This window comes from Microcella alkalica (genome assembly GCF_014137945.1).
GTDB classification, from domain to species: Bacteria; Actinomycetota; Actinomycetes; order Actinomycetales; family Microbacteriaceae; genus Microcella; species Microcella alkalica.
Genome location: NZ_JACGWX010000008.1, coordinates 1 through 57,230, shown reverse-complemented (window position 1 = coordinate 57,230; position 57,230 = coordinate 1). Strand labels below are relative to the sequence as shown.

General features: G+C 70.7%; 51 protein-coding genes and 3 tRNA genes (1 of these 54 running past the window's edge). 40 read left to right on the top strand and 14 right to left on the bottom strand.

Features of this window, described 5'->3' with window-relative positions; genetic code table 11:
• The 13 genes from FHX53_RS12350 to FHX53_RS12290 form a co-directional block, all read left to right on the top strand.
• Window positions 1-783, top strand: the 3' portion of a protein-coding gene (locus FHX53_RS12350) for an IclR family transcriptional regulator (protein WP_182491655.1). 21 nt of this gene lie to the left of the window's left edge; 783 of the gene's 804 nt are visible here — the last part of the coding sequence; its start codon lies off the left edge, out of view; its stop codon occupies window positions 781-783.
• 100 nt (window positions 784-883) lie between these two features.
• The gene (locus FHX53_RS12345; protein WP_182491654.1) at window positions 884-2,203 is read left to right on the top strand and encodes a cytochrome P450; all 1,320 of its coding nucleotides are present in this window, start codon (window positions 884-886) and stop codon (window positions 2,201-2,203) included.
• 1 nt (window position 2,204) lies between these two features.
• Entirely contained in the window at window positions 2,205-3,278 is a 1,074-nt protein-coding gene (locus FHX53_RS12340) for a PEP/pyruvate-binding domain-containing protein (protein ID WP_182491653.1), read from the top strand.
• A 101-nt stretch (window positions 3,279-3,379) separates the two neighbouring features.
• Entirely contained in the window at window positions 3,380-5,233 is a 1,854-nt protein-coding gene (locus FHX53_RS12335) for a PEP-utilizing enzyme (RefSeq protein WP_182491652.1), read from the top strand.
• Between the two features lie 43 nt (window positions 5,234-5,276).
• Window positions 5,277-6,020 (top strand): SDR family NAD(P)-dependent oxidoreductase, encoded by a 744-nt coding sequence (locus tag FHX53_RS12330; RefSeq protein WP_246335710.1) that lies wholly within the window; start codon window positions 5,277-5,279, stop codon window positions 6,018-6,020.
• Between the two features lie 36 nt (window positions 6,021-6,056).
• A complete protein-coding gene (locus FHX53_RS12325; RefSeq protein ID WP_182491650.1) occupies window positions 6,057-6,377 on the top strand; it encodes a 2Fe-2S iron-sulfur cluster-binding protein in 321 nt (106 codons plus the stop codon).
• 1 nt (window position 6,378) lies between these two features.
• Window positions 6,379-7,650: an NAD(P)/FAD-dependent oxidoreductase gene (locus FHX53_RS12320; protein WP_182491649.1), complete on the top strand. Its 1,272-nt coding sequence runs from the start codon at window positions 6,379-6,381 to the stop codon at window positions 7,648-7,650.
• Between the two features lie 14 nt (window positions 7,651-7,664).
• Window positions 7,665-8,309: an HD domain-containing protein gene (locus FHX53_RS12315; protein ID WP_182491648.1), complete on the top strand. Its 645-nt coding sequence runs from the start codon at window positions 7,665-7,667 to the stop codon at window positions 8,307-8,309.
• Window positions 8,306-9,817, top strand: coding sequence for an aldehyde dehydrogenase family protein (locus FHX53_RS12310; protein ID WP_343051007.1), 1,512 nt, complete (start codon window positions 8,306-8,308; stop codon window positions 9,815-9,817). Before FHX53_RS12315 ends, FHX53_RS12310 begins: the two co-directional genes overlap by 4 nt.
• Window positions 9,818-9,971: 154 nt before the next feature.
• Window positions 9,972-10,748 carry a 3-oxoacid CoA-transferase subunit A gene (locus FHX53_RS12305; protein ID WP_182491647.1) on the top strand — a complete coding sequence of 259 codons (777 nt, stop codon included), beginning with the start codon at window positions 9,972-9,974 and terminating at the stop codon, window positions 10,746-10,748.
• Entirely contained in the window at window positions 10,745-11,407 is a 663-nt protein-coding gene (locus FHX53_RS12300; RefSeq protein WP_182491646.1) for a 3-oxoacid CoA-transferase subunit B, read from the top strand. Before FHX53_RS12305 ends, FHX53_RS12300 begins: the two co-directional genes overlap by 4 nt.
• Window positions 11,404-12,573, top strand: coding sequence for a thiolase family protein (locus FHX53_RS12295; RefSeq protein WP_182491645.1), 1,170 nt, complete (start codon window positions 11,404-11,406; stop codon window positions 12,571-12,573). The genes FHX53_RS12300 and FHX53_RS12295 overlap by 4 nt, the downstream gene beginning before the upstream one ends.
• Window positions 12,574-12,577: 4 nt before the next feature.
• On the top strand, window positions 12,578-13,399 hold the full coding sequence (locus FHX53_RS12290; protein WP_182491644.1) for an IclR family transcriptional regulator domain-containing protein: 822 nt from the start codon (window positions 12,578-12,580) through the stop codon (window positions 13,397-13,399).
• Between the two features lie 9 nt (window positions 13,400-13,408).
• Here FHX53_RS12290 and FHX53_RS12285 read toward each other — a convergent pair whose 3' ends face one another.
• Complete coding sequence (locus tag FHX53_RS12285) at window positions 13,409-14,071, bottom strand: alpha/beta hydrolase (protein ID WP_343051006.1); 663 nt, start codon at window positions 14,069-14,071, stop codon at window positions 13,409-13,411.
• Window positions 14,068-15,036: a ring-cleaving dioxygenase gene (locus tag FHX53_RS12280; RefSeq protein ID WP_182491643.1), complete on the bottom strand. Its 969-nt coding sequence runs from the start codon at window positions 15,034-15,036 to the stop codon at window positions 14,068-14,070. The genes FHX53_RS12285 and FHX53_RS12280 overlap by 4 nt, the downstream gene beginning before the upstream one ends.
• Window positions 15,037-15,147: 111 nt before the next feature.
• Between FHX53_RS12280 and FHX53_RS12275 the strand changes: the two genes are divergently transcribed.
• Window positions 15,148-15,516 (top strand): hypothetical protein, encoded by a 369-nt coding sequence (locus FHX53_RS12275; protein ID WP_343051005.1) that lies wholly within the window; start codon window positions 15,148-15,150, stop codon window positions 15,514-15,516.
• Window positions 15,517-15,528: 12 nt separating this feature from the next.
• Here FHX53_RS12275 and aspS read toward each other — a convergent pair whose 3' ends face one another.
• Window positions 15,529-16,857, bottom strand: a complete 1,329-nt coding sequence (gene aspS / locus FHX53_RS12270) for an aspartate--tRNA(Asn) ligase (RefSeq protein ID WP_182491676.1) — start codon at window positions 16,855-16,857, stop codon at window positions 15,529-15,531.
• Window positions 16,858-16,928: 71 nt separating this feature from the next.
• Here aspS and FHX53_RS12265 point away from each other — a divergent pair, with 71 nt between their 5' ends.
• The 6 genes from FHX53_RS12265 to pulA all read left to right on the top strand — a co-directional run bounded on the left by FHX53_RS12265 (window position 16,929) and on the right by pulA (window position 28,234).
• Window positions 16,929-17,561 carry a histidine phosphatase family protein gene (locus FHX53_RS12265; RefSeq protein ID WP_182491642.1) on the top strand — a complete coding sequence of 211 codons (633 nt, stop codon included), beginning with the start codon at window positions 16,929-16,931 and terminating at the stop codon, window positions 17,559-17,561.
• Window positions 17,558-18,193, top strand: coding sequence for a redoxin domain-containing protein (locus tag FHX53_RS12260; RefSeq protein WP_182491641.1), 636 nt, complete (start codon window positions 17,558-17,560; stop codon window positions 18,191-18,193). Before FHX53_RS12265 ends, FHX53_RS12260 begins: the two co-directional genes overlap by 4 nt.
• 6 nt (window positions 18,194-18,199) lie before the next feature.
• Complete coding sequence (locus FHX53_RS12255; RefSeq protein WP_343051004.1) at window positions 18,200-18,946, top strand: cytochrome c biogenesis CcdA family protein; 747 nt, start codon at window positions 18,200-18,202, stop codon at window positions 18,944-18,946.
• Window positions 18,924-20,573 (top strand): cytochrome c biogenesis protein ResB, encoded by a 1,650-nt coding sequence (gene resB / locus FHX53_RS12250; protein ID WP_343051003.1) that lies wholly within the window; start codon window positions 18,924-18,926, stop codon window positions 20,571-20,573. The genes FHX53_RS12255 and resB overlap by 23 nt, the downstream gene beginning before the upstream one ends.
• Window positions 20,573-21,628 carry a c-type cytochrome biogenesis protein CcsB gene (ccsB, locus tag FHX53_RS12245; protein WP_182491640.1) on the top strand — a complete coding sequence of 352 codons (1,056 nt, stop codon included), beginning with the start codon at window positions 20,573-20,575 and terminating at the stop codon, window positions 21,626-21,628. Before resB ends, ccsB begins: the two co-directional genes overlap by 1 nt.
• A gap of 390 nt (window positions 21,629-22,018) precedes the next feature.
• Complete coding sequence (gene pulA, locus FHX53_RS12240; RefSeq protein WP_182491639.1) at window positions 22,019-28,234, top strand: pullulanase-type alpha-1,6-glucosidase; 6,216 nt, start codon at window positions 22,019-22,021, stop codon at window positions 28,232-28,234.
• A gap of 91 nt (window positions 28,235-28,325) precedes the next feature.
• Here pulA and FHX53_RS12235 read toward each other — a convergent pair whose 3' ends face one another.
• A complete protein-coding gene (locus FHX53_RS12235; RefSeq protein WP_182491638.1) occupies window positions 28,326-29,339 on the bottom strand; it encodes an o-succinylbenzoate synthase in 1,014 nt (337 codons plus the stop codon).
• A 73-nt stretch (window positions 29,340-29,412) separates the two neighbouring features.
• Here FHX53_RS12235 and FHX53_RS12230 point away from each other — a divergent pair, with 73 nt between their 5' ends.
• The 3 genes from FHX53_RS12230 to FHX53_RS12220 are packed head-to-tail and all read left to right on the top strand — an operon-like array spanning window position 29,413 to window position 32,489.
• Window positions 29,413-30,336 (top strand): 1,4-dihydroxy-2-naphthoyl-CoA synthase, encoded by a 924-nt coding sequence (locus FHX53_RS12230; protein WP_182491637.1) that lies wholly within the window; start codon window positions 29,413-29,415, stop codon window positions 30,334-30,336.
• Window positions 30,337-30,361: 25 nt separating this feature from the next.
• Complete coding sequence (locus FHX53_RS12225) at window positions 30,362-31,492, top strand: AMP-binding protein (RefSeq protein WP_182491636.1); 1,131 nt, start codon at window positions 30,362-30,364, stop codon at window positions 31,490-31,492.
• 10 nt (window positions 31,493-31,502) lie between these two features.
• A complete protein-coding gene (locus FHX53_RS12220; protein WP_343051002.1) occupies window positions 31,503-32,489 on the top strand; it encodes a 1,4-dihydroxy-2-naphthoate polyprenyltransferase in 987 nt (328 codons plus the stop codon).
• Here the strand turns inward: FHX53_RS12220 and FHX53_RS12215 are convergent.
• Window positions 32,486-32,788: a DUF4229 domain-containing protein gene (locus FHX53_RS12215; RefSeq protein ID WP_182491634.1), complete on the bottom strand. Its 303-nt coding sequence runs from the start codon at window positions 32,786-32,788 to the stop codon at window positions 32,486-32,488. The two genes, FHX53_RS12220 and FHX53_RS12215, sit on opposite strands and share 4 nt — an antisense overlap.
• A gap of 90 nt (window positions 32,789-32,878) precedes the next feature.
• Between FHX53_RS12215 and FHX53_RS12210 the strand changes: the two genes are divergently transcribed.
• The 3 genes from FHX53_RS12210 to FHX53_RS12200 all read left to right on the top strand — a co-directional run bounded on the left by FHX53_RS12210 (window position 32,879) and on the right by FHX53_RS12200 (window position 36,022).
• Complete coding sequence (locus FHX53_RS12210) at window positions 32,879-33,232, top strand: PLD nuclease N-terminal domain-containing protein (RefSeq protein ID WP_182491633.1); 354 nt, start codon at window positions 32,879-32,881, stop codon at window positions 33,230-33,232.
• Window positions 33,204-34,958: a 2-succinyl-5-enolpyruvyl-6-hydroxy-3-cyclohexene-1-carboxylic-acid synthase gene (menD, locus tag FHX53_RS12205; RefSeq protein ID WP_182491632.1), complete on the top strand. Its 1,755-nt coding sequence runs from the start codon at window positions 33,204-33,206 to the stop codon at window positions 34,956-34,958. Before FHX53_RS12210 ends, menD begins: the two co-directional genes overlap by 29 nt.
• Window positions 34,959-35,197: 239 nt before the next feature.
• Window positions 35,198-36,022: a PPK2 family polyphosphate kinase gene (locus FHX53_RS12200; protein WP_182491631.1), complete on the top strand. Its 825-nt coding sequence runs from the start codon at window positions 35,198-35,200 to the stop codon at window positions 36,020-36,022.
• On the opposite strand, the gene FHX53_RS12195 is transcribed toward FHX53_RS12200, so the two are convergent.
• The gene (locus FHX53_RS12195; RefSeq protein ID WP_343051001.1) at window positions 36,019-37,272 is read right to left on the bottom strand and encodes an isochorismate synthase; all 1,254 of its coding nucleotides are present in this window, start codon (window positions 37,270-37,272) and stop codon (window positions 36,019-36,021) included. The two genes, FHX53_RS12200 and FHX53_RS12195, sit on opposite strands and share 4 nt — an antisense overlap.
• 80 nt (window positions 37,273-37,352) lie before the next feature.
• On the opposite strand from FHX53_RS12195, the gene FHX53_RS12190 reads away from it, so the two are divergent.
• Genes FHX53_RS12190 through FHX53_RS12180 form a run of 3 tightly spaced genes read left to right on the top strand, consistent with a single transcriptional unit; the run spans window position 37,353 to window position 40,642 of the window.
• Window positions 37,353-38,123: a ubiquinone/menaquinone biosynthesis methyltransferase gene (locus FHX53_RS12190; protein WP_182491630.1), complete on the top strand. Its 771-nt coding sequence runs from the start codon at window positions 37,353-37,355 to the stop codon at window positions 38,121-38,123.
• Between the two features lie 22 nt (window positions 38,124-38,145).
• Window positions 38,146-39,243: a polyprenyl synthetase family protein gene (locus FHX53_RS12185; RefSeq protein WP_343051000.1), complete on the top strand. Its 1,098-nt coding sequence runs from the start codon at window positions 38,146-38,148 to the stop codon at window positions 39,241-39,243.
• Window positions 39,244-39,292: 49 nt separating this feature from the next.
• A complete protein-coding gene (locus FHX53_RS12180) occupies window positions 39,293-40,642 on the top strand; it encodes an FAD-dependent oxidoreductase (protein ID WP_182491628.1) in 1,350 nt (449 codons plus the stop codon).
• Window positions 40,643-40,654: 12 nt separating this feature from the next.
• Here FHX53_RS12180 and FHX53_RS12175 read toward each other — a convergent pair whose 3' ends face one another.
• From FHX53_RS12175 to FHX53_RS12155, 5 genes are all read right to left on the bottom strand, one after another.
• Window positions 40,655-41,065 carry a DUF1801 domain-containing protein gene (locus tag FHX53_RS12175; protein ID WP_182491627.1) on the bottom strand — a complete coding sequence of 137 codons (411 nt, stop codon included), beginning with the start codon at window positions 41,063-41,065 and terminating at the stop codon, window positions 40,655-40,657.
• Between the two features lie 65 nt (window positions 41,066-41,130).
• Window positions 41,131-41,598 (bottom strand): GNAT family N-acetyltransferase, encoded by a 468-nt coding sequence (locus FHX53_RS12170; RefSeq protein WP_343050999.1) that lies wholly within the window; start codon window positions 41,596-41,598, stop codon window positions 41,131-41,133.
• Between the two features lie 3 nt (window positions 41,599-41,601).
• Window positions 41,602-43,089, bottom strand: coding sequence for a cardiolipin synthase (gene cls / locus FHX53_RS12165; RefSeq protein WP_182491626.1), 1,488 nt, complete (start codon window positions 43,087-43,089; stop codon window positions 41,602-41,604).
• Between the two features lie 74 nt (window positions 43,090-43,163).
• Entirely contained in the window at window positions 43,164-43,652 is a 489-nt protein-coding gene (locus FHX53_RS12160) for a YajQ family cyclic di-GMP-binding protein (RefSeq protein ID WP_182491625.1), read from the bottom strand.
• 51 nt (window positions 43,653-43,703) lie between these two features.
• A complete protein-coding gene (locus FHX53_RS12155; protein WP_182491624.1) occupies window positions 43,704-44,735 on the bottom strand; it encodes a LacI family DNA-binding transcriptional regulator in 1,032 nt (343 codons plus the stop codon).
• A 145-nt stretch (window positions 44,736-44,880) separates the two neighbouring features.
• Here FHX53_RS12155 and FHX53_RS12150 point away from each other — a divergent pair.
• The 3 genes from FHX53_RS12150 to FHX53_RS14095 all read left to right on the top strand — a co-directional run bounded on the left by FHX53_RS12150 (window position 44,881) and on the right by FHX53_RS14095 (window position 47,236).
• Window positions 44,881-44,962, top strand: a tRNA-Tyr gene (locus FHX53_RS12150).
• Window positions 44,963-45,015: 53 nt separating this feature from the next.
• Window positions 45,016-45,849 carry an inositol monophosphatase family protein gene (locus tag FHX53_RS12145; protein WP_182491623.1) on the top strand — a complete coding sequence of 278 codons (834 nt, stop codon included), beginning with the start codon at window positions 45,016-45,018 and terminating at the stop codon, window positions 45,847-45,849.
• Between the two features lie 223 nt (window positions 45,850-46,072).
• Complete coding sequence (locus FHX53_RS14095; protein ID WP_182491622.1) at window positions 46,073-47,236, top strand: peptidoglycan DD-metalloendopeptidase family protein; 1,164 nt, start codon at window positions 46,073-46,075, stop codon at window positions 47,234-47,236.
• A gap of 69 nt (window positions 47,237-47,305) precedes the next feature.
• On the opposite strand, the gene FHX53_RS12135 is transcribed toward FHX53_RS14095, so the two are convergent.
• Complete coding sequence (locus tag FHX53_RS12135; protein WP_182491621.1) at window positions 47,306-49,003, bottom strand: glycoside hydrolase family 13 protein; 1,698 nt, start codon at window positions 49,001-49,003, stop codon at window positions 47,306-47,308.
• A 251-nt stretch (window positions 49,004-49,254) separates the two neighbouring features.
• On the opposite strand from FHX53_RS12135, the gene FHX53_RS12130 reads away from it, so the two are divergent.
• The 7 genes from FHX53_RS12130 to FHX53_RS12100 all read left to right on the top strand — a co-directional run bounded on the left by FHX53_RS12130 (window position 49,255) and on the right by FHX53_RS12100 (window position 56,070).
• The gene (locus tag FHX53_RS12130) at window positions 49,255-50,517 is read left to right on the top strand and encodes a sugar ABC transporter substrate-binding protein (protein ID WP_182491620.1); all 1,263 of its coding nucleotides are present in this window, start codon (window positions 49,255-49,257) and stop codon (window positions 50,515-50,517) included.
• A 109-nt stretch (window positions 50,518-50,626) separates the two neighbouring features.
• Entirely contained in the window at window positions 50,627-52,249 is a 1,623-nt protein-coding gene (locus FHX53_RS12125) for an ABC transporter permease subunit (protein WP_182491619.1), read from the top strand.
• A gap of 1 nt (window position 52,250) precedes the next feature.
• Window positions 52,251-53,252, top strand: coding sequence for a sugar ABC transporter permease (locus FHX53_RS12120; RefSeq protein ID WP_182491618.1), 1,002 nt, complete (start codon window positions 52,251-52,253; stop codon window positions 53,250-53,252).
• A gap of 11 nt (window positions 53,253-53,263) precedes the next feature.
• Window positions 53,264-55,126, top strand: coding sequence for a glycoside hydrolase family 13 protein (locus FHX53_RS12115; RefSeq protein ID WP_182491617.1), 1,863 nt, complete (start codon window positions 53,264-53,266; stop codon window positions 55,124-55,126).
• A gap of 93 nt (window positions 55,127-55,219) precedes the next feature.
• A tRNA-Thr gene (locus FHX53_RS12110) sits at window positions 55,220-55,291 on the top strand.
• Window positions 55,292-55,324: 33 nt separating this feature from the next.
• A tRNA-Met gene (locus FHX53_RS12105) sits at window positions 55,325-55,398 on the top strand.
• 249 nt (window positions 55,399-55,647) lie between these two features.
• A complete protein-coding gene (locus FHX53_RS12100; protein ID WP_182491616.1) occupies window positions 55,648-56,070 on the top strand; it encodes a hypothetical protein in 423 nt (140 codons plus the stop codon).
• On the opposite strand, the gene FHX53_RS12095 is transcribed toward FHX53_RS12100, so the two are convergent.
• Complete coding sequence (locus FHX53_RS12095; RefSeq protein WP_182491615.1) at window positions 56,067-56,312, bottom strand: DUF3263 domain-containing protein; 246 nt, start codon at window positions 56,310-56,312, stop codon at window positions 56,067-56,069. The two genes, FHX53_RS12100 and FHX53_RS12095, sit on opposite strands and share 4 nt — an antisense overlap.
• A gap of 28 nt (window positions 56,313-56,340) precedes the next feature.
• On the opposite strand from FHX53_RS12095, the gene FHX53_RS12090 reads away from it, so the two are divergent.
• The gene (locus tag FHX53_RS12090; RefSeq protein ID WP_182491614.1) at window positions 56,341-56,679 is read left to right on the top strand and encodes a hypothetical protein; all 339 of its coding nucleotides are present in this window, start codon (window positions 56,341-56,343) and stop codon (window positions 56,677-56,679) included.
• Window positions 56,680-56,885: 206 nt separating this feature from the next.
• Here the strand turns inward: FHX53_RS12090 and FHX53_RS12085 are convergent.
• Window positions 56,886-57,230, bottom strand: a 345-nt coding sequence (locus FHX53_RS12085) for a hypothetical protein (RefSeq protein WP_182491613.1), incomplete at its 5' end; no start/stop codon positions are given.

Genomic DNA, 57,230 nt, shown 5'->3' with positions numbered 1-57,230 from the left:
ACGACCCCGCCCGCGAGCGTGACCGGTCGTGTGCTGTCGATCCTGTCGGTGTTCGAGCAGAGCCTCGCGCCGCGCAGCCTCACCGAGATCAGCGCGGAGACGGGCCTCGCGCTCAGCACGACCCACCGCCTCGTGGGCGAGCTCGAAGAGTGGGGCGCCCTGCAGCGCGACCCCAACGGCCGGTATCAGATCGGTCTGCGCCTGTGGGAGCTCGGCCAGCACGCGGGCCGGCAGGTGCGCGAGATAGCCCGCCCGCTGCTGCAGGACCTGTACAGCCTCACCCAGCGCACCGTGCACATTGCCATTCGCGAGAACAGCGAGGCGCTCTACATCGACCGCGTCTACGGCACGCGCCGCGTGCCCCAAGCCTCGCGTGTCGGCGGCCGCCTGCCGCTGCACGCGACCGCGGTCGGCAAGGTGCTGCTCGCGTTCGACGAGCCCTGGGTGTGCGACGCGATCCTCGCCCAGCCGCTCGAGAGCCGCACGCCGCACACCCACGTCGACCCGGTGGCGCTGAGGAAGGAGCTCGCGCTCGTCGTCGAGCGCGGCTACGCCATCGCGGTCGAAGAGGTGCGCGAGGGCTCGGCGTCGATCGCGGTACCGATCTTCCAGCGCACGGGCGGCATCGGCGCGGCGCTCGGCCTCGTCGCCGAGCGCGGAGAGGCCGACTCGCTCGAGTGGCACCTGCCGGCCATGCGCGGCATCGCGCGACGCATCGAGGCGAGCGTCGGCGCCTTCCCGCTGCGCAGCCTCGGCATTCGTCCGACGAACGCCCGCCCGTAACTCGTTTCCACTGAGCGGAAGTTTCGGTAGGAGGGCGACCGGCCCGGGGCTCTAATGATGCCAGCGCACCGACGCGCTGCCGGACCACGAAGGAGTCGTCATGGCCACCGACATCACCACCGCCCCCGCCTCGACGGGCGGCTGCCCCGTCGACCACGGGCAGTTCGGCGCCGCGAGCCACGACGCCAGCGGCTACACCGCCGAGAACCACTACGGATACGAGCCGTTCGACATGACGGACCCGTTCCCCTCCTACGAGCGCCTGCGCCAGAACGCCCCCGTCCACTTCGACGAGCGCATCGACTACTGGATCGTCACGCGCTACGACGACGTCAAGGCCGTCTTCGACGACTGGGAGACCTTCTCGAGCGAGAACGCCCAGGCGCCGATCCGCCCCCGCAGCGAGGGCGCGAAGAAGATCATGGAGGAGGGCGGCTTCACGGCGTACTCGGGCCTGTCGGCCCGCGTTCCCCCTGAGCACACCCGCATCCGCGCCATCGCGCAGCGCGCGTTCACGCCGCGCCGCTTCAAGGTGCTCGAGCCGACGATCCGTGAGAACACGATCGCGGCGCTCGACGCCCTGCTCGCCTCGCCCGACGGCACCGGCGACTTCCTCACCGACGTCGCCTACGACATCCCCACCATCACGATCCTGACCCTGCTCGGCGTCGACCCGGCGATGGTGCCCACCTACAAGCGCTGGAGCGACTCGCGCGCCGCGATGACGTGGGGCGACCTGACCGACGACGAGCAGCTGCCGCATGCTCGCAACCTCGTCGAGTACTGGCAGGAGTGCATCCAGCTCGTCGTGAACGCGCACCGCGACGGCGGCGACAGCCTCGTGAGCGACCTCGTGCGCGCCCAGGAGGGCGGCGCCGAGATCAGCGACCACGAGATCGCCTCGCTCTGCTACAGCCTGCTCTTCGCCGGCCACGAGACGACGACGACCCTCATCGCGAACTCGGCGCGCGTGCTGCTGAGCCACCGCGCCCAGTGGGAGCGCCTGCTGGAGGACCAGAAGCTCATCCCCGGCGCGATCGACGAGGTGCTGCGCTACAGCGGCTCGATCCTCGCCTGGCGTCGGCGCGCGCTCACGGATGCCGAGATCGGCGGGGTCGCCGTGCCCAAGGGAGCCGACATCCTGCTCGTCATGGGCTCGGCGAACCGCGATGAGGCCGTGTTCGACAAGCCGGACGAGTTCGACATCACGCGCCCCGACGCCCGCAGCCACCTGTCGTTCGGCTACGGCATCCACTACTGCCTCGGCAATCAGCTCGCGAAGCTGCAGGCGAAGATCGTGCTCGAGGAGACGATCGCCCGCGCCCCGCAGCTGCGCCTCGTCGAGGGCGCCGAGATCACCTTCGGCGAGAACCTCTCCTTCCGCGCCCCCACCTCCGTTCCCGTCACCTGGAAGGCCTGACATGACTGCGCCCGCGTACATCCAGTTCTTCGACGGCGGCGAGCCCGCCGCCCACGACCTCCTCGGCGGCAAGTGCGCCTCGCTCGTCGCCCTCACCGAGGCGGGCCTCCCCGTCCCTCCCGGCTTCGCCGTCACGACGGTCGCCTTCGACGCGTTCATCCACGACGCCGGCATCGCCGATGACATCCACCGGATGCTCGCCACGATCGATGCGGACGACACCGAGAGCATCGACGCGGTGTCGGAGCAGATCCGCTCAGAGATCATCGGCCGACCGGTGCCGAGCGAGATCCACGACGCGTTCACCGTCGCGTACGAGTCGCTGCAGTCGCGCTTCGAGTCGCCCGCGCCCGTTGCCGTCCGCTCCTCGGCCACGGCGGAGGACCTTCCCGACGCGAGCTTCGCGGGCCAGCAGGACACCTACCTGTGGCTCATCGGCCGCGACGAGGTCGCCGCGCACGTGCGCCGCTGCTGGGCATCCCTGTACACCTCGCGCGCGATCGTCTACCGCCTCAAGAACGGGATCCCGAACGAGGGCCTGTCGATGGCGGTCGCCGTGCAGAAGATGGTCGACGCCCGCACCGCCGGCGTCGCGATGACGATCGACCCCGTGAACGGCGACAAGTCCACGATCGTCATCGACGCCTCGTGGGGCCTCGGAGAGCTCGTGGTCTCAGGAACGGTGACGCCCGACAACCTCCGCGTCGACAAGGTCATGAAGACCGTGTCGGAGGAGATCATCGGCTCCAAGCACATGGAGCTCGTGCCCGACGTCGCCTGGCGCGGCGTCATCGAGCGCGAGGTCGAGCCCGAGCGCCGCACCGTGCGCTGCCTGAGCGACGCCGACGTCGCCGCGATCGCCGCGATCGCCAAGCGCGCCGAGAAGCACTTCGGCTGCCCGCAGGACATCGAGTGGGCGATCGACCGCGGTCTGCCCGAGGGCGAGAACCTCCTGCTGCTGCAGTCGCGCCCCGAGACCGTCTGGTCGACCAAGACCACCGAGCCCTCGACGGCGACGTCGGGGTTCGGCATCGCGAGCATCACCCGTTCCCTTCTCACCCAGATCGGTCGCTGACCGGTCGAACCCGGGTCGTCCGCTGATCGCGGCCGACGGCCTTGCCCAACCCCGCACCACCTCTCCCCGCACCACTTCTCTGCCCCGCTGAAAGGACCCGCATGTCAACGACGACTGCCGCCCGCTCCCTCGAGGGGGAGTCGACCGCCTCCCGGTCGTTCCCGAGCCCCTACGACCAGGCCCCGCCGGCCGGGGCCGAGGGCTGGAAGGACCTCTACGCCTACAACCTCGTCTTCCAGGACAACCGCCGCGCGGTCGAGGAGGCGAAGTTCTGGTTCTGCGACAGCCAGCACTGGCCTACCGTCACGAAGCCGTTCGAGACGATCGGCTTCGAGTTCGCCGTCGGCTGCCTCGGCCAGTACAACTCGCGGCAGCTGCTCATCCCGACCGCGAACGGCATCGAGTACCGGATGCACAACGGCTACCTGTACATGTCGCCCGTCGCGGTCGCGCCGGAGCAGATCGAGGCGCGCGTTCCGCAGTTCATGGAGCGCGCCGGTCACTACTTCCAGAACTGGGAGAGCCTGCTGCAGAACTGGCACGTGAAGCTCCGCGCCACGATCGACGAGATGGAGTCGATCGATTTCTCGGCCCTCCCCGAGAAGATCGCCCTCGACGACGTGCTCAGCGGCAAGGGCACGGGCCCCGGCACCGAGCTGCTCGGCGACTACGACCGCATGATCGCGCTCGCCTACCGCGCCTGGCAGTACCACTTCGAGTTCCTCAACCTGGGCTACGTCGCGTACCTCGACCTGTTCATGTTCTGCAAGTCGGTGTTCCCGCGGATCTCCGACCAGGCGATCGCGACGATGGTGCAGGGCGTCGACATGGAGCTCTTCCGCCCCGACGACGAGCTGAAGAAGCTCGCGAAGCTCGCGGTCAAGAACGGCCTCACCGACGTGTTCGCCGACACCTCCGACGCCGAGGCGCTGCTCGCGACGATCGGCGGCCGCAGCGGCGGTGCCGAGTGGCTCGCGCAGTGGAAGGAGTCGCAGGACCCGTGGTTCAACTTCACCACGGGCAACGGCTTCTACGCCCACGACGAGTACTGGCGCGATGTGCCCTCGACGCCGCTCGCGTTCATCAAGGGCTACATCGACCGCATCCACGCCGGTCACGACATCGATCGCGACATCCAGCACCTCATCGTCGAACGCGACCGCATCACCGAGGAGTACGCCGAGCTGCTCGACGGCGAGGCCCTCGAGACCTTCCGGGGCAAGATCGGCCTCGCGCGCACGGTGTACCCGTACGTCGAGAACCACAACTTCTACATCGAGCACTGGACGATGGGCGTGTTCTGGCGCAAGATGCGCCAGCTCTCGGGGGTGCTGCAGGCCGAGGGCTTCTGGCCGCAGGCGAACGACATGTTCTACCTGCGCCGCGACGAGGTCCGCGAGGTCCTGTTCGACTACGTCAACGGGTGGATGGTCGGCGCACCGGCGATCGGGCCCGACTACTGGCCCGCCGAGGTCGAGCGTCGCCGAGGCATCGTCGCCGCGCTCGAGACCGCTCGGCCGCAGCCCGCGCTCAACACCCCGCCGGAGGTCATCACCGAGCCCTTCACGCTCATGCTCTGGGGCATCACGACCGAGCAGATCCAGAACTGGCTCGGCGAGGGCGACCAGGTCGAGGGCACTCTCAAGGGCATGGCGGCGTCGCCCGGCATCGCCGAGGGCCCGGCGCGCGTCATCTCGAGCGCGAGCCAGCTGAGCGAGGTGCAGGACGGCGACATCCTCGTCGCCCCCGTCACGGCGCCGAGCTGGGTGCCCGTGTTCGGCAAGATCCGGGCGACGGTGACCGACATCGGCGGAATGATGAGCCACGCGGCCATCGTCTGCCGCGAGTACGGCATGCCCGCCGTCACCGGGACGGGAACCGGCTCGACCGAGATCCGCACGGGTCAGATGATCCGCGTCGACGGCAACACCGGCACCGTCACGATCCTCGACTGAGCGATCGCACCGGACCGGACAGCAGAGATCCAAGGAGACGATGATGACGACCACGCGGAATCCGCGCACGGTGATCGTGACGGGGGCAGGAGGCGGCCTCGGCCGCGCCTTCGCCGAGGCCTTCGCCGCCCTCGGTGACCGCGTGGTCGTCGCGGACATCGACGAGCCCGCCGCGACGCGCGTCGCGGCGGGACTCGCCGGAGCCATCGCCGTCGGCGTCGACGTCACGCGCGCCGACTCGACCGACGCCCTCGCGGCGGCAGCGGCCGAGCTCGGGGAGGGCCGCATCGACGTCATCGTCAACAACGCCGCGATCTACGCGACGCTCACGCGCTCGCCGCTCGAGCAGATCGCCGAGGCGGAATGGGATCGCGTCATGGCGGTCAACGCCAAGGGGCCCTGGCAGGTCGTGCGGGCGTGCTCGCCGCACCTCGGCGACGGCTCGCGCATCATCAACATCTCGTCGGCGACCGTCATGAGCGGCTCGGCGCACTGGGCCCACTACGTCGCGAGCAAGGCCGCCGTCATCGGGCTCACGCGCGTCATGGCGACCGAGCTCGGCCCGCGCGGCATCACCGCCAACACCGTCGCGCCGGGCTTCACCCTCACCGAGGCGAGCCACGGTCTCATCGAGGGCGCCGAGACCTACGGCGTCGAGCGCAGCGCGCTTCGCCGGCCCATCCAGCCCGACGACATCGTTGGCACCGTGCTGTACCTCGCCGACGAGGCGAGCCGCTCGGTCACCGGGCAGACCGTCGTCGTCGACGGCGGTCGACAGTACCTCTGACGCTCCGCCGCCCCATCCAGACCACCAGGAGGAATCGTGACCACCGTCATCTACACCGCGTTCGACGGCACCGAGACCATCGTCGAGGGCGCCCCCGGCGTCTCCATCATGGAGACCGCTCTGCGCAACGGCGTGCCCGGCATCGTGGGCGAGTGCGGCGGCAGCATGTCGTGCGCCACGTGCCACGTCTTCGTCTCGGACGAGACCGCCGCGTTCGCCGGCGAGATGAGCGAGCTCGAGGACGAGATGCTCGATGGCACCGCCGTCGAGCGCGAGGAGTGCTCGCGCCTCTCGTGCCAGATCAAGCTCATCGCCGGCGAGACCTATCGGGTCACCACGCCCAGCGAGCAGGTGTGACATGGCGGCTCCCCACAGCGACGCGACGCTGATCGTCGGTGCCTCGCAAGCGGGTGTGCAGCTCGCCGCGACGCTCCGCGAGCTCGGCGACACGCGCCCCATCGTGCTCGTCGGCGACGAGCCGCACGCGCCCTACCAGCGCCCGCCCCTGTCGAAGGCGTACCTGCAGGGCGAGATCACGAGCGACGACCTCGTATTCCGCACCGCCGACTGGTTCGCGCAGCACGACGTCGAGGTCGTCACGGGCGAGACGATCGCCGCGATCGAGAGGCACGTCGACGGCGGAGGCGAGGCGCTCACGGCCACCGGCCGCCGCATCCCCTTCGCGCGCCTCGCGCTCACCACGGGAGCCGAGCCCCGACGGCTCGACCTGCCCGGCATCGACCTGCCGGGCGTGCACTACCTCCGCACCGCGGATGACGCCGCCGCGATCGCCGAGCGCCTCGCCACCGCCCACTCCCTCGTCGTCATCGGCGGGGGCTTCATCGGCCTCGAGGTCGCCGCCTCCGCCCGCAAGCGCGGCGTCGCGGTGACCGTGCTCGAGGCCGCACCGCGCCTCGTCGGCCGAGTCGTCTCGGAGCGGACGAGCGCCTTCTACCTCGACGCGCACCGCCGCCGCGGCATCGATGTGGTGCTGGATGCCCGCATCGCCGGCATCGAGGGCACCGACGCCGTGAGCGGCGTCCGTCTCGACGACGGCACCGTGATCCACGCCGATGTCGTGCTCGTCGGCATCGGCGTCGTGCCCCGCACCGAGCTCGCCGAGCAGCTGGGCCTCGAGGTCGACGGCGGCATCGTCGTCGACGCCGCGTGCCGCACCTCCGACCCGACGATCGTCGCCGCGGGCGACTGCGCTCTCATGCCGAACCCGTACGCGCGCGGCAGCATGCCGATGGTGCGGCTCGAGAGCGTGCACAACGCGCTCGAGCAGGCCAAGGTCGCCGCGGCCACTCTCATGGGCGACCCGCGCGACTATCGGACGACCCCGTGGTTCTGGTCGGATCAGGCCGACATCAAGCTGCAGATCGCGGGGCTCTCGACGGGGTACGACGCGACGGTGCTGCGCGGCGACCCCGAGACCGAGAGGTTCTCGGTGCTCTACTACCGCGCGGGCGAGCTCATCGCCGCCGACTGCGTGAACCAGCCGCTCGACTTCATGGCCGTGCGCTCGGCTCTCGCCCGCGGCGCGACGATCCCGGCCGAGGCCGCGGCCGACATCACCGTCCCTCTCAAGAAGTCCGTGGTCGAGTCGGCCGCGCCCTCTCTCGTCTGATCCAGGAGCCCGACATGCCTCTTCCCACCGCCGTCGCCGTCGACACCTCTCCCATCCAGGGCAACCCCGAGCTCGCCGATCTCGACCCGGTGTGGCGCGCGATCGTCACCGAGTCGCGCACGCGCGCCAACGACATCCACCTGCCGATCTCGGTCGCCTACGCCGAGCGCCTCTGCGATGCGTACCCCGATGCGGATGCCCTGCTCGTGCGCGTGACGACCCTGCTGCACGACACGGGCTGGGCGCGCGTCGACGAGACGAAGATCATCTCCGAGGGCTTCGGCGGCGACTGGCGCAAGGCCGACATCCGGTTCCAGCACGAGCGCTACGGCTGCGACATCGCCCGCGAGGTGCTGCCCGGTCTCGGCTACGACGACGCGTTCATCGAGCGCGTGACCGCCATCATCGACGGGCACGACACGCGCCAGGTCTCGCACTCGCTCGAAGACAGCCTCGTGCGCGACGCCGACCGGCTGTGGCGCTTCACCGCGACAGGCATCGCGCTCGCGTCGGGCTGGTTCGGGCTCAGCCCGGCCGAGTACGCGCGCCGCCTGCGCTCCGAGATCATCCCCGAGCTGCTGACCGACGCGGCCGTGCAGATGGCTGTAGCCGAGCTCGCGCGCGCCGAGGCGCTGCTGAAGACGGATCTGCTCTCGTGACCGCCGCCACCGTGACGATCGACGTCGAGGCGCTGCGCCGCGCGCACGCCGAGGCCGCCGCGAGCCTGCCCTACCGGCACGTGACCGACCAGTTCATCGACGGAGCCTGGCGCCCCTCGCACAGCACCGCGACCTCGCCCGTCATCGACCCGGCGACGGGCGAGCAGTGGGGCTCGGTGCCGGTCGCGGACGAGCGCGATGTGGATGCCGCCGTCGCCGCCGCGCGCTCCGCGCTCGCCGGCTGGCGGGCGACCGCTCTCGCGCTCCGTGCCGAGCTGCTGCGCCGCATGGCCGACGAGGTGGAGGCGCGCGCCGTTCCCCTCGGTCTCACCAACACGCTCGAGAACGGCTCGCCCGTCGCCGAGACGGCGAAGGCGGCCGCGAACGCCGCGTCGATCCTGCGCCACTTCGCGGGGCTCGCCTCGCATCTCGAGCACGACGACATCCGGCCCTTCCCCGACGGCATCAACGAGACCGTGGTCAATCGTGACCCGATCGGGGTCTGCGCGCTCATCGCGCCGTGGAACTTCCCCATCAACCTCGTCGTCATCAAGCTCGCGCCCGCCCTGCTCGCCGGGTGCACGGTCGTCATGAAGCCCGCTTCGCCGACCCCGCTCTCGACGCGATTCCTCGTCGACGCGGCCGCTGCGGCCGGAATCCCGGCAGGCGTCGTCAACTTCGTCACGGGCGACGGTGCCGCGGGCGACCTCCTCGTGCGGCACCCGGGAGTCGACAAGGTCGCCTTCACGGGCTCGACGCCGGTCGGCCGGAAGATCGCCGCCGCGTGCGGCGAGCTGCTGCGGCCCGTCACCCTCGAGCTCGGCGGCAAGTCGTCGGCGATCGTGCTGCCCGACGCCGACCTTGACCACCTGCGGTCGGTGCTCGTGCGCAGCTGTCTGCGCAACACGGGCCAGACCTGCTACATCTCGACGCGCATCCTCGTCACGCCCGAGAACGAGGCCGCCGTCGTCGATCTCGTCGCCGAGACGATCGCGCACTCGCCCCTCGGCGACCCGCTCGACTCGTCCACAGTGTTCGGGCCGACCGCGACCGCCGCGCAGGAGGCGACCGTGCGCGGGTACATCCGCTCAGGGCTCCAGGAGGGCGCGCGCGTCGTCGCCGGCGGCGACCTGCCGAACCCCGCCGGCGTCGGAACCTTCGTCGTGCCGACCGTCTTCGCCGACGTGACGCCTGAGATGACGATCGCCCGCGAGGAGATCTTCGGGCCCGTCATCACGATCATCCCGGTGCGCGATGTCGAGCACGCGATCGAGGTCGCCAACGACACACCCTTCGGTCTCGGCGGCATCGTGTTCGGCGCCGACGAGGAGCGCGCCTTCGAGGTCGCGCGCCGCGTCGACACGGGCTCGGTCGGCATCAACTTCTTCGCCTCGAACCACTCGGCGCCCTTCGGCGGGCGCCACGATTCAGGGATGGGCGTCGAGTACGGCATCGAGGGCCTCGAGGCGTACCTCACGCCGCAGTCGGTGCATCGGCGCCGCAGCTAGCGCCGGCGCCGCAGCCAGCGCTGGGCATCCGCTCACCGCCGCCAGCGTCGCGCCCGTCGAGCTCTTCCGCTCGGCGGGCACTCGCGCTACCATGTCTGTATAGCGAACAGAAGTTCGTACAGCGAACAGCAGTAACCCAGCACAAGGCGGGATCATGATCGACAAGACCGTGGCCGACCTCCGCGAGGCGGTCGCCGGCATCGCCGACGGGGCGACCGTGATGGTCGGCGGCTTCGGGCGTGCGGGCCAGCCCGTCGAGCTCATCGATGCCCTCATCGACGCGGGGGCGAGCGAGCTCACGATCGTGAGCAACAACGCCGGGGGCGGCGACCTCGGCCTCGCGCGGCTCATCGCCGAGGGTCGCGTGCGCAAGGTGGTCTGCTCGTTCCCGCGACAGACCGACTCGTGGCACTTCGACCGCGCCTACCGCGAGGGTCGACTCGAGCTCGAGCTCGTGCCTCAGGGCAACCTCGCCGAGCGCATTCGCGCTGCCGGAGCCGGCATCGGCGCCTTCTACTCGCCCACCGCCGTCGGCACCCCGCTCGCGGAGGGCAGGGAGCACCGCGAGATCGACGGCCGCACCTACCTGCTCGAGCACCCCATCCGAGCAGACGTCACGCTCATCAGCGGGTTGCGGGCCGATCGCTGGGGCAACGTCGTCTACCGGCGCACCGCCCGCAATTTCGCTCCCATCATGGCGACTGCCGCGCGCACGACGGTCGTGCAGGTCGACGAGATCGTGCCGCTCGGAGCCCTCGACCCCGAGGCGATCGTCACGCCCGGCATCTTCGTCGACCGCGTCGTCGCCGTCGGCGGCCGACGCTGGCTGCGCGACGGCGCGTTCGTCGGCGGCGTCGACCTGCAGGGCGAACCGCTCGCCGCGCCGACCGCCGAACTGGCCACCGCTCAGACCGCGGGAGGAGACCGATGACCGATCGTCTCGATCGCGACGCCCTCGCGCGCCGCGTCGCCGCGGACATCCCCGACGGCGCCTACGTCAACCTCGGCATCGGGGCCCCGACACTCGTCGCCGACCACCTGCCGCCCGGCTCGGAGGTCATCCTCCACACCGAGAACGGAATGCTCGGCATGGGCCCTGCGCCGGCTCCGGGCGACGTCGACCCCGACCTCGTCAACGCCGGGAAGCTCGCCGTCACCGAGCTGCCGGGGGCGGCGTACTTTCACCACGCCGACTCGTTCGGGATGATGCGCGGCGGGCACCTCGACCTGTGCATCCTCGGTGCCTTCCAGGTGTCGCAGACCGGCGACCTCGCCAACTGGTCGACGGGTGCGCCTGACGCGATCCCCGCCGTCGGCGGCGCGATGGATCTCGCGATCGGCGCGAAAGACGTCTACGTCATGACCGACCTGCTCACGAAGGGCGGCGAGTCGAAGCTCGTCGAGACCTGCAGCTACCCGCTCACGGGCCTCGGCTGCGTCACGCGCGTGTACACCGACCGGGCCGTGTTCGACGTGACGCCCGAGGGCTTCGCGGTTCGCGAGCTGTTCGGCACCACGACGCTCGACGAGCTGCGCGAGCTCACCGGGCTCAGCCTGACCCTGCTGCCGCTGACCGAGGAGTCCCGATGAGCGCGAGCTTCGTGTACGACGCCGTCCGCACGCCGTTCGGCCGCGCCGGGGGCGCACTCGCCGACGTCCGCCCCGACGACCTCGCCGCCGTCGTCATGCGGGCGACGGTCGAGCGCACCGGTCTCGACCCGGCCCGCATCGACGACGTCGTCTTCGGCGACGCGAACCAGGCCGGCGAGGACAACCGCAACGTCGCGCGCTTCGGTGCGCTGCTCGCGGGCTTCCCGACCACCGTCACCGGCACGACGATCAACCGCCTGTGCGGCTCGTCGCTCGACGCGGTCATCCAGGGCTCGCGCGCGATCGAGTCGGGCGACGCCGAGGTCATCCTCGCCGGCGGTGTCGAGTCGATGAGCAGGGCGCCGTACGTGCTCGAGAAGTCGCCGAAGCCCTACCCGGCGATCGGCAACCCGACGCTGTGGAACACCGCGATCGGCTGGCGCATGATCAACCGCGCCCTGCCGAAGGAGTGGACGATCTCGAACGGCGAGTCCGCCGAGAAGCTCGCCACCATCTACGGCATCTCACGCGACGACCAGGACGCCTTCGCCCTGCGCAGTCACGCCCTCGCCGCCGCCGCGTGGGAGGCCGGGGCCTACGACGGCGAGATCGTGCAGGTGCCGCGTCACGAGCTGACGCGCGATGAGGGCATCCGCGCCGACACGACGCTCGAGCGCCTCGCCGGCCTCACGGCGCTGTTCGCGGTCGACGGCACGGTCACGGCGGGCAACGCCTCGTCGATCAACGACGGCGCGTCGGCGGTGCTCCTGGGCGGCGAGGGCGCGCTCGATGCCGAGCCCCTTGCGCGCATCGCCGGCCGCGCCGCGTTCGGCAACGACCCCGACGTGTTCGGCGTCGCCCCCGTCGAGGCCGCCAACCGGGCGCTCGCCCGGGCCGGTCGCACGTGGGCCGATGTCGACCTCGTCGAGCTCAACGAGGCCTTCTCGTCCCAGTCGCTCGCGTGCATCCGTCTCTGGCCCGATCTCGACCCCGAGCGCGTGAACGTCCACGGCGGCGCGATCGCGATCGGGCACCCGCTCGGCGCCTCCGGCGGCCGCATCATCGGCCATGCCGCCCACGAGCTCACGCGCCGCGGCGGCGGCGTGGCGGTCGTGGCGCTGTGCATCGGAGTCGGCCAGGGCCTCGCGGTCGTTCTGGAAAGATGACGGTATGACCGCCGAGCCCGCCGCCCGTCCGTCGGCTGGCGACGGCGACGGCGGGGGCGAGCCCGGCGAGGCGAGCGCCGACTTCGTCCAGTCGTTCGCTCGCGGTCTCGCGGTCATCCGGGCATTCGACGCCGACCACGCGGGGCTCACCCTGAGCGAGGTCGCGGTGCGCGCCGAGGTGCCGCGCGCCGCCGCCCGCAGGTTCCTCATGACGCTCGTCGCGCTCGGATACGTGCGCACGAACGACCGCACCTTCACACTCACCCCGCGCGTGCTCGAGCTCGGCTACAGCTACCTGTCGGCGCTGTCGCTGCCCGAGCTCGCGCAGCCGCACCTCGAGCGGCTCTCGCACGCGGTCGACGAGTCGAGCTCGCTCGCGGTGCTCGACGGAACCGACGTCGTCTACGTCGCCCGCGTGGCCACGCGCCGCATCATGAGCGTCAGCATCACGATCGGAACGCGCTTTCCCGCGTGGGCGACGTCACTGGGGCGCGTCCTGCTCGCGGCGCTTCCCGACGATGAGGCGGATGCCGTGCTCGCGCGCTCGGAGCTCCGCCCGTTCACGCGCGGCACGATCGTCACCCGGCCCGAGCTGCTCGCCGAGCTCGACCGCGTGCGCCGCGCTGGCTGGGCGGTGGTCGACGGCGAGCTGGAGGAGGGCCTGCGCTCGATCGCCGCTCCCGTGCGCGATGCGTCGTGCTTCGTCGTCGCGGCCGTCAACGTCTCGACGGCCCGCCGCGGCGACCCCGAGTCGGAGCTGGCCCGCATCCTCCCCTCCCTGCAGAGCGCGACGGCCGCGATCGAGGCCGATCTCCGCATGCGCTAGCCGTTCGGCCTACCTCGCCGAGCCCGCCCCGATGAACGTCACCGCGGCCGCGAGGTCGCTCGCGTCGATTCCGTGCCCGCCGGCGCGGATGTGCCGCTCGACCTCCGCGCCGTGCTCGGCCGCGACCTCCGCGAGGTGCGCGACGCTCGCCGCCGGCGCCATCGGGTCGGCCGCGCCGTTCGCGAGCAGCAGCCGCACGCCCGAGGCGTCGCCGACCGGGTCGCGATCGCCGAACGGGTACATGCCGCTGAACGCGATGACCCGGTCGATCGCCTCGGGGTGCAGTAGCGCGGTCGCGAGAGCGATGTTGGCGCCGTTGGAGAACCCGACGGCGATGAGCCGGGCATCCTGGATGCCGTAGTGCTCGCGGGCGAGCGCGATGAACGCGGCGAGCTCGTGCGCGCGGGCGATCACGTCGTCGACGTCGAAGACGCCCTCGCGCACGCGCCGGAACCAGCGGTTCATGCCGTGCTCGCTCACGCGACCGCGCGGCGAGAGGATGCCCGCCCCCTCGATCAGGTGGGGCGCGATCTGCGCGATGTCGCGCTCGTCCCCGCCCGTCCCGTGAAGCGTCAGGAGCACGGGGGCGCCCTCCCTGCCGGGCTGGAAGATGTGCGGCCAGGCGTCGAGCTCGACGGCCTGGCGCGCCGCACCCGACTCGGCGGCGCTCACGCGGCGACCTCGGGGTTGTTCTCCTCCGGCAGCGTCACGGGGATCACCCGCGCCTCGATCGCCTCGCGCGACGGCTCGAGCCACGGCGGCAGCTTGAGCGAGCGGCCGAGCTCGAGAAGGGGCTCGTCGATGTCGAATCCGGGGGTGTCGGTCGCGATCTCGAACAGCACGCCGCCCGGCTCGCGGAAGTAGATCGACGTGAAGTACTGCCGGTCGAGGATCTCGGTGACCCGGTGCCCGCGCGACGCGAGCTCGTCGCGCCACTGCTGCTGCGTCGCCTGATCGGGCACCCGGAAGGCGATGTGGTGGACGGTGCCGCCGGCGGTCAGCCCTGAGGGGGCGAGCGAGGAGGCGTGGACGTCGACGAGAGCGCCGGGCAGGCCGTCGCCCGCCGCGAGGCGCGTGCGGTTGCCCTCCTGCTCGACCACGCGCATCCCGAGGTCGTTCACCATGAGCGCGAGGGTGCTCTCGGCGTCGCGCACCGTGAGCACGCTCGAGTGCTGGCCGCGGATGGCATGCTCGGCGGGGATGCTCGCGGAGTCCCACGGGTCGCGCGGGTCGTGCTCGTGCGTCGCGACGAGCTCGATCTGCAGCCCATCGGGGTCGTGGACGAGGAGGCGCTCCTCGCTCGAGGAGGTCGAGGTGATCCGCGCCTCGGCGCCGACGGATGCGAAGTGGTCGACCCACCAGCCGAGCGAGCCGGCGGGCACCGAGAAGGCCGTCGAGGTCGACTGGCCCGCCCCGATGCGCCCGGGCTGGATGCCGCGCCACGGGAAGAAGGTCATGAGCGTGCCGGGGCGGCCCGACTCGTCGCCGTAGTACAGGTGGTACGTGCCGGGGTCGTCGAAGTTGACGGTCTTCTTCACGAGCCGCAGCCCGAGCCCGGTGATGTAGAAGTCGATGTTCTTCTGGGGGTCGCCCGCGATCGCGGTGACGTGGTGAAGGCCCTGGGTGGTCGCGGTCATGTCAGCTCCTGAGGTTGTCGCGCCGATGATATCGATGCAAACGCATAGATGCCAGGGATATTCCCGAGCTCCCCGGAGCGCCCGCACAGCCGGCGTGCTTATCGTGGCGCTGTGATCGAGCCCGTCCGCGACCTCGTCGGCCGCCTCCTGCCCCGAATCGGGCGCTCGGGAGCCGAGCAGCCCGATTGGTGCGCGACCATCGTCGTCCGCAGTCCCGTGACGAAGATCGACGCGCTCGCGATCGTCGCACTCGCCGTCGACAGCCCCGTGCGCGAGCCGCGCACCATGCGGCCCTACGTCGAGCTCGCCGGCGGCGCCCGCGCCGAGATCGAGATCCCGAAGTTCGGCGAGCCGCCGCCCCTCGCGATCGACGTCTACTCGAGCGTGAGCCACGAGCACGCCGCACTCGAGGCGCTGAGCCTCATGGCCGCGCTCGAGACGTACACCGGCTGGAGCATCCGCCCCGATTTCGAGGTGTGAGCCGCCCGAGCCCTACGGCAGCAGGCGCGTCGGCCCGCGGAACAGGTACGTCGTCTCGCGGATCGACCCGAGCCCCAGCATGAGCATGAGCACGCGCGCGAGGCCCATGCCGAACCCGCCGTGCGGCGGCACGCCGTAGCGGAAGAAGTCGAGGTAGAACTCGAGCTCCTCGGGCTCGAGCCCCTTCTCCTTCGCCTGCGCGATGAGCACGTCGACCCGGTGCTCGCGCTGGGCTCCGGTCGAGATCTCGGTGCCGTTGTACAGGAGGTCGTAGCTGTTCGTGAGCCCCGCATCCCCCTCGTGGCGCATGTGGTAGAACGGCCGGATCCCGGCCGCGTAGTCGGTGACGAACACGAAGTCGTGACCGAACGCCTCGCGCACGTGGGCCGACAGCTGGCGCTCGCCCTCCGGGTCGAGATCGCCGTCGGTGCGGGGCACCTCGTAGCCGCGAGCCTTCACGAGCTCGAGCGCCTCGGCGAGCGGGATGCGCGGGAACGGCAGGGACGGCACCGCGACCGTCACTCCGAATGCGGCCTCGATCTCGGCGCCGTGCTTCTCGACGACCGCGGTGAACCCCGCCACGAGCAGCTGCTCGTGCATCTGCATGACGTCCTCGTGCGAGTCGACCCAGCTCATTTCGGCGTCGATCGAGGTGAACTCGGTCGCGTGGCGCGACGTGAACGAGGGGTCGGCGCGGAAGGCGGGCGCGATCTCGAACACGCGGCCGAAGCCCGCGGGCTGCGCCATCTGCTTGAAGAACTGCGGGCTCTGCGACAGGTACGCTTTGCCCTCGAAGTACTCGAGCTCGAACAGCTCGGCGCGCGACTCGGAGGCGCTCGCCATGAGCTTCGGGGTGTGGATCTCGATGAAGTCGTTCTCGACCCACCACGTGCGCAGGGCGTGCTCGAAGGTCGTCTGCACGCGGAAGATCAGGTTCGCCTCGGGGCGTCGCAGGTCGAGGAAGCGCCAGTCGAGGCGCTTGTCGAGGCTCGAGTCCTCGGCGATCGGCGTCTCGGGGATGGCCTCGCTCACGACCTCGAGCGAGGCGATCTTGACCTCGAGCCCGCCGAGCTTGACGCGCTCGTCGTGCTTGAGCTCGCCCGTGACGCGCACCATCGAGCCGTGCGCGAGGCCCGAGATCGTCTCGGTGAGCGCGAGCGCCGACCGCGCCGCGTCGTCGGCGTCGTCGCCGAGCTCGCGAGTCGCGGGGTTCACGAGCTGGACCGCGCCTGACTCGTCGCGCAGGATGACGAACTGCACCTTCTTCTGGTCGCGCACCGTATCGACCCACCCGGCCACGGTCACGGTTCCGTCGGGCAGGGGGGCGAGGTTCTTGATCAGGGTGCGAGTCACGAGAGATCAGCCTACCGGCGGCGGGATTTCTCATAGATTCCCGCTCGTAGACTGGAGCCATGCCCGCCGACATCGTCCATCTCGTGCGTCACGGCGAGGTGCACAACCCGAAGCGCGTGCTCTACGGGCGGCTCGACGGCTTCGGTCTCAGCGAGCTCGGCCACCGCATGGCCGCGTCGGCGGTGCAGGCGCTCGCCGGGCACGAGATCGCGGCGCTCTACGCGAGCCCCCTGCAACGCGCGCAGGAGAGCGCGGCGCCCTGGGCGGAGGCCTTCGGCCTGCCGATCCACACTGACGACCGCATCATCGAGCCGACCAATCGCTTCGAGGGCAAGCGCATGGATCGCCGCACGCTCATGCACCCCAAGCACTGGCACCTCATGCGAGACCCGTCCACGCCGAGCTGGGGCGAGCCCTTCGCCGACATCGCGGCGCGGATGCTCATCGCGATGCGCGAGGCCCACGAGCGAATCGACTCGGGCGAGGTCGTCATGGTGAGCCACCAGCTCCCGATCTGGATGGTCCACCGCGCCGTCGCCGACAAGCGCCTCGCGCACGACCCGCGCAAGCGCCGCTGCTCGCTCTCGAGCGTGACGAGCTTCGCCTGGAGCGACGGCGCGTTCATCGAGATCGGCTATCAGGATCCGGCGGTAGAACTGCTCGCGCAGTCCATCGATCTGGGAGCAGTGTGACCCGCCCTCGTCCGCGCCTCTCGACACGCCCGCGCACGCGCCTCGCCGCGGCACTCGCCGTCGCCGTGCTCGCGCTGACCGGCTGCTCGAGCGATCCGCTCGCCGAGCAGTACCGCTCGGGTACGGGGCAGGGCTACATCTCGGGCGACGGCGCGTACACGGTCATCGCCGCCGACGAGCGCTCGGCGCCCATCGCCTTCGACGCAGCCCCGCTCGACGTCGGCGGCTCGATTTCGACCGACGACCTCTCCGGGCAGGTGTACGTCGTCAACTTCTGGTACGCCGCGTGCCCGCCGTGCCGAGTCGAGGCGCCCGACCTCGAGGAGCTCTTCCAGCAGTTCAGCGACGAGCAGGGCGGCGCGGGCGTGCCGTTCGTCGGCGTGAACATCCGCGACGAGGCGGCGCAGTCGCTCGCCTTCGCCGAGGAGTTCGGCGTCACCTACCCGTCGATCACCGACGCGAAGTCCGGTCTGGTGCGCCTCGCGTTCGCCGGTCAGGTCGCGCCGACGGCGGTGCCGACGACCCTCGTGGTGGATGCCCAGGGCCGGGTCGCCGCCCGCATCTCCGGCATCGTCTCCGAGCCCTCGACCCTCCGCGCGATGATCACCGACGCGCTCGCCGAAGCGAGCTGAGACCCCGTGGTAAACCCGATCGGCGAGATCGTGCTGAGCGGCAACCTGCTGCTCGCGCTGCCGATCGCGCTGGCGGCGGGCTTCCTCGCCTTCGCGTCGCCGTGCGTGCTGCCGCTCGTGCCCGGCTACCTCGCCTACGTCGGCGGCATCACGCGCCCGGTCGAGAACCGACGCGAGCGCGGCCGGCTGCTGCTCGGCGTCCTGCTGTTCGTGCTCGGCTTCAGCGTCGTCTTCGTCGCCTTCTCGATCGTCTTCGCGACCGCGGGGTTCCTCCTGCAGCAGTCCCTCGACGTCATCACGCGCGTCGCGGGCGTCATCGTCATCCTCATGGGGCTCGTCTTCATCGGCCAGGTGTCGTTCCTGCAGCGAACGATGAAGCCGCGCGTGCGCGCTCGCGCCGGCCTCGCCGGGGCCCCCGTGCTCGGCGTCGTATTCGGCCTCGGCTGGGCGCCGTGCATCGGCCCGACCCTCGTCGCCGTCAACGCGCTCGTGCTCAACGAGGGCGACATCGGCCGCGCCGCGCTCATCGGCCTCGTCTACTGCCTCGGCCTGGGCATCCCGTTCCTGCTCATCGCCCTCGGCTTCCGCTGGGTCGCGGGGGCGACCGCGTGGCTGCGGAAGAACATCCGCGTCATCAACATCATCGGGGGCGCCCTGCTCATCCTCATCGGGCTCGCGATGGTCACCGGCCTCTGGCAGCAGTTCGTCTCGAGCCTCGGGGCGGTGATCGGTGGAACCGTTACGCCCCTCTGACCACATCGATGCCGACGCCCTCGCGGCCGAGCGCGCCGCCGAGCGCGACGACCAGGAGGCGTCGGGCGACGCGCGCGGTGCATCCGCCGCCATCGCCCAGCCCGCCCTCGGCGCCGTCGGCTGGCTGCGCTTCGCGTGGCGCCAGCTCACGAGCATGCGTACGGCGCTCGTGCTTCTGCTGCTCCTCGCGGTCGCGGCGATCCCCGGCTCGCTCGTGCCCCAGCGCTCGGCCGATCCCAACGGCGTCGTGCAGTACCGCGAGGACAACCCCGAGCTCTTCGACATCCTCGACACCCTGCAGGTCTTCGACACCTACACCTCGGTGTGGTTCTCGGCGATCTACCTGCTGCTGTTCGTCTCGCTCATCGGCTGCATCATCCCGCGCACGCTGCACCACGCCCGCGCGCTGCGCTCGGCGCCGCCCAAGACCCCGGCGCGCCTCGGGCGTCTCGTCGGGTATCGGACGATGGATGCTCCCGCCACGGTCGAGCAGGCGCTCGACGCCGCGCACGCCGAGCTGCGGCGGCGCCGGTACCGCGTCGCGCGCTACGGGGATTCGCTCTCGGCCGAGAGGGGATACCTGCGCGAGACGGGCAACCTCGTCTTCCACATGGCCCTCGTCGGCGTGCTCGCGACGATCGGCTTCGCGGGCGGCTTCGCCTACAACGGCCAGAAGGTGCTCGTGCAGGACCAGACCTTCGTCAACCAGCTCACGAGCTACGACTCGTTCAACCCCGGCCGCTTCTTCGATGACGCGCGGCTCGACGCGTACGGCATCCGGCTCGACGAGTTCTCGGCCGAGTACGGCCTCGACCAGACCACCGGCATCGTGCAGCCGCTCGACTTCACCGCGGCGGTCACGGTGACCGAGAACGGCGAGCAGCGCGAGCGCGTCATCAAGGTCAACGAGCCGATCGACCTCGCCGGAACGCGTCTGTACCTGCTCGGCAACGGCTTCGCGCCCGTCGTCACGGTGCGCGACGCAGCGGGCGAGGTCGTCTTCAGCGAGCCGGTCGCCTTCCTGCCGCAGGACGCCAACCTCACAAGCCTCGGCATCATCAAGGTGCCGGACGGCCTGGACGAGCAGCTCGGCATGATCGGCTTCTTCTACCCGTCGGCGCTGCCGCTCGAGTCGGGAGCGCTCACCTCCATCTACCCCGAGCCCGACCAGCCGGTTCTCACTCTCAACGCCTTCACGGGCGACCTCGGCCTCGACGACGGCGTACCGCGCAACGCGTACGCGCTCGACACCGACGACCTCGAGCAGATCACCGGAGGCGACACGGGAACCGACTCCCTCGTGCTCGGCCTCGGCCAGTCGGCCGATCTGCCGAACGGCATCGGTTCGGTCGAATTCACGGCCCTGCCGCGCTTCGTGAGCGTCGACATCCACCACGACCCGACCCAGGCGGGCGTTCTCGTCTCGTCCCTGCTCATCCTCGGCGGGCTCGTCGTGAGCCTCTGGGTGCCGCGCCGTCGCATGTGGGTCACCGCGACCGCGACCGACGACGGCGTCCGCCTGCAGTACGCCGGTCTCGCGCGGGGCGACGACCCGGGGCTCGAGCAGGCCGTCGCCGATCTCGCCGATGCGCATTCCCAGCGACTCGCGCCTACCCTGGAGTCCTGATGGAGAACCTCGTCGCCTACTCGCTCGTCGCCGTCTACTCGGCCATGGGCGTCTACACGGTCGCTTTCATCCTGTTCACGCTCGATCTCGCGAAGCGATCGGTCGCCGCGACGGATGCGGCGTCCGCCGCTCCCGCCGAGGCCGCTGCCGTCGCGAGCAGCTCGTCGGCCACGGTGACCGCCGCGAGCGGCTCGTCGGCCACGGTGACCGCCGCGAGCGGCGCCGGGTCGGCGAGCGGGGTCGCGACCACCATCGAGCGTCCGGTGACGGCGGCAGCATCCGCCCTGTCGACCGACGGTCCCGTGGGTGCGACCAGATTCCAGAAGGCCGCCGTCGCTCTTGCGGCCCTCGGCTGGCTGCTGCACCTCGCAGCCGTGCTGACGCGCGGCGTCGCGGCCGAGCGCGTCCCGTGGGCCAACATGTTCGAGTTCGGCCTCACCGCGACCGCGGTCGGCATGGGGACGTTCCTGGGCGCGCTGCTCTGGAAGGACGTCCGCTACCTGGGCGCATACATCAGCGGGTTCACGCTGCTCGCGCTGGGCATCGTCACGGTCAATTTCTACGTCGACGTCGTGCCGCTGCCGCCGGCGCTGCAGTCGGGGTGGCTCGTGATCCACGTGCTCGTCGCGGTGCTCGCGACAGGCTTCTTCGCGATCGGCGCGGGGCTGTCGATCATGCAGCTGCTTCGCTCGAGGGCCGCGGCCTCGAAGGCCGAGGGTCTGCGCTTCGTGCAGACCCTGCCGGGGGCATCCGCCCTCGAATCGCTCGCATACCGCGTGAACGTCGTCGGCTTCGTGTTCTGGACCTTCACGCTCATCGCCGGCGCCATCTGGGCCGAACGAGCCTGGGGTCGCTATTGGGGCTGGGACACGAAGGAGGTCTGGACCTTCATCATCTGGACTCTCTTCGCCGGGTACATCCACGCCCGCGCGACGCGCGGCTGGCGCGGCGACCGCTCGGCCTGGCTCGCGATCATCGGGTTCGGCGCGGTCATCTTCAACTACACGGTCGTCAACCTCTTCTTCAAGGGTCTGCACGCCTACAGCGGCCTGTAGGTCGCGCGCGGCGACCGCGGCCGCCGAGGCTCGCGGGCCTGGATCACGCGCTCGCGTTCGCCCGTTCGGAGTCGGCGACGTGGAACGCGGCGAGTCGCAAGCAGCTGACGGCGCGCCGGTCCCTGCCTCCGGCGAAGCGATCGCGGTGGGCGGACGGCGACGGGTGGGCACCCCGTCCCTGCAAGCGTTTCCAGTCCGTTGCCGGCACGTTCCAGCGGGTTCCACAAGGCGTGAATGCGTTTCAAGGCAGACCCGAAGCCCACGAATCCGGGCGTCCGACCCCGCACTCGGGGGGTAGTCATGTAAACGCTTGCACAATTCCCCGCCTCTTGCTAGCGTCGGCCCGGTCACCCCTGGCACACCGCCGTGCCGCAGAAACCGGAGTCGAAGATGACCTCTCGCGCGCGCATCCGCACGCTGTCCGCCCAGCTCACGATCGGCGCGCTCGCCGTCACGACCCTCGTCGCCGGCCCGTTCACCGCGACGACCGCGGCGTCTGCCGAAGGCGACACCTACGCCCTCGTCGGAAGCCTGCAGTCCGAGCTCGGATGCGCCGAGGACTGGGCGCCCGGGTGCGCCGAGACCGAGCTCGCGGCGACCGCGACGCCCGGCGTGTTCGCCGCCGAGTTCACGATCCCCGCCGGCTCGTACGAGTACAAGGTGGCCGCGAACGACGGATGGGATGCCGCGTGGGGCCTCGACGGCGGCGGCGACAACATCCCGCTCACGGTCGCGGGCGACGCGACGGTGCGGGTGAGCTTCGATGAGACGGTGCAGCGGGTCGGACTCGAGCTGCTGAGCATGGATGGCGCGTACTCGACCGCGGACGACGCGATCGTCGCGCCGCCCGTCCGGCAGGCCGGCAGCGACGAGAACTTCTACTTCGTCATGACCGACCGCTTCGCCAACGGCGATACGAGCAACGACCTCGGCGGACTCGAGGGCGACCGACTCGTCACGGGCTTCGACCCGACCGACAAGGGGTTCTACCACGGCGGCGACATCGCGGGCATCCGCCAGAACCTCGACTACATCGAGGGTCTCGGCACGAGCGCCATCTGGTTCACGCCGAGCTTCAAGAACCGTCCCGTCCAGGGCGAGGGCGTCAACGCATCCGCCGGCTACCACGGCTACTGGATCACCGACTTCACCCAGATCGACCCGCACCTCGGCAGCAATGCCGAGCTCGAAGCGCTCATCGCCGAGGCGCACGCGCGCGACATCAAGATCTACTTCGACATCATCACCAACCACACCGCCGACATCATCAGCTACGCCGAGGGCCGGTACTCGTACATCGATCAGGCGACGAGCCCCTACCGCGACACGGCGGGCAACGCCTTCGACCCGGGCGACTACGCCGGCACCGGCACCTTCCCCGAGCTCGATGCGGCCACGAGCTTCCCCTACACGCCGGTCATCGCTCAGGGCGATGAGGACGTCAAGGTTCCCGCGTGGCTCAACGACCCCACGCTCTATCACAACCGCGGCGACTCGACGTGGACGGGAGAGTCGGTGACCTTCGGCGACTTCGTCGGGCTCGACGACCTCATGACCGAGCACCCGACGGTCGTCAGCGGCTTCGTCGACGTCTACCGGCAGTGGATCGATCTCGGCGTCGACGGCTTCCGCATCGACACGGCCAAGCACGTCAACTTCGAGTTCTGGGAGCAGTGGAGCACCGAGGTGCTGGACTACGCGCACGATGTCGCCGGCAAGCCCGACTTCTTCATGTTCGGCGAGGTCTACGACGCCGACCCCGTGAAGCTCGCTCCGTACGTCCGCGACACCGACATGAACTCGGTTCTCGACTTCACCTTCCAGCAGAAGGCCGTCTCGTTCGCGAGCGGGAACTCGACCAAGGGCCTTCAGGAGCTCTTCGCTGGCGACGACCGCTACACCACCCCCGACTCGTCGTCCACGGCGCTGCCGACCTTCCTCGGCAACCACGACATGGGGCGCGTCGGCTACTTCCTCTCCTCGACGGGTCAGCCGCTCGAGCGCACGATCCTCGCCCACGAGCTCATGTACCTGACGCGCGGCCAGCCGGTCATCTACTACGGCGACGAGCAGGGCTTCGCGGGCACGGGCGGCGACAAGGACGCCCGCCAGACCCTGTTCGCAACCCAGGTCGAGGAGTACGCGAACCAGCCGCTCCTCACCGGCGAGGCGGCGGGCAGCGTCGATCGCTTCGGCACGGATGCTCCGCTCTACACCGTCATCGCCGACCTCGCGACGCTCCGCGAGACGACGCCGGCGCTGCGCACGGGTGCGCAGATCGAGCGGCTCGTGACCGACGGCGCGGGCGTCTACGCCTTCAGCCGCGTCGATCGCGACGAGAAGATCGAGCATCTCGTGGCGGTCAACAACGCCGCCGAGGCGCGCACGATGGAGATCCCGACGCTCACGGCGGGAGCATCCTTCTCGGTGCTGCACGGCGACGGAGCGGCCGCGACGGCGGACGCCTCCGGCGTCCTCTCGGTGACGGTGCCCGCGCTGGGTGCTGTCGTGTGGGTCGCCGACCGGACGGTCACGGCGCCCGAGGCCGCGCAGGCCATCACGATCGAGTCGCCCGCCGCCGGCGCCGCAGTCACCGATCTCGCGCCCGTCGCCGCTGACATCGACGACTCGACCTGGGCTGAGACGAGCTTCGCCTGGCGCGTCGCGGGCGACGCGGCGTGGACGGCGCTCGGCACGGCTGAGGACACCTCGCCGCGCCTGTTCCACGACACGCGCGGTCTCGCCGCGGGAACTCTCGTCGAGTACCGAGCGGTGACGGTCGACGCTGCGGGCAACCGCTCGGCGGCCTCCACCTACGCCTCGGTCGGCGTAGCGGTGAACGGCGCCGTCGACGACGGCGGGGACGTCACGCACGGCTACGACATGGTCGTCGTGCCCGGCAGCCACAACAGCGAGATGGGCTGCGCCGGCGACTGGCAGCCCGATTGCAGCGCCGCCGCGCTGACGCTCACCGCCTCGGGCATCTGGGCGGGAACGTTCGACGTGCCGGCAGGCGACTACGAGTACAAGGCGGCGGTCAACGGCTCGTGGGCCGAGAACTACGGGGCGAACGGCGTGCGCGACGGGGCGAACATCACCTACTCGCACCCCGGCGGCTCGATCAGCTTCTACTTCAACCCGTCGACCAAGATCGTCTCGTCGAGCGCCGAGGGCCCCATCGTGACACTGCCGGGGAGCCTGCAGTCCGAAATCGGCTGCCCCGGCGACTGGCAGCCCGACTGCCTCGCGACGCTCGCGCAGGATGGCGACAAGGACGGCGTCTACGAGTTCGCGACCTCCGCGCTCCCGAGCGGCAGCTACGAGGTGAAGGTCACCCATGGTCTGTCGTGGGACGAGAACTACGGCGTGAACGGGGTGCGGGGCGGCGCGAACTACTCCTTCAGTGCGAGCGAGGGCAAGGAGGTCCGCTTCCTCTACACCCTCGCCACGAACGCGCTTGAGATCGTCGTGACCGACCCGCCCCTCGCGGGAGTCGGCACGCACCAGGCAATCTGGGCTGCGGGCGACGCGATCGCGTGGCCGGTCGCGCTGCTCGGCGGCGCTCCCGTCGCGGATGCGACGTTCACGCTCGAGCACGCCGCCACCGGCGGCCTCGGAACGGCGGACGGCGCCGTGACGGGCGGCGGCGAGCCGATCGCGCTCGGAGTCGACCCGGACGGCCTGCCCGCGGGCGTCCTCGAGGCCTTCCCGCACCTGAGCGGGTACGTCGCGCTCACCCCGGTCGGCCTCGACCGTGCGGCGATCGCCGAACTCGTCCGGGGCGAGCTGCTCGTCGCGCAGCGGATCGACGGCGTGCTCACCGCGCTAACCGGGGTGCAGATTCCCGGCGTGCTCGACGACCTCTACGCCGACGACCTCGCCGATGCGCAGCTCGGCCCCGTGGCCGACGGCTCCACCGCAGCGGTGTCTCTGTGGGCGCCGACTGCGCGCTCCGTCGTGCTCGAGCGCTGGGACGCCGGAACGACGGGCGACCCGGAGCTCCTCGACGCGGTCCACGACGACGCGAGCGGCGTGTGGAGCGTCGACTCCGGAATCGGCGCGGGCGACGAGTACCGCTGGCGCGTGGAGGTGTTCGCGCCCTCGACCGGGCAGGTCGAGACCAACTCGGTGACCGACCCCTACTCGGTCGCGCTCACCGTGAACTCGGCGCGCTCCGTCGTCGTCGACCTCGACGACGAGGCGCTGCGGCCGCAGCTGTGGGAGGACACCCCTCAGCCGACCGTCGACCGCAGCGTCGACCGCGCGATCTACGAGCTGCACGTGCGCGACTTCTCGATCGGCGATGAGACCGTCCCCGCAGAGGAGCGCGGCACCTACCGCGCGTTCACGCGCGACTCGGCGGGCACCGCGCAGCTGCGCGAGCTCGCTGCGGCGGGCATCACCACCGTGCACCTCCTCCCCACATTCGACATCGCCACGATCGAGGAGCGTCGCGACCAGCAGGCCACCCCTGACTGCGACCTGGAGTCGTTCGGCCCCGCATCGCCCGAGCAGCAGGCCTGCATCGCCGAGATCCGCGACCTCGACGGCTTCAACTGGGGCTACGACCCGTACCACTTCTCGACCCCCGAGGGCTCGTACGCCGTCGACCCCGAGGGCGGCGCTCGCGTCGCCGAGTTCCGTGAGATGGTCGGCGCGCTCCACGCGTCGGGTCTCGAGGTCGTCCTCGACAAGGTGTACAACCACACCGCGCAGTCGGGACAGGGCGAGAAGTCGGTGCTCGATCGCATCGTGCCCGGCTACTACCACCGCCTCAACGCGACGGGGGCGGTCGAGACCTCGACCTGCTGCCAGAACGTCGCAACTGAGCACGCGGCTGCCGAGAAGCTCATGATCGACTCGGTCGTCCTGTGGGCCAAGGACTACAAGGTCGACGGTTTCCGCTTCGACCTCATGGGTCACCACTCGAAGCAGAACATGCTGAACGTGCGGGCTGCGCTCGACGCCCTGACGGTCGAGAAGGACGGCGTCGACGGCTCGACGGTCTTCATCTACGGCGAGGGCTGGAACTTCGGCGAGGTCGCCAACAACGCACGATTCGAGCAGGCCACGCAGGGTCAGCTCGGCGGCACGGGGATGGCGACCTTCAACGACCGACTGCGCGACGCCGTGCACGGCGGAAGCCCGGTCGACGGATCATCGACGTTCGTGCAGGGCTTCGGCACCGGGCTCGGGACCGACCCGAACGGCGACCCGAGCAACGGCTCGACCGAGCAGTCGATCGCCGAGCTGCTCAAGCAGACCGACCTCGTGAAGATCGGGCTCGTGGGCAACCTTCGGGACTACGCGCTCGAGTCGGCGAGCGGCGCCGTGCTGCCGGGCGACGAGCTCGACTACCGGGGTTCGCCCGCCGGGTACGCGGACCAGCCCGACGAGGTCATCAACTACGTCGACGCGCACGACAACGAGACGCTGTACGACCTGAGCGTCATCAAGCTGCCGCGCGACACGACGATGGCCGAGCGCATCCGCATGAACACGCTGTCGCTCGCGACCGTGACGCTCTCGCAGGCACCGTCGTTCTGGCACGCCGGAACCGAGCTCCTGCGCTCGAAGTCGCTCGACCGCAACAGCTACAACTCGGGCGACTGGTTCAACCGGATCGACTGGACGGGGCAGGAGTCGACGTTCGGCTCCGGCCTGCCGCCGGCCGCCGACAACGAGGGCAAGTGGTCGATCATGGCCCCGCTGCTCGAGGACCCGGCCCTCAAGCCCGCGGCGGCGGACATCGCGGCCGCCGAGGCTGCGGCGCTCGACCTGCTTCGCGTCCGCAGCTCGGTCGACCTCCTGCAGCTGGGCTCAGCCGAGCTCATCGCGGAGAAGGTCAGCTTCCCCAACAGCGGAGCCGACGCCACCCCCGGGATCGTCGTCATGCTCATCGACGACTTGCTCGGCGAGGACGTCGACCCCGAGCTCGAGGGGGCGCTGGTCGTCTTCAACGCGAGCCCGAGCGCGATCACCGAGCAGGTGGAGGGGCTCGCCGGCCGCCCGTTCTCGCTCGTGCGGGCACAAGCGAAGGGCTCCGACCCGGTCGTCAAGCAGACCGACTGGGACAAGAAGACCGGAACGGTCACCATTCCCGGCCGCTCGGTCGCGGTGCTCGTCGACGTCCAACCCGGCTCGGGCCAGCCCGGCAACCCCGGCGGCGAGGGCCCCGGCCAGGGAGGCGAGAACCCGGGGAACGGAAACGGGAGCGGCGGCGAGAAGCCGGGCAAGGGAAAGAAGGTCACCCTCGACGTCGGATCGGTCGAGCCCGGGCAGACCATCACCGTCTCGGGCTCCGGCTTCCAGCCGGGCGAGCGGGTGCAGGTCTGGCTCGAGTCGACGCCGCGCCTGCTCATGGCTGTTGACGCCTCCGCGACGGGCGAAGTGCTCGTGCGAGTGGCCATCCCGGCGGACGCCGAGACGGGCCAGCACACGATCCGACTCGTCGGCCTGCAGTCGGGCGTCGAGGTCACAACGCCCCTCACGATCTCGCTGCTCGCCCTCACCGGAGTGGAGCTCACGCTCGTCGTCGGGCTGGCGCTCGCCCTGCTCGCCGCCGGTGGACTGCTGATCCTGCCGCGACTGCGGCGCACGAGCTAGTCGACAGCCCCGGGCGGGATGACGCGGTTTCAGCCGCTCGTCAGTCCTGGTCGGCGGGGCGACATCGTCCGCGCACCGTTCAGCGAGTCCGCTACCGCGCGTCGCCCATGAGCAGCGCGTAGCAGCGCTCGAGTCGCGCCCTCCACCACTGCGCGCGCTCGTCGGGGGCGGCGAGCCGGCGCAGGGCATCCGCATCGACCTCGACGCGACCGGTGCCGATGGCCCCCGCGACGGGCGCGACGGGCGGCACCGCGACGTCGTCGCCCAGGAGCGCGCCCGTGCCGAGCCCGCAGTCGAACTCGAGCGACGGCAGCCGGGCCGCGAGAGCAGCGCCCATCGCGAGCCCGACGCTCGTGTCGAGCGCGCTCGACACGACCGCGGGCAGTCCCGCCGCCTCGACGATCGTGAGCGCGCGGTCGATGCCGCCGAGCGGCGCGGCCTTGATCACGAGGATGTCGGCCGCGCCGGCGCGCGCGACGGCGAGCGGGTCGGCCGCCTTCCGCACGCTCTCGTCCGCGGCGACCAGCACGTCGATGCGGTGGATGCGCCGCCGCAGCTCCGCGAGCTCGTCGATGCTCGCGCACGGCTGCTCGACGTACTCCAGGTCGAACTGCTCGAGCGCGCGCACCGCATGCTCGGCCTCGTCGAGGTTCCAGGCGCCGTTCGCGTCGAGCCTGATGCGCCCCTCCGCCCCGATGAGCCGCCGCGTCTCGCGCACGCGCTCGACGTCGTCGGCAAGGGTCTGCCCGCGCTCGGCGACCTTGATCTTGACGGTGCGGCACCCATCGAAGCGGGCGAGCACCGCCTCGATGCGGTCGGGCGCGACCGCCGGTAGCGTCGCATTGACCAGGATGCTCTCGCGCAGCACCGCCGCCCCCGACTCGCGCCAGCCGAAGTCGATGGCCGCGGCGAGCCACATCGCGGCCTCGGCGTCTCCGTACTCGGTGAAGGGGCTGAACTCGCTCCACCCGGCCGGGCCGCGGAGCAGCACGGCCTCGCGGTGCTCGACGCCGCGGAACCGCGTCGTCAGCGGCACCGACACCACAGCGGAGCCGCTCAGCACCTCGTCGAGCGGGGGCAGGGCATCCGTCACCGGCGTCGTCATGCGCCACAGTCTGTCACCGCGCCGCCGCTCGCCGCTCAGGCAGCCCGCGCGCCCCCGCGCGTAGGCTGGCGGCATGGCCGAGCCCGCAGCCCCGCACGTCTCCGAGCTGTTCGACTCCGAGCGCTGGCGCTCTGTTGAGGGCTTCGAGAGCCTCACCGACATCACCTACCACCTCGACACGACGGGTCGCATCGCCCGCATCGCCTTCAACCGCCCAGAGGTGCGCAACGCGTTCCGCCCGCACACCGTCGACGAGCTGTACCGCGCGCTCGACGACGCGCGGCAGAACCCGCGCGTCGGCGTCGTCCTGCTGACGGGCAACGGGCCGAGCCCGAAGGATGCGGGGTGGGCGTTCTGCTCGGGCGGCGACCAGCGCATCCGCGGCCGCTCCGGGTACCAATACGCCGAGGGAGACACCGCTGACACGGTCGACACGGCGAAGGCGAGCCGGCTGCACATCCTCGAGGTGCAGCGACTCATCCGCTTCATGCCGAAGGTCGTCATCGCCGTCGTGCCCGGGTGGGCCGCGGGCGGAGGGCACTCCCTCCATGTCGTGTGCGACCTCACGATCGCGAGTCGCGAGCACGCGCGCTTCAAGCAGACCGACGCCGACGTGGGCAGCTTCGACGCCGGCTACGGCAGCGCGTACCTCGCCAAGCAGGTCGGGCAGAAGATCGCACGCGAGATCTTCTTCCTCGCCCGCGAGTACGACGCGCAGCGCGCCTTCGAGATGGGCACCGTCAACGCGGTCGTGCCGCACGCGGAGCTCGAGAGCACGGCCATCGACTGGGCCGAGACGATCCTTACCAAGAGCCCCACGGCCATCCGCATGCTCAAGTACGCGATGAACCTCACCGACGACGGGATGGTCGGCCAGCAGCTCTTCGCGGGCGAGGCCACGCGGCTCGCGTACGGCACCGACGAGGCCGTCGAGGGCCGCGACAGCTTCCTCGAGAAGCGCGCGCCCGACTGGTCGCCGTTCCCCTGGCAGTACTGACAGCCCCGCGCGCTAGCGTGATCGGGTGACCCGCCCGCTCGCCGTCGTCGACTCCTCCGACCCCCTCGCGTGCCTCGTCGCCCTGCGGCACGCGCTCAGCGGCGACGGGCCCGCGGTGCTCTTCCGCGGCGGGGGCGTGAACCCCGTGCAGACCGCCCCGCTCGAGGTCGAGAAGCGCATCGCGCTCGTGGTCGAGACGAGCGGATCGACCGGCACCCCTAAGCGCGTCGCCCTGACCGCCGACGCCGTGCTCGCGAGCGCCGCCGCCTCCAACGGCGCCCTCGGCGACCCGGGCCAGTGGCTGCTCGCCCTCCCCGTGCACTACATCGCCGGCATCAACGTGCTCGCGCGCTCGCTCGCGGCGAGCATCCCCCCGGTGCCCGTCGCGCCCGGCCGCATGGATGCCGCGACCGTCCTGGCGGCGATCGGCCGCATGACCGAGAAGGTCAGGTACACCGCGCTCGTCCCGGCCCAGCTCGGTCGGCTCATCGATGAGGCCGATGAGGATGCGGCCCTCCGCGAGGCGCTCGCGGGCTTCTCCCGCATCCTGGTCGGCGGGCAGTCGACTCCGGCCGCGCTCGTCGACCGGGCCCGAGCGCACGGCTGGCGCGTGACCCGCACGTACGGCTCGAGCGAGACGTGCGGCGGCGTCGTCTACGACGGCCGCCCGATCGGGCAGTCGACAGTGCGCATCGTCGACGGCCGCGTCGAGCTCGGCGGGCCGACGATCGCCGAGTACTACCTCGGCGACCCGGAGCGCACGGCGAGCGCCTTCGTCGAGCACGACGAGCACCGCTGGTACCGCACCGACGACGCGGGCGAGCTCGTCGACGGCGTTCTGCGCGTCACCGGGCGTCTCGACGACACGATCGTGACGGGCGGCCTCAAGGTGCGGCTCGGCGACGTCGAGCGCGTCGTGCGCGAGCAGCCCGGGCTCTCCGACGCGGTCGTCGTCGCCGGCCACCACCCCGAGTGGGGCGAGGTCCCGGTCGTCGTCACGACCGCGCGCCCCGATCTCGCGACGGTGCGACGCGCGGTGGGCGCCGTCCTGCCGCCCGAGGCCCGCCCCGATCGCGTCATGACGGTAAATGCTCTGCCGACGCTGCCCTCCGGCAAGCCCGACCGCCTCGCCATCGCGGAGCGCGCGCGCCCCTAAGATCGGCGTCGTGGCGACGAAGCGACCTGCGACCAAGACCTCCTCCTCGAAGGGCCGATCCGGCCGGCCCGGAGGGCGCCCCGCGCGCCCCGCTGCCGCGCGCTCGGGCAACCCGGCGGCCGCGACCCGCACCACCTGGCGCGACTGGGTCGCGGGTGCGCGCCTGCGCACACTGAGCCTCGCGATCGCACCGGTGGCTCTCGGAACCGCGGTCGCCTCCGTCAACGGCGGGCTGAGCATCCCCATCGCCCTGCTGTGCCTCGCGGTCGCGGTGTTCCTGCAGATCGGCGTGAATTTCGCCAACGACTACTCCGACGGCGTGCGCGGCACCGACGCGCAGCGCGTCGGCCCGCGGCGACTCACGGGCTCGGGCGCCGCGCCAGCCCGCACGGTGCTGACGGTCGCCCTCGTCTTTTTCGGCCTCGGAGCTCTCGCGGGCCTCGCCATCGTGGTGCTGAGCGGCCAGTGGTGGCTGCTACTCGTCGGAGCCGCGGCGCTCGCCGCCGCCTGGTTCTACACCGGCGGCCGTCGCCCGTACGGCTACTCGGGACTGGGCGAGCTCATCGCGTTCGTGTTCTTCGGCCCCGTCGCGGTAGCCGGCACGACCCTCGTGCAGCTCGGTGAGGTGCCACTCGACGCCTGGCTCGCGGGCGTCATCGCGGGCCTCTTCGCGGCGGCCGTCATGCTCGTCAACAACATCCGCGATCGCGGGCAGGATGCCCTGGCCGGCAAGCGCACGCTCGCCGTGCGGCTGGGCGATCGGGCGGCCCGCATCCTCTTCGCGGTGCTGATCGTCGGCGCCTACGGCGTGCTCGCCTGGTTCGCCGCGATCTACCTGTGGGCGCCGTACGTCTACTTCGCGCTCCTCATAGGGGCGCCCGTGAACGTCATCGTGATGTTCGCCCGCACCGCGGCCGAGCTCGTGCTCGCGCTCAAGCTCACCTCGCTCGCGGCGCTCCTGACCGGGCTCGCGCTCGCGGCGGCGATCGCGTTCTAGCGGTCCTGCTCGCGCGATCGGGTCTCGCTCGCGGCGTCCTCCGCGGCGGCGTCCGGGTCGTCGACCGGCTTCCCGCGTCGCTCGGCGAGGTCGGCGGCGACCGCGTCGCGGAGGCGGCCGAAGAAGATGTACGAGACCGTGAGGGCGACCACGGCGGCGATGACGGCCGCGATGGCGACGACGGCGAATCCGACCACGCCGATCGATTCGAGGGGCGCGGGCAGCACGAGGAAGAGCACGGCGAAGGCGGCTCCGAAGATGCCGATGCGCACGAGGCTGTACTGGATCCACGGGTTCACGCCCCCAGTCTAGAAGCGGCGGCCGGCGCACCCGGCCCGCTCACCGACCGCACCCGGCGCGAGCCCAGGGGCCCGGCGTACACTCGCTTCATGGCCAGGTTCCTCGTCGTGCTCTCCGTGGTCGCGGTAGCGTTCACGATCTACACGCTCGTCGACGTCCTGCTCACCGATCGCTCGCGTGTGCGCGGCCTGCAGAAGCCCGTGTGGGCCGTCCTCGTCGTCGTGCTGCCGGTCATCGGCGGCATCCTCTGGCTCGTCATCGGCAAGGCCCGCCGCACGTCCGGCGGTACCCGCGTGATCGCTCCTGATGACGACCCCGACTTCCTCGGCTCGATCAACCGCGAGGACGTCGCGCGTCGCGCCGAGCAGGACGAGCGTCTCCGCCGACTCGAGCAGGAGCTCGCCGACCTCGACGATGACACGCGCGACGACTCCGCCCGCTGACGACGGAGCCGCCGACGGCGGAACGTCCGAGGTTGCGGCGTCGCCCGCGCAACGTGCCGCGACCGCTCTCGTCGTCGGGCTGATCCGTCACGGAGTCCGCGACATCGTCCTGAGCCCGGGCTCGCGCTCGCAGGCTCTCGCTCTCGCCGTGGCAGCGGCCGCCCGCGCCGGCGCGATCGAGCTCCACGTGCGCGTCGACGAGCGCGTCGCGGGCTTCACGGCTCTCGGCCTCGCCGCCGAGTCGGGGCTTCCAGTCCCCCTCATCTGCACGTCGGGAACCGCGGTCGCGAACCTGCACCCGGCCGTTCTGGAGGCCCACCACTCGGGCGTCGGCATCATCGTCCTGTCCGCCGATCGTCCAGCCGAGCTGCGCGGCATCGGCAGCAACCAGACGACCGTTCAGCCGGGCATCTTCGGCGACCTCGTGCGCGCCGACTGGGATGTCGCTGCCCCCGTCGGCGCGGCCCACGAGGTCGACGACGCGAGCGACCTCGCCGAACTCGCGGTCCGCGCCGCGGCGGAAGGGCCGGTGCACGTGAACCTCGCCTACCGCGAGCCGCTCAGCGGAGCCGTGGATCTTCCGCCCGACCTCGCTGCGGGCGAGCATCCCGCCGCCGGAGATGACGGCGACGCGGCGGCGCAGGGCGATCGGCGCGACCGCGTCGTGCTCGACCTCGAGCCCGACGACGCGACCGTCGTCATCGCGGGAACCGGGGCAGGGCCGCTTGCGACCGAGCTCGCCGAGAGGCTCGGCGCCCCGCTCATCGCGGAGGTCGCGAGCGAGGCCCGCTTCGGCCGGCACGTCGTCACCGCCTACCGCGACGTCCTGCGCGGCCCGCACGGCGACGCCGTCGCGCGCGCGATCGTCGTCGGGCACCCGACCCTGAGCCGCGAGGTGCCGTCGCTGCTGCAGCGCCCGGACGTCGAGGCGATCGTCATCCGCACGCCGGGCGTCGAGGCCTACGACCCGGGCCGTCGCGCGCGCATCGTCGACGCAGTGCGCGTTCACGGAACCCCCGACCCCGCGGTCGTGCGGCGCTGGGTCGGCGGCTGGGTCGCGATGTCGCGCGCCGTGCTCGAGTCGGAGGCGCCCGACGACCCTGCACCCGATCTCGGCTCCGCCGTCTCGGAGGAGCCGAGCGTTCGCGCCGCCTTCGCCCGGGCCGAGATGGCGATCCTGCGCGCCCCCGTCGACCGGCGGATGCTCGCCCGCGCGCTCTGGGCATCCACCTGGCCGCACGATCGCCTCGTCCTGGGGGCGTCGCGCCTCATCCGTGAGGCCGACCGCATCGTGCCGGGCAAGAGGATCCCCGTGCACGCCAACCGGGGGCTCGCCGGCATCGACGGCACGATCTCGACCGCGGCCGGCATCGCGCTCGCGGCCCGTCGCTCAGAGCGACATGGAGTGGTGCGTGTTCTGCTGGGGGATCTCGCCGCGGTGCACGATGCGGGCGCCCTGCTCGTCCCGCTGCCCGACGACGTCGCGCTGCACGTGTTCGTCGGCGACGACGGCGGCGGCACGATCTTCGACTCGCTCGAGGTCGCCGCCACGGCCGACGCCGGCGACTTCGCCCGAGTCATGCGCACGCCCGTCGCCGTCGACTTCGCGGCGCTCGCCGCCGCCGGCGGCTGGGCCTATCGCCGGGTCACGACGCGCGCCGAGCTCGACGACGCGCTCACCGCGCGCGAGCGGCTGCTGCTCGTGCACGTGCCCCTCGAGCCGTAGTGCCGCCCCGCCCGTCGACCTCGCCCGCGACGCCGCTCCCAGGCCCCGCGGCCGGTCCCCTTCCGTTGTTGAGAAGTGTCGAAAAGGGATCACGTCGCCCCTCACCAACGGAAGGGACTCGGCGGCGTCCGGCATCCGCCGAGCTCACGATGCAGAGGAGTGACGAAATCCATTTACGTCACTCCGCCACATCGTGAGAGTGCTCGACGCGAGAGCGGCGAGCGGCGTAGCGTCGCTGCATGGATGAACTGCTGCGAGCCGGCGCCGACGTGCGCCTCGCCGACCTCGACACCCGCGCGACCCCCGGCTTCGACGGCGATAAGGACGCAGGCGTCGAGGCCCTCGCGGCCGGCGCCATCGAGCTCAGCGAGCTGCAGGAGAAGCTCTTCGCCGCGAGCCGCGCGGGCGACGAGCGGCGCATCCTCCTCGTCCTCCAGGCGATGGACACCGCGGGCAAGGGCGGCATCGTCCGCCACGTGGTCGGTGCGGTCGACCCGCAGGGCGTCGCCCTCGCCGCGTTCAAGAAGCCCACGCCGGAGGAGCTCGCCGAGCACTTCCTCGCCCGCATCGAGCGCCGGCTTCCCGGCCCCGGCCTGATCGGCGTCTTCGACCGCTCCCACTACGAGGACGTCCTGATCGCGCGCGTCCGCGAGCTCGCCCCCGCCGACGAGATCGAGCGACGCTACGGCGAGATCCGCGACTTCGAGCGCCGACTCGTCGACGGCGGCACCCGCGTGATCAAGGTCATGCTGTTCATCTCGCCCGACGAGCAGAAGCAGCGTCTCCGGGAGCGCCTGGACCGCCCGGACAAGCACTGGAAGTACAACCCGGGCGACGTCGACGAGCGGATGCTCTGGCCCCACTACATGCAGGCCTACGAGCGCGCCATCGCCGAGACGGACGCCGACCACGCGCCCTGGTTCGTCGTCCCCGCCGACCGCAAGTGGTTCGCCCGCCTCGCGGTGCTGCACCTGCTGCTGCGCGAGCTGCGCGCGCTCGACCCGCAGTGGCCCGTCACGGACTACGACGTGGAGGCCGAGAAGCAGCGCCTCGCGGCGAGTTAGCGCAGGGCATCCGCGATCGGACGGAACTTCATGCGGGTCTCGGCGAGCTCCGACTCGGGATCGGAATCGGCGACGATGCCCGCCCCCGCGTACGCCGTGATCGTCCCGTCGTCGTCGATTCGCGCGCACCGCAGCGCGATCACCCACTCGCCGTCGCCGTCCTGGTCGATCCAGCCGACGGGCCCGGCGTAGCGGCCGCGATCGAACGGCTCGAGCTCGGCGATGAGCCGCAGGGCGTCGACCGTGGGGCTGCCGGCGACCGCGGCCGTGGGGTGCAGGGCGGCCACGAGATCGAGGCCGGAGGCATCCTCCGAGAGCTCGACCTCGACATCCGTCGCCAGATGCCAGAGGTTGGCGAGCTTGAGCGTGAACGGAGACTCGCTCGCCGTGACCGCTCGCGCGTGGGGTCGCAGCGACCGCAGCACGCTCTGCACCGCGAAGGCGTGCTCGTCGAGATCCTTCGTGCTCGTCGCGAGGGCGGTCGCGGCGGCGGCGTCGTCGGTCGCTCCCGCCCCGCGAGCACGCGACCCGGCGAGCACGCGCGCCGAGGCCTCGCGCGCATGCACGCTCACGAGGGTCTCGGGGCTCGCGCCGAGGAGCCCGTCGACGGCGAACGTGAGCGTGTCGGGGTACGCCTCGGCGAGCTCCTGCAGCAGCGCCCTCCTGTCGGAATCGGCAGGGATGCCCGCTCGCGCGTCCCGCGCCATGACGACCTTCTCGACCTCGCCCGAGCGGATCCGGGCGACGGCGTCGCGCACGAGCTCCACGTACTCCTGCCGCGAGAGGGATGCCGCCGCGAGAGTCGCCCGCGGCCGGGCGCCGAGCGGCGTCGCCACGGGCGAGGAGAGCTCCAGGTCGCGCCCGTCGTCGTCGGTCGTGATGCGCGTCACCCAGCTGACCGGACCGCGGCGCCCGACGACGACCTCGGGCACGATGAGCACGCTCTCGGCGGCGGAGGTGTCGGCGAACGCGAACGCCCCGAAGGCGACGAGCCCCGAGCCCGGCTCGTGCACCGCGTCGTCGACGCGGGCTGCGGCCGCGAGCTCGCGCCAGGCCGCGGCCGCTTTCGCCAGCCGGTCGGGACCGGTGAAGGCGAGCCGCGCGACCTCGCCGATGCCGACGATGCCGTCACCACGGCGGAGGGCGACGAGGGGATGCGCGGCCGAGGCGTACTCGAGCAGGGCCGTCGCGTCGTCGACGGGTTCGGAGACGGCGCGCAGAGCGGCTCCCGGCGACGCGGAGGTGGGCACGGGGTCAGCGTACCGCCGGCGCCCCGGGCGCCCAGCCCGCTCGCGGGCAACGCGCAGTGACCACTCACTAGACTGAGCGGGTGACGAGGGCCGACCTGAGCAAGAAGTCGCGCGACGTCGCGGCCATGTTCGACGGCGTCGCTCGCGGCTACGACCGCACCAACGCCGTCCTCTCGGTCGGCAACGCGTCTCTCTGGCGCCTGCACACGGTGCGCGCGATCGACCCGCAGCCGGGCGAGCGCATCCTCGACATCGCCGCCGGCACCGGCACGAGCTCGGCGGCGATCGCCAAGTCGGGCGCCCGGGTCATCGCGTTCGACTTCTCGGCGGGAATGATCGAGGAGGGCCGCAAGCGCCACCCCGAGCTCGAGTTCGTCGAGGGCGACGCTCAGCGGCTGCCCTTCGGCGACGACGAGTTCGACGCCGTCACCATTAGCTTCGGCCTGCGCAACGTGGAGGACCCGCGGCTCGCCCTCAGCGAGATGTACCGAGTCCTCAAGCCGGGGGGCCGAGTCGTCATCTGCGAGTTCTCGCGACCGCCGATCGGCGTGATCCGCCGCGGCTACTTCGCCTACCTGCAGAAGGTCATGCCGTTCATCGCGGGCGCCGCGAGCACCAACCCCGACGCGTACCGATACCTTTTCGAGTCGATCGCCGACTGGCCGGAGCAGGGCATCCTGTGCCAGTGGATGCGCGCCGCGGGCTTCACGCGCGTCGCCTACCGCAACCTCACCGTCGGGGTCGTCGCCCTGCATCGCGGTCGCAAGCCGATCGATGCGGCGATGCGCGAATCCGCCGCCAAGAAGCGCGTCGCCGGCCGGCGCCCCACCGCATCGGCCGCGGCCGAGTGACCCCCCGACAGATCGGCACATCGTGACCTGGAGCACTCCTCTCGCTCGCCGCAGCAAGACGCTCAGCGCCTCGCTCGGTCTCGGCGAGAAGCTCTTCGCCTCGAGCGAGGAGCGGCGCTTCGCCGACGCCATCGAGTCGGGCCTCGAGACCGTCGAGGCGGGCCTCCTGAAGGAGGTCGCCTTCGCCGACGACATGGCGGATGTCACGTCCCGCTACTTGCTCGAGGCCGGCGGCAAGCGCATCCGACCCGTGCTCACGCTCCTCACCGCCCAGCTCGGCGACGGAGCCACCCCCGCCGTCATCACAGCCGCGCAGGCCATCGAGATCACGCACCTCGCCTCGCTGTACCACGACGACGTCATGGACGAGGCGGAGCTGCGCCGCGGCGTCCCGACTGCGCAGCACGTCTGGGGCAACTCGGTCGCGATCCTCACCGGCGACCTGCTCTTCGCCCGCGCCTCCAAGCTCGTGGCGAGTCTCGGCGAGGGCGCGATCAAGCTGCAGGCCGACACGTTCGAGCGCCTGTGCCTCGGCCAGCTGCACGAGACGCTCGGCCCGCGCGCGAGCGACGACCCGATCGAGCACTACCTGCAGGTGCTTGCCGACAAGACCGGCTCCCTCATCGCCGCCGCCGCGCAGATGGGCGTCATCTTCTCGAACGCGCCGACCGAGTTCGAGGAGCCCGTCGTCGCCTTCGGCGAGAAGATCGGCGTCGCCTTCCAGCTCATCGACGACGTCATCGACCTCGCCGAGGCCGACGCCGAGACGGGCAAGGCGCAGGGCACCGACCTGCGCAGCGGCGTCGCCACCCTCCCGCTGCTGTTCCTGCGCCGCGCCGCCGCGACCGACGCGAGCGCCGCCGAGCTGCTCCGCCGGATCGAGCGCAACGTCGACGAGCTCGACGACGAGGCCACCTCGGCCGAGGACCGCGAGACGGACGAGGCCGAGCTCGCCGCGGCGATCGCCGAACTGCGCGGGCACCCGGTGACGGAGGAGACGCTGCTCGAGGCCCGCCGCTGGGCCGACGATGCCGTCGCCGCGCTCGCCCCGCTGCCCGACGGGCCGGTTCAGAAGGCGCTCACGAAGTTCGCGGAAGCGGTCGTCGACCGCAGCAAGTAGGGCCGCGAGCCCCGACCACCCCTGCCGATCGAGGAACGGAACCACCCGCATGACCAAGCTCAGGCTCGCCATCGTCGGAGCAGGCCCCGCCGGCATCTACGCCGCCGACATCCTGCTCAAGCACGAGCGCTCGTTCGAGGTCTCGATCGACCTGTTCGACCAGCTGCCCGCACCGTACGGCCTCGTCCGGTACGGCGTCGCGCCCGACCACCCGCGCATCAAGGGCATCATCAACGCCCTTCGCGACGTGCTCGACTCCGGCGACATCCGCATCTTCGGCAACGTCCGGTACGGCACCGACATCACGCTCGACGATCTGAAGCGGCACTACAACGCCGTGATCTTCGCCACGGGGGCGGTGCGGGATGCCGCGCTGGACATCCCCGGCATCGACCTGGAGGGCTCGTACGGCGCCGCCGATTTCGTCAGCTGGTACGACGGGCACCCCGACGTCCCGCGCGAGTGGCCGCTCGACGCGCAGTCGGTCGCCGTGATCGGCAACGGCAACGTCGCGCTCGACGTCGCCCGCGTTCTCGCGAAGCACCCGGAGGATCTGCTGCCGACGGAGATCCCCGACAACGTGCTCGCGGGGCTCGAGGCGTCGCCCGTGACCGATGTGCACGTCTTCGGTCGTCGCGGCCCGATGCAGGTGAAGTTCACCCCGCTCGAGCTGCGCGAGCTCGGCGAGCTACGCGACGTCGACATGCTCGTCCACGACGAGGACTTCGAGTACGACGACGCCGCGCGCGCGGCGATCGCCTCCAACAAGCAGCTCTTCGTGATCGACAAGGTCTTCACGCAGTGGCGCGCGCGCGAGACCGGGCAGGCCTCTCGCCGTCTGCACCTGCACTTCTACTCCAAGCCCGTCGAGGTGCTCGGCGAAGACGGCCGCGTCGTCGGCTTCCGGTACGAGCGCACGCGACCGGACGGCGCGGGCGGCGTCGTCGGCACGGGGGAGTTCCGCGAGGTCGAGGTGCAGGCCGTGTACCGCGCGGTCGGCTACTTCGGCTCGCCCCTCGACGGCATCCCCTTCGACGAGCGTCACGGCGTGATCCCGAACCACGAGGGGCGGGTGCTCGACGACGACAACGCCGTGGTCCCCGGCGTCTACGCGACGGGCTGGATCAAGCGCGGCCCCGTCGGACTCATCGGCCACACCAAGAGCGATGCGATGGAGACCATCCAGCACGTGCTCAACGGCCAGGCCGGCTGGTGGAGCCCCGCAGAGCCCGACGAGGCCGCGGTCATCGACCTGCTCCGCAGTCGCGGCGTGCTCTACACCGACCTCGAGGGGTGGCGACGCCTCGACGCCCACGAGCAGGAGCTCGGCGCCGCGCGCGGTCGTGACCGCATCAAGGTCGTGCCGCGCGACGAGATGGTGCGCATCTCCCGCGACTGATCGGCCGGGCGCTCAGACCGCGGCGTCCTCGGTCACGGACCATGACAGGCGAACGAGCTCCCGCAGCACGTCGCGGTCGATCGCGTCGAGGCGGGTGACGTAGACGCAGTCGACGCCCGCGGTGTGCGGACCGAGCCGCGGCAGCAGGGCGGCGGCACCGGGGTGCGACTGGAGCCCGTACAGCGACAGCTTCGCCTTCCGGGGGGAGAACGCCGCGCGAGGCCACACGCCAGAGTGCCCGCTCGCGTAGTGGTATTCGTACTCGCCGAAGCCGACCATCGACGGCCCCCACATGACCGGCTCGGCGCCCGTCACCGACCGGAACAGCTCCACGAGCTCCGCCCCCTCGGCCCCGCGCCGCGCGTCGAGCGTCGCGAGGAACTCGTCGACGGGCACATCCGTCGGCAGCGTCTTCTGGCTCATGCGCTCAACCTACGACCGCGCGCATCGCCGCACCAGAGCCGGGCGACGGTGTCGGACCCGGCGCCTCAGAGCTCGCGCGTCATGAAAACGCTCAACGGGTCGGGATCGTACTCCGCGAACGGCGCGCACTCGGTGAATCCGTGTCGCGCGTAGAGCCGGCGGGCGGGTGCGAAGAACTCCTCGGCGCCCGTCTCAAGGCTCAGCCGGCGGTAGCCGCGGGTGCGCGCCTCCTCCATCAGGTGCGCGAGCATCCGCCCGGCGACCCCGCGCCCTCGCGCGGCGCTCGACGTCCGCATCGACTTGATCTCGCCCTCGCTCGGTGATAGCTCCTTGAGCGCCGCGCAGCCCAGCACGGTGCTGCCCTCCCACATCGTCCACACGGTCACCGATGGCGCCGAGAGGCCGTCCAGGTCCAGCGCGTGGACGCTCTCAGGCGGGCTGGTGGCGCGCATCTCGGCGATGTGGTCGGCCAGCAGCCCCTGCACCTGCGGTCGAGAGAGGTCGTCGACCTCGATGCGCGTCGCGCCCTCCACGACCTACTGCACAGTCGCGGTCACCCGCGCGAGGTCGTCGAACGCGCGCATGTGGGCAGGCCGGTTCATCCACTGCTCGAGCGTCAGCTCGGTCGAGTTGTCGCGATACGACTGCTCGACCTCCCGCAGCCGCTTGATGATGGATGCCCCGCGCACCATGACCGACACCTCGAGGTTGAGACTGAACGAGCGCATGTCCATGTTGCTCGAGCCGATGACGGCGACCTGCTCGTCGATCGTGAAGTGCTTGGCGTGGAGCACGGTCGGCGCACGGTACAGCCAGATGCGGACCCCCGCGCGCAGCAGCTCCTCGTAGTACGAGCGCTGCGCGTGGAAGACGAGCGTCTGATCCCCGATCTCCGAGACGAACAGCTGCACGTCGAGCCCGCTCTGCGCCGCCGTGGTGATCGCGTAGAGCATCGACTCGTCCGGCACGAAGTAGGGCGAGCAGATCTGGATCTGCTCCTGCGCGGCGTACAGCAGCGAGTTGAACAGCCGCAGGTTGTTCTCGCCCTCGAACGCCGGGCCGCTCGGCACGACCTGCGCGTCGAGCCCGAGCTCGGGGTCGACCTCCGGCGCGACGATGCTCTCGCGCAGCAGCAGCTCGTCGGTCTCCGAGTACCAGTCGGTCGCGAAGAGCGCCTCGATGCCGGCGGCGATCGGCCCGTCGAAGCGCACGACCAGCTCCTTCCACGCGAGCCGGTCGCCGTTGCGCAGAGGCTTGCGGTGGTAGCCGCGGTCGACCATGTTCTGCGAGCCGGTGAAGGCGGTCGTGCCGTCGATGATCAGGAACTTGCGGTGGTTGCGGAGGTCGGGCCGCTGCCACTGGCCGCGCCACGGCCGCACCGGCAACATCGCGCGGAAGTCGACGCCCATGCTCTCCAGTCGCCGCTTCATCTTCCGATAGCCGGGCACGCGCACCGAGGCGACGTGGTCGTAGAGCACGCGCACCGTGAGCCCGCGCTTCACCGCGTCCTCGAGCGCGTCGAAGAAGGCGGCCGTCGCGTCATCGAGGGAGAGGATGTAGAACTCGACATGCACGATGCGCTCCGCCTCGCGCACGGCAGCGGTCATCGCCGCGATCGACTCGGCGTAGTCGGTGTACAGCTCGGCGGTGTTGCCGCCGACGAGCGGCATCGCGCCGAGGGTGCGGTTGAGCTCGACGATCGGCTCGAGCCACGGCGGCCACGGCGGGTCCTTGCGCACGCGATCCATGCCCTCGGTCGTCTCGAGGATGTACTGGTTGATCTCCGTCTGCTTCTCGCGACGACGCTTGGGCAGGCGTCTCGATCCCAGCAGGAGGAAGAGCAGGAATCCGATGATCGGGAGGACGTAGATCAGCAGCAGCCAGGCGAGCGCGGTCTGGGGGCGCCGATTGCGCGGGACGACGACGAGCGATGTGATCGCGATGGCGATCTGAGCGAGGACGGCGGCCGCGCCGATGATGGCCACCACCCACGCGGACGCGGTGTCGAGCTCGACGGTCGTCATGGGCGGAGTCTAGTGACGCGTCGACCGCACGTCGGCGAGACGGTCGAGAAGGTCGAGGCGGGCACTGCAGACAGCTAGCGGAAGTTCACGAACTGCAGCGCGACATCCAGGTCCTTGCCCTTGAGCAGCGCCATGGTCGCCTGCAGATCGTCCCGGCTCTTCGACTGCACGCGCAGCTCGTCGCCCTGGATCTGGCTCTTGACGCTCTTGGGACCCTCGTCGCGGATGATCTTCGCGATCTTCTTCGCGTCGTCGCTCGAGATGCCGTTCTTGAGCCCGACGTCGATGCGGAACTCCTTGCCGCTTGCGTACGGCGCGCCGGTGTCGAGGCTGCGGATGCCGATGCCGCGCTTGATCATCTTCGACTCGAGCACCTCCAGGACGGCCTTCACGCGCTCCTCGGCGCTCGCCTTGAGCAGCAGCTTCTCGCCGCTCCACTCGATCGAGGCTCCGACGCCCTTGAAGTCGTAGCGCTGCGCGATTTCCTTCTGCGCCTGGTTGACGGCGTTCTCCGCCTCCATCTTGTCGACCTTGCTCACGATGTCGAATGAGGAATCAGCCATGCGGCAATCGTAGTCGCGGGGCGGATGCTCGCGAGCGGTCGCTCGAGACGCTCAGTCGCGCGGCTCGCGCTCCGGCCGCGGTCGGGAGGTCGACGAGCGCACGATGAGCTCGAACGGCAGCTGCAGGTTCGCCGGCTCGTCCTCGCGCGACTGATCGAGCTCGCGCATGAGCAGCTCGACAGCGCGCTCGCCCTGCTGCTCGGGGAACTGCGCCACGGTCGTGAGGCCGAAGAACGGGGCGAGCTCGTGGTCGTCGATGCCGACGACGGAGAGGTCGCGCGGCACATCGAGCCCCATGTCGCGCGCGGCGAGGATGACGCCGATCGCCATCTCGTCGCTCGCGACGACGACGGCGGTGGGTCGCAGGCGCGGGTCGCCGAGCATCTGCTTGGCGGCGACGTACCCGCTCTCCATCGTGAAGACGGCGGGGAAGTACAGCTCGGGCCGCGGCTCGAGGCCGGCCTCCCGCAGAGCGTCCTCCCAGCCGTGACGACGATTGGTCGGCATGTGGAACGACATCTCGGCGTCGACGTCGCCGCCGATGTGCCCGATGACGGTGTGCCCGAGGGAGAGCAGATGCTCGGTCGCGAGGCGCGTGACGCCGACGTCGTCGATCGACACGGTCGGCACGCCGCGGATGGGCCCGCCGACGCCGACGAGCGGTTTGCCGAGCGCGTGCAGCGAGTCGACCTCCTCGGCGCTGAGCTCGAGGCTCACGGCGATCACGGCGTCCACCCGCTGCCTGAGCAGGAACTGCTCGAACACGGTGCTGCGCTCATTGCTCGCACCGGAGAGGTTGTAGAGGGTCAGGTCGTAGCCGTACTGCATGAGGCGCCGCTGCGCCCCCTCGAGCACGGAGGTGTAGAACCATCGGTTGAGGAACGGCACGACGACGCCGATGTTCCGCATGCGGCCGGTCGCGAGGCTCGAGGCGCTCGCCGAGACGACGTAGCCGAGCTCCGCCGCGGCCTCCTCGACGCGCTCGCGGGTCGCGGCGGCCACGTGCCCGCGCCCGCTGAGCGCGCGAGAGACGGTCGCGGTCGACACGCCGGCGCGGCGAGCGACGTCGTCGATGCCCACCATCTGGTTGCCCCTGTTCCCTCTGTCTCTCGCGAGGATACCGGCACGCGGTGCGGGGAATGGAAGCGCTTGCGGCGGCGTGGTCACACGGGCGCGCGGGAGCTTGTATCCTGTTTCTCGCGCGTTCGGCCCCGGCCGCCGCGCGATCGGCGAGTTACCCTAGCGGCCAAAGGGATCTGACTGTAAATCAGACGGCTCAGCCTTCGGGGGTTCGAATCCCTCACTCGCCACCGATCCTCCCTCTCTACTCCTCCGTCTCCACCCCGCCTGCGACAATCGGGGCATGACCCCGACCGTCTCGACAGTCCCCGCCTCCGCGACCGACGACGACCTCCTCCGCCTCGCGATCGACGTCGCCAGGGAGGCCGGCGCCTTCGTCGTCGACGCGCGGCGCGCGGGCGTCGAGGTCGCCGAGCGCAAGTCGTCGCCCGTCGACGTCGTGACGCAGGTGGACCGCGACAGCGAGTCGCTCATCCGTGCGCGGCTGGAGGCGGCGCGTCCGCTCGACGGCTTCTTCGGCGAGGAGGGCGGCCGCGGAGCGAGCGTGAGCGGCCTCACCTGGGTCGTCGACCCGATCGACGGCACGGTCAACTTCCTCTACGGCATCCCCCACTACGCCATCAGCATCGCTGTCGTCGAGGGGGCGCCCGACCCGCAGTCGTGGGATGCCGTCGCCGGAGTCGTGCTCAATCCGGTCACGGGCGAGCTGTTCACCGCGCGGCGCGGTGACGGGGCGCGGCTCGATGGCCGCCCCATCCGCATCGCGGACGCCGTGCCGCTGCCCGAGGCGCTCGTCTTCACCGGCTTCGCGTACTCGGCCGAGACCCGCGCGGAGCAGGGGGCCGCGATCGCGCAGCTCCTTCCGCGCGTGCGCGACCTGCGACGCCTGGGCACGGCATCGCTCGATCTGTGCTGCGTCGCCGCGGGGCGAGCGAATGCCTACTTCGAGCGCACGCTGAGCCCGTGGGATCACGCCGCCGGCGCGCTCATCGCGCGCGAGGCGGGCGCCGTCGTGAAGGGTCTCGGCGATCGCCGGCCGGATCGCGAGTTCGTCCTCGCGGCGCATCCAGAAGCAGTCGGAGAGCTCGAACGGCTCCTCGTCTCCGTCGGGGCGTGACATGAGCGCACCCCCTGTTCGGGGTGGCGCCCGATTCACAGCCCGACTGGAGGAATCGGGTGATGCGGGTTAGGCTTTACCAATCCGTGATAATCAGCTCGGCTGGTTGGCGCGGGTGAACCCGTTCCAGAGCGGATGCTCGGAAACCCACCTCATCGAGGCTCAGACCCTCGCGACGGTGGTTCCGTGCGGCCCGCGATCGACGATTAAGGCAATCTGACACGTGACTGACGAGCTCCAGCGGCCGGCTGGGGAGCTCCCTGAGCGCCCCGCCGCCTTCACCGGAAGCATCGAGTCCCTGGGCTTCACCAGTGGCGAGGCGCCGTCGACGGCCGCCATCGTCCTGCCCGCCGCGGAGGTCGCTCTCACGAGCCGCCGCGCGCTGCGCGAGGCCGAGCGCGCCGCCACGCGCCGCAGCGGTCGCACCGCTCCCGCGTCCCGCGAGTCCGAGGTCGCCGCAATCGTCCCCGCCGCGATCGGGCCCGTCACGCCCACGCGCGCGGCGCACTCTGCCACGCCCGCCTTCTCGGCGCCGACCGTCCCGGCCCGTGCAGCGGCCATCGCTCCGACCGGGCGCCGCGCGCATCGAGCCGTCGAGCGACCCGCACCCCGTCCTCAGATGCGCCATGGGCTGCAGGCTTCGCGCGTCCCCATGATGCGCCGCATTGCCCAGCGCGCCCTGCCGCCCACGGTCATGCTCGCCGTGGCGGGTCTGCTGATCGGCACGACGGTTCCGGCCAACGCACTCTTCCGCCCGAGCGACGTCGCGGCGTCGACGAACCTCAGCTCGATCGCGACCGGCGAATCGGCCGAGAAGGCGATCGAGCCTGCCCAGGTGCTCGAGCTGAACGCCGCTGCGACGGCGGCCGCGCCCGTCGCGAGCCGCGACGACTGGACGGTGACCTCGTACGCCGAGATTCTGCGCGCCAAGTACGGCAACCGCGACTTCACCTACACGACCTCGGGCACCGGCGCCGTCCGCTGGCCCTTCCCCTTCGCCACGACGATCAGCTCCGGCTACGGCGACCGCGTCGCGCCGTGCCGCGGCTGCTCCAGCTACCACCGCGGAACGGACTTCACGCCCGGATACGGCACGCCCATCCAGGCGCTCGCCGACGGCGTGGTCTCCGATCGGCAGGAGGGGTGGTCGTACGGCTCGCACGTGTTCATCGATCACGTCATCAACGGCCAGAAGGTCACGACCCTCTACGCCCACATGGAGACCGGCAGCTCGCCGCTCGTGCCGGGTCAGTCCGTCGCCGCAGGCGACTTCGTCGGCCTGGTCGGCAACACGGGCGCCTCGACCGGCCCGCACCTCCATCTCGAGGTTCGCCTCGACGGCATTCCCGTCGACCCCTTCGCCTGGCTCACCACCAACGCGAGCTAGTCGCACACCCCAGCGCATGCACGAAGGGCCCCGGTCTCCCGGGGCCCTTCGTCGTCGGCGTGTGCGGCGCTACGCGACCCAGACCGTCGTGTCGGTCGGGATCGCTCGACCGTCGATCGCGTTGCTCGCGAGCACGACGTCGCCGGAGGGCAGCTCGACGGGCGTGCTGCCGAGATTGGCGAGGACCGTGAGGCCACCGTTGCGGAACGCCACGACCTCCTCGCCGTAGCCGTCGAGCCACTCGACCGAGCCGAGACCCAGCTCGCGCTGCGCGCGCAGATCGAGAGCGGCGCGGTAGAGCTCGAGCGTGGAGCCTTCGACGCCCTCCTGGCGGTCGCGGGCGTACTCGCGGAAGACCTCGGGTTGCGGGAGCCAGCTCGAGCCGGACCCGTTGAAGCCGAACGCCGGGGCGTCGGCCTCCCACGGAAGGGGCACCCGGCATCCGTCGCGGCCGTAGGCTTCGCCACCGGTGCGGTGGAAGGTCGGGTCCTCGCGGACGTGGTCGTCGAGCTCGATGACCTCGGGCAGGCCGAGCTCCTCGCCCTGGTAGAGGTAGGAGCTGCCGGGCAGGCTCAGCATGAGCGCCGTGGCGGCGCGCGCGCGGCGCAGCCCGATCTCGAGGTCGGGCTTGTCGGGGGAGTTCGGCCCGATGCCGGCGTTGGGGCCGGCCGTGTGCTCGGGGAGGCCGTAGCGGCTCGCGTGGCGGACGACGTCGTGATTGGACAGGACCCACGTGCTGGGCGCGCCGACACCCGTGAAGGCGGCGATCGACTCATCGATCACGGCGCGCAGCTTGGGGGCGCTCCACGGCGTGCTGAGGTAGCTGAAGTTGAAGGCCTGGTGCATCTCGTCGGAGCGGACCCACAGGGCGGCCTTCTCGAGCGGCTCGACCCACGCCTCGGCGCAGAGCACGCGGTCGCCGGGGTACTCGGCGAGCACGCGGTGCCAGTCGCGGTACACCTCGTGGACGGCCGGCTGAGCCCAGTAGGGCACGTCCTCCGGCGACATGAGGGCATCGGCGATGCCGTCGCCGCTGGCCTTCTCGGCGATGTCCGGCAGGCCCTCCTTCTTCATGAGGCCGTGGGCGACGTCGACGCGGAAGCCGTCGACGCCGCGGTCGAGCCAGAAGCGCAGGATCCGACGGAACTCCTCCCAGACGACCGGGTTCTCCCAATTGAAGTCGGGCTGCGAGCTGTCGAAGATGTGCAGGTACCACTGGCCGGGCCGACCGTCGGCCTCCGTCACGCGGGTCCAGGCGGCGCCGCCGAAGACGGACGGCCAGTTGTTCGGGGGCAGTTCGCCGTTCTCGCCCGTGCCGTCGCGGAACATGTAGCGGTCGCGCTCGGGCGACCCGGGAGCCGCGGCGAGGGCCTCCTGGAACCAGGGGTGCTCGCTCGAGGAGTGATTGGGCACGAGGTCGACGATGACGCGAAGGCCGAGCTCGTGCGCGCGGTCGCGCATCGCGTCGAAGTCGGCGAGCGTTCCGAAGATCGGGTCGACGTCGCAGTAGTCGGCGACGTCGTAGCCCGCATCCTTCTGCGGCGAGCGGAAGAAGGGCGACAGCCAGACGGCATCGACGCCCAGGGCCGCGAGCGAGGGCAGGCGCTCAGTGATGCCGGCGAGATCGCCGATGCCGTCACCGGATGCGTCGGCGAACGACCGCGGGTAGATCTGGTAGATGACGGCGGAGCGCCACCATTCGGATCCGGGTGTGGACGCTTCTCGCGCGTCTGCGCGTGTGGTGGTAGGGGTGGTGTCGGTAGACATGGGTAAAACCCTACGACACCCACGTGGAAATGGAAGCGTTTGCACTGAAGCCTGGTGCCTCCTGTGCGAAACCCGAGTCATCCGGTCGGAAACCGGGAGTTGTGGGGGAGGCGGACTCCTGCTCTAATGGAAGCGCTTGCAGATGCAGGCACATCAAGAGAATGGCCTCTTGGACGAGGCGCCCCTACCCTTACGGGCGTCGGCAGCGCGTCCGGCGACGAGGCCGTCCGCACACGAAAGGGTGAACACCGATGAAGGTGACCTCACGCAGCTTCACGATCACGGGGGCTCTGGCCATGTCGGCCATCGTCCTCGCCGGGTGCGCCGCACCCGCCAGCGAGCCCGGCACGGGGGGCTCCGGCCCCGAGGAGCCCCAGTTCGAAGGCTCGCTCACCGTCTGGGTCGACTCGGACCGAGCAGGCGTGCTCGAAGACGTCGCCGCGGCGTTCGAGGACGAGCGCGGCGTCAGCGTCGAGCTCATCACGAAGGAGTTCGGCGCGATCCGCGACGACTTCATCACGCAGGCCCCGACAGGCAACGGCCCGGACATCATCGTCGGTGCCCATGACTGGCTAGGCAAGCTCGTGCAGAACGGTGTCGTCGCCCCGCTCGAACTCGGCGACGCGGCTGCAGACTTCCAGCAGGTCGCTGTCACGGCAATGAGCTACGAGGGCCAGACGTACGGCCTTCCCTATTCGGTCGAGAACATCGCGCTCGTCCGCAACGTCGACATCGCCCCCGAGGCGCCCGCGACGTTCGACGACCTCATCGCCGCCGGCCAGGCGGCCGTCGCCGAGGGCGCCGCTGAGTACCCGTTCCTCGTGGGCCTTGACCCGGCCGCCGCCGACCCTTACCACCTGTATCCGCTGCAGGCATCGTTCGGTGCTCCCGTCTTCGAGATCACCGCGGACGGCACGTACGACCCGACGACGCTCGCCCTCGGCAACGAGGGCGGCGAGGCCTTCGCGGTCAAGCTCCGCGAATGGGGCCAGGCCGGGATCCTGAACACGAACATCTCGGGTGACATCGCCCGCGAGGAGTTCGTGGCAGGCAAGTCCGGCTACTTCCTCACCGGCCCGTGGAATATCCCCGCGATCAGCGAGGGCGGCATCAATTACGCCATCGATCCGATCCCGTCGGCCGGTGGCGAGACGGCGACGCCGTTCGTGGGCGTCCAGGGGTTCTTCATCTCGAGCGAGAGCGAGAATCAGCTCGCAGCGAACGAGTTCCTCGTGAACTACATCGGCACCGATGAGGTCCAGACCGCGCTCTACGAGGTCGGCGGCCGCGCCCCCGCCCTCCTGAGCGCCTTCGAGGCCGCGCAGTCCGACGCCGATGTCGCCGCGTTCGGCGCCGTGGGCGCCGAGGGCGTGCCGATGCCGAACGTGCCCGCGATGGACGTCGTGTGGTCCGACTGGGGTTCGACCGAGGTCGCGATCATCAACGGCCAGGGTGACCCGGTCGAGCTGTGGCGCGCGATGGTCGAGAGCATCCAGAGCAAGATCACGGGCTGACCGCCCGCCTCTTCCGAACCATGACGTGCCGGGAGCCGCTCCGCCCTCACGGGCAGGAGCCGTGCTCCCGGCATGTCCGCGAATCGGACCCCCGACCTTTCGGAGCCTCATGAGCAACACGATCCCCGGCGCACAGCAGCCCCTCCTCGCGCCTCCCCCCGCCCAGCTCTCCGGCCCCAGGACGGCGACCCGGTCGCACGCGCAGACCGTGCGGGGCCTGCTCATCAAGATCGCGCTCCTCGGAGTCGTGAACGCCATCGCCGTCTTCGCGATGTTCATCCTCGTCATGCGGGAGTCGTGGCTGATCTTCGCGATCGCCGCCGTCGTGACGGTGATCATCAACGTCATCTACCTGCGGCCCGGCTGGCTGCCGGCGAAGTACCTCGCGCCCGGCGTCTTCTTCCTCGCCGTCTTCCAGATCTTCGTCGTGGGCTACAGCGGCTACATCGCCTTCACGAACTACGGTGACGGCCACAACTCCACGAAGGAGTCCGCAATCGAGTCGATCATCGCGAACTCCCTCACGCGTGTCCCCGACTCCCCGACCTACCGTCTGACGGTCGTCGAGCAGTTCGGCACCTTCGGCTTCCTCGTCACCGATCCGGACGGCCAGGCGCTCCTCGGCACACCCGACCAGCCGCTCGAGGAGGTCGATGCCGAGGAGGACAGCACGGGCAAGGCCGTCTCGGTCGGCGGATGGACGAGCCTCGGCTTCGGCGACCTCCTCGCAAACCAGGGCGTCGTCATCGACCTGAGCGTCCCCCTGAGCGACGACCCCAACGACGGCGCCCTGCGCACGCCCGACGGATCGAGCGCCTACGTCTACACCTCCGACCTCGTCTACGACGAGGCGTCCGACTCCTTCATCGACACCACCGGCGGCGAGGTCTACGTCGACGGCGGCGACGGTGCCTTCGTCAACGACGCAGGCCGCGAGCTCCAGCCGGGCTGGAAGATCGACGTCGGCTTCGAGAACTTCCAGCGCGCCTTCACGAACGACGACATCCGGGGCCCGTTGCTGAGCGTGACGCTCTGGACCTTCGCCTTCGCGATCCTCTCCGTCGCTTCGACCTTCGTCCTCGGCCTGTTCCTCGCGATCGTTTTCAACGCCCCGCACATGCGCGGCAAGAAGATCTACCGCGTCATCATGGTGCTGCCGTACGCCTTCCCAGGCTTCCTCTCCGCACTCGTTTTCCTAGGGCTGTTCAACCAGCAGTTCGGCTTCTTCAACCAGGTGCTCCTGGGGGGCGCGAGCATCCCGTGGCTCACCGACCCGTGGCTGGCGAAGTTCAGCATCCTGTTCGTGAACCTCTGGCTCGGCTTCCCCTACATGTTCCTCATCTGCACGGGGGCGTTGCAGTCCATCCCCGAGGAGCTGAGCGAGGCTGCGACGGTCGACGGCGCCAAGCCCTTCGCGGTCTTCCGCCTCATCAAGTTCCCGCTGCTGCTCGTCTCCGTCGCTCCGCTGCTGATCTCGAGCTTCGCGTTCAACTTCAACAACTTCAATCTCATCTACATGCTCACCGGGGGCGGGCCGCGGGATATCGAGGCCGGCGTCGACGCCGGCGCCACGGACATCCTCATCACGCTCGTCTACAAGGTGGCGTTCGGGGAGGGGACGGGCCGCGACTACGGGCTCGCGAGCGCGTTCGCGATCCTGATCTTCCTGATCGTCGCGACCGTGTCGATCGTCTCCTTCCGGCAGACGAAGGCCCTCGAGGAGCTGAACTGACATGACGAACCCGTTCAACACGCAGCAGGGCGCTGAGATCGGCGAGCGCCTCAACCCTCTCGTCGCCGGCAGCGGCGCGACCGACCGGAGCCGCGCACCGCGCACGGTGCAGATCGCCGATGGCCGCGTCCTCCCGACGCGTCGGCGCCGCTCCTTCCCCCGCTGGTTCGCCGACACCGGGTGGCGCCACCTCATCGGCGTCGTCATGCTCGTCTTCGCATCGTTCCCGCTGCTCTACGTCCTGTCGGCCTCGCTCAACCCGACGGGCACGCTCGTCGGCTCGAACGAGCTCTTCCGCGTCATCGATTTCAGCAATTACATCGAGCTGTTCCAGCGCCCGCAGCAGCCCTACGCCGCGTGGTTCCTCAACTCGCTCGTGATCGGCCTCGTCACCGCGGCCGGCACGGTCTTCCTCGGCGCGCTCGCCGCTTACGCGTTCTCGCGCCTGCGCTTCACGGGCCGCCGCGTCGGGCTTCTGACGCTGCTGCTCGTGCAGATGTTCCCCCAGCTGCTCGGCGTCGTCGCGATCTTCCTGCTCATGTCGGGCATCGGCGAGATCTTCCCGCAGGTCGGCCTCGGCACGCAGTCCGGCCTGATCCTCGTCTACCTCGGCGGCGCGCTCGGCGTGAACACCTACCTGATGTACGGCTTCTTCAACACGATCCCGGTCTCGATCGACGAGGCCGCGAAGCTCGACGGCGCCAGCCACGCGCAGATCTTCTTCGGCATCGTGCTGCGGCTCGTCGCGCCCATTCTCGCCGTCGTCGGCCTGCTGTCGTTCATCGGAACGTTCAGCGAGTTCGTCATCGCCTCGATCATGCTGACCGACCCGCAGACGCAGACGCTCGCCGTGGGCCTCTTCCAGTTCGTCTCGCAGGAGACCTCGCGCAACTGGGCGATCTTCTCCGCCGGCGCGGTGCTCGCGGCGATCCCGGTGATGGCGCTGTTCCTCTACCTGCAGAAGTACATCATCGGCGGCCTCACGGCCGGCTCGGTGAAGTGAGCCAGCGCCGAATGAGTCGCGATCTCGCGAGCGAGCCCCACCACGACGGGTCATCGCTCTACGTCTCCACGCCAGCGCCCGAGCTCGGCGAGGCGGTGCGGGTGCGGATGCGCATCCCCTGCGAATACGGACCGGTCGCAGCCGTGACCGCGCGCTCCAATCCCGACCACGAGCCGCGCTGGTCGCAGGCCGCGCGCGTCGCCGCGACGCCCAAGGCAGAGTGGTGGGAGGCCGAGCTGCTCGTCGAGAACCCCGTGCACGGCTACCGCTGGCTCATCGGACGCGCCGACGGCACCGTGCAGTGGCTCACGAGCGCGGGGGTCAGCGACATCGAGCCGCGCGACGACGACGACTTCCGGCTCGTGACGCACGCGCCGCCGCCGGCGTGGGCGCCCGAGCAGGTCATGTACCAGGTCTTCCCCGACCGGTTCGCCCGCTCGGCCGCAGCCGACGCGCGGCCCGTCCCCGAGTGGGCCGAGCCCGCGGAGTGGGACGACGAGCCGATCGGCCGCGGCCCGTCGACCCCCGTGCAGTACTACGGCGGCGACCTCGACGGCATCGTCGAGCACCTCGACCACCTCGAGCGGCTCGGCGTCACCCTTCTCTACCTGACGCCCGTCTTCCCCGGCCGGTCGAACCATCGCTACGACGCGCACTCGTTCCACCACGTCGACCCGGTGCTGGGCGGCGATGAGGCGCTCGTGCGTCTGGTCGAGGCCGCGCACGCGCGCGGCATCCGCGTCATCGGCGACCTGACGAGCAACCACTCGGGCGACGCCCATGAGTGGTTCGTCGCCTCGCGGGGCAACCCCGGCGCACCCGAGAGCGACTTCTACCTGTGGCTCGACGACGCGCAGCTCGACTACGTGTCGTGGCTCGGGGTGCCGAGCCTGCCGAAGTTCAACTGGGCATCGACCGAGCTGCGGCGACGGTTCATCGAGGGGGAGGGCTCGGTCGTCGCGAAGTGGCTGCAGCCGCCGTTCTCGCTCGACGGGTGGCGCATCGACGTCGCCAACATGACCGGCCGCTACCGCGAGCAGGATCTCAACGCCGAGGTGCGGCAGACGATCCGCCGCACGATGATCGAGGCGAACCCCGACACCGTGCTCTTCGCCGAGGTGACGAACGACGCCGCGAGCGACTTCCCCGGTGACGCCTGGCACGGGGCGATGACCTACCCGAGCTTCACGCGCCCCGTGTGGGCGTGGCTGTCGGAGCCCGCCTCGAGCGAGTGGTTCTTCGGGCTGCCGTACCCCGAGCTCCCGCAGTGGTCGGGCGAGCAGGTCTACGACTCGCACCGCCGCTTCACCGCCGCATTCTCGTGGCGCACGCGCCTGTGCACGATGAACGCGCTCGACACCCACGACACCGCGCGCTTCGCGACGTGGGCGCAGCCCGGGGCCGTGCGCGTCGCGGTCGGCCTGTCGATGACGGTGCCGGGCATCCCCGTCGTGTTCGCGGGCGACGAGTTCGGTCACACGGGCACGAACGGCGAGCACTCGCGCACGACGATGCCCTGGAGCCGCGTCGACGAGCACACCGACACGATCGACCTGTACGCCGAGCTCATCGCCCTGCGCCGCGCGCACCCCGCCCTCACCCACGGCGGCATGCGCTGGCTGCACGCCTCCGCCGACGCGCTCGTGTTCGTGCGCGAGACGGCGGAGGAGAGCATCCTCGTCTGCGCCGCGCGCGCGGACGCCGACATCGCGCTGCCGGCCTCCGCGATCGCCGGCGATGCCGTGCGCGTGACCGGTGACGGCGAGCTCGCGGATGCCCGCATCCGGTCGCGAGGGATGTCCTTCACCGCGTGGTCCCTGCCCGGCGTCGCCCTCCCCGCGTTCGGCTCGGAGGAGGTCCCCGCCCCCCGCTGACGCGCGCCCGCGCACGGCCCGACCGCGTTTCGGATGGTGCGCCGACGGGTGCTAATCTTCTCTGGTGCCGAAGCCCGGTAGGGTCTCGGCAGCGCCCCGATAGCTCAGTGGTAGAGCACTTCCATGGTAAGGAAGGGGTCGTCAGTTCAATCCTGACTCGGGGCTCTGGTACTTCCGGTTCGCGCCGGAAGCCTGCCCGGCGGGGTAGCTCAGGTGGTTAGAGCACACGGCTCATAATCGTGGTGTCGCGGGTTCGAGTCCCGCCCTCGCTACAAAGTTCGCAGAAAAGGCGGTTCCGGAACCGCCCTGGCGGTCGGAAGTCCACGTTTACCCCACTCAATCGCGGTGCGGGCCTCGGCCTTGCGCCGGATGGTGATCCGTGCGATCTTCAAAACGTGAGCAGATCGTCAATATTCTCGGTAGCGACCGTATCCGTCGTCCTCGTCCTTTCCGCCTGCAGCGCTCCGACGGAGGATGTGAGCGAGCAGCGTGCAACCACGAGTCCTAGCGCGGAAGCAGAAGTGGCGCAGCCGGAGGCGTCGGTAGAACGCTGGGCAAGCCTCGTCGCGGAGCGCAAGGCCGACCTTGACGATTGGTACCAGGGCTGGGACGAAGCCACCTGCTCGGGTCTGGCCTCCGCTGCCGTGGACTGCAATCTGATGCTCTCCTCCGCTTCGTTCATCGCTCAGACGAACGACATCGTCGTCGCCGGCGCAAGTTTCGAGGAGGGCAACACCTACCTCGGCGCTGTCCCTGACGAGATCGCGGATCTCTACTCCGACACGATCGCGCTCACGGGCGCAGCGGTCGAGGCTGGAGCGGCATGGACCGATGCTGGATGTGGCATCGGCGACGAGGGGGACTGCATCGGGCTCGCCGTCGAGTTTGAACGCGCCATGGACGCCGTGAAGTCCAAGTTCGAAGCCTGGTCGCCGTACCTCTAGCTGGAAGCGTGCACTCTCGATACCGACCCACAATCTCGCATCCTCCGTAGTCGGTGCACGACCATCGGGTCGAACTGCTCGACACGCACGCCGTCGATCAACGCCCACAGGCGCTGGTAGTAGCGAACCGGGCTGATCGAGAAGCGCGCGCGGATGGCCCGCTCTTTGCGATGCGGGGACGGCCATGCGCGGGTCTCGAACTCGAGCATCTCGCGTGCGACCTCATTCAGCTGCGTCGTCATGGCTCTATCGTCCAGTCGACCACCGACAGTGCGCGCGGGTACCATCGACTCCGCAGCGGCCGGGCTGCTCCCCTCGACAGGAGCGACCGGGGCCGACTGGCACCCGATCCTCGCCGCGCACGAGTACGCGACCGGCGAATGGCTCCTCGTCGACCCGATGGCTGTCCCGTTCGCCGTTGTGCGCGTCATCGAGATCAAGGGCGAGCGGGGCTACCGGGCCGTCACCTGGGCGGAGAAGTCCGCCGACCGCCGACTGCTTGGCTATTGCAGGTCACTCCGCGCCGCATGCGAGCTCGCCCACCGTGCCTACCTCGCACGGCACGGGCCCGGCGACTTCGCCGGCTACCCCGCGCACCTCGTCAGTTGACAACGGGAACGACGAAGACGCCCCGCGGCCCACCCGAAGGCGGGACGCGGGGCGCCGGAGTAGCTAGATGCTTCAGTGGACCTTGGACTGGCCGGACGCCTGACCGCGGTTCCGCCTCGAGCGGATGAACAGCCACACACCGCCGATCAGTGCGACCACTAGAACTATCTGGAGCACAACGAGTGCATTCCATTCCGCCATGTTGATCACCACCAACTCTCTGTCGCGATTCCCTTGCTCAGCGTGACCTGCAGGTTGAACGCGCTCGCGTAACCGATCACGCACATCTGCGCCGTCACGGTCAGCAGTCCGATGTTACTGGTGGGCCGTCCCAAATAGGAGACGGAAGCCGAGCAAGCGGCGCCAATGGAATAGGAGGCACCCCAAACGCTGGAAACGACACTCGTCACAACGTTGTAGTTGGCACGGAAGGACATGCTGACAGCGCCGACCCACATGTCGACGATGCAGTTCGTCCGCGCTCCGTTCGAGCCGATGGTGCAGCTGTTGGGGCTGCTCATCACTGAGAAGTCGCCGGTCGCGGCAGCCTT

What these genes read in the sequence shown, in the direction of transcription:
- pulA (WP_182491639.1), top strand. Translation starts at nt 22,019, where the DNA reads ATGACCTCTCGCGCGCGCATCCGCACGCTGTCCGCCCAGCTCACGATC.
- FHX53_RS12235 (WP_182491638.1), bottom strand. Translation starts at nt 29,339, where the DNA reads ATGACGACGCCGGTGACGGATGCCCTGCCCCCGCTCGACGAGGTGCTG.
- FHX53_RS12265 (WP_182491642.1), top strand. Translation starts at nt 16,929, where the DNA reads ATGCCCGCCGACATCGTCCATCTCGTGCGTCACGGCGAGGTGCACAAC.
- FHX53_RS12180 (WP_182491628.1), top strand. Translation starts at nt 39,293, where the DNA reads ATGACCAAGCTCAGGCTCGCCATCGTCGGAGCAGGCCCCGCCGGCATC.
- FHX53_RS12315 (WP_182491648.1), top strand. Translation starts at nt 7,665, where the DNA reads ATGCCTCTTCCCACCGCCGTCGCCGTCGACACCTCTCCCATCCAGGGC.
- FHX53_RS12335 (WP_182491652.1), top strand. Translation starts at nt 3,380, where the DNA reads ATGTCAACGACGACTGCCGCCCGCTCCCTCGAGGGGGAGTCGACCGCC.
- FHX53_RS12290 (WP_182491644.1), top strand. Translation starts at nt 12,578, where the DNA reads ATGACCGCCGAGCCCGCCGCCCGTCCGTCGGCTGGCGACGGCGACGGC.
- menD (WP_182491632.1), top strand. Translation starts at nt 33,204, where the DNA reads ATGACACGCGCGACGACTCCGCCCGCTGACGACGGAGCCGCCGACGGC.
- FHX53_RS12280 (WP_182491643.1), bottom strand. Translation starts at nt 15,036, where the DNA reads ATGACCGCGACCACCCAGGGCCTTCACCACGTCACCGCGATCGCGGGC.
- FHX53_RS12135 (WP_182491621.1), bottom strand. Translation starts at nt 49,003, where the DNA reads ATGTCTACCGACACCACCCCTACCACCACACGCGCAGACGCGCGAGAA.
- ccsB (WP_182491640.1), top strand. Translation starts at nt 20,573, where the DNA reads ATGGAGAACCTCGTCGCCTACTCGCTCGTCGCCGTCTACTCGGCCATG.
- FHX53_RS12230 (WP_182491637.1), top strand. Translation starts at nt 29,413, where the DNA reads ATGGCCGAGCCCGCAGCCCCGCACGTCTCCGAGCTGTTCGACTCCGAG.
- FHX53_RS12305 (WP_182491647.1), top strand. Translation starts at nt 9,972, where the DNA reads ATGATCGACAAGACCGTGGCCGACCTCCGCGAGGCGGTCGCCGGCATC.
- FHX53_RS12330 (WP_246335710.1), top strand. Translation starts at nt 5,277, where the DNA reads ATGACGACCACGCGGAATCCGCGCACGGTGATCGTGACGGGGGCAGGA.
- FHX53_RS12295 (WP_182491645.1), top strand. Translation starts at nt 11,404, where the DNA reads ATGAGCGCGAGCTTCGTGTACGACGCCGTCCGCACGCCGTTCGGCCGC.
- FHX53_RS12200 (WP_182491631.1), top strand. Translation starts at nt 35,198, where the DNA reads ATGGATGAACTGCTGCGAGCCGGCGCCGACGTGCGCCTCGCCGACCTC.
- FHX53_RS12095 (WP_182491615.1), bottom strand. Translation starts at nt 56,312, where the DNA reads ATGACGACGCAGCTGAATGAGGTCGCACGCGAGATGCTCGAGTTCGAG.
- FHX53_RS12115 (WP_182491617.1), top strand. Translation starts at nt 53,264, where the DNA reads ATGAGTCGCGATCTCGCGAGCGAGCCCCACCACGACGGGTCATCGCTC.
- FHX53_RS12345 (WP_182491654.1), top strand. Translation starts at nt 884, where the DNA reads ATGGCCACCGACATCACCACCGCCCCCGCCTCGACGGGCGGCTGCCCC.
- FHX53_RS12145 (WP_182491623.1), top strand. Translation starts at nt 45,016, where the DNA reads ATGACCCCGACCGTCTCGACAGTCCCCGCCTCCGCGACCGACGACGAC.
- FHX53_RS12210 (WP_182491633.1), top strand. Translation starts at nt 32,879, where the DNA reads ATGGCCAGGTTCCTCGTCGTGCTCTCCGTGGTCGCGGTAGCGTTCACG.
- FHX53_RS12320 (WP_182491649.1), top strand. Translation starts at nt 6,379, where the DNA reads ATGGCGGCTCCCCACAGCGACGCGACGCTGATCGTCGGTGCCTCGCAA.
- FHX53_RS12300 (WP_182491646.1), top strand. Translation starts at nt 10,745, where the DNA reads ATGACCGATCGTCTCGATCGCGACGCCCTCGCGCGCCGCGTCGCCGCG.
- FHX53_RS12155 (WP_182491624.1), bottom strand. Translation starts at nt 44,735, where the DNA reads ATGGTGGGCATCGACGACGTCGCTCGCCGCGCCGGCGTGTCGACCGCG.
- cls (WP_182491626.1), bottom strand. Translation starts at nt 43,089, where the DNA reads ATGACGACCGTCGAGCTCGACACCGCGTCCGCGTGGGTGGTGGCCATC.
- FHX53_RS12175 (WP_182491627.1), bottom strand. Translation starts at nt 41,065, where the DNA reads ATGAGCCAGAAGACGCTGCCGACGGATGTGCCCGTCGACGAGTTCCTC.
- FHX53_RS12125 (WP_182491619.1), top strand. Translation starts at nt 50,627, where the DNA reads ATGAGCAACACGATCCCCGGCGCACAGCAGCCCCTCCTCGCGCCTCCC.
- FHX53_RS12160 (WP_182491625.1), bottom strand. Translation starts at nt 43,652, where the DNA reads ATGGCTGATTCCTCATTCGACATCGTGAGCAAGGTCGACAAGATGGAG.
- FHX53_RS12120 (WP_182491618.1), top strand. Translation starts at nt 52,251, where the DNA reads ATGACGAACCCGTTCAACACGCAGCAGGGCGCTGAGATCGGCGAGCGC.
- FHX53_RS12130 (WP_182491620.1), top strand. Translation starts at nt 49,255, where the DNA reads ATGAAGGTGACCTCACGCAGCTTCACGATCACGGGGGCTCTGGCCATG.
- FHX53_RS12340 (WP_182491653.1), top strand. Translation starts at nt 2,205, where the DNA reads ATGACTGCGCCCGCGTACATCCAGTTCTTCGACGGCGGCGAGCCCGCC.